This window comes from Pseudomonadota bacterium (genome assembly GCA_039033415.1).
Lineage (GTDB): Bacteria > Pseudomonadota > Gammaproteobacteria > Xanthomonadales > SZUA-38 > JANQOZ01.
This window is the reverse complement of sequence record JBCCCR010000004.1, coordinates 173,014-230,684: the sequence shown is the minus strand read 5'-3', so window position 1 is coordinate 230,684 and position 57,671 is coordinate 173,014. Positions and strand designations below refer to the sequence as shown.

Here is a 57,671-nt window from a genome sequence, read left to right as displayed (position 1 = left end):
TCCAGATGGGAACATCTGGATCAAGCTTAGTAGTTCAGTGCGCTTGGAATGGGGTTCGGCTACTGGCGATGGCACTTTTATTCCGGGTCCCCAAGGGTTTCTGATCGGTGATGGAGGAGTAATTTGCGATGACTCTGCAAACTTGCGCGTCACCGGAACCAACGTGTACGAAAGCGGCTCAGCAGGCTACTACCTTGTCGATTGTCCCAACGCGACGATTCGAAACGTCTCGCTTATCGACAACAACGGGTGGGGGGTCGACGCCCCATTTGGCGACGGCGGGCTTCTAGTCGAGAACACTCTCATTAGGCGCAGTGGACGTGGCGGCTCGGTATTCGGCTCAAACGGTGCTGAAACCGCAGTCTTTGACTCAGTTACGTTCGACAATAACAATTTCTCAGGACAGGCAAATTGTAATGGTGTGAACGTAGCCGGAGCTCCTACATCGGTAGTTACAACGCCTGGATCGACAGCAAATCCTGCAGGTGTTTTGTGCGCTTACCCGTGACGTAAACGACCTCAATCCAATCAACCAATACGGGTCGCCCAGAAATGCGGCGGCCCGTTTTTCCACGCGCCGATTTAGGTACGGCGGACGCGCCAAGGATTTAGAAAACGATAGCCTCGAACAGGCTGAAATTCCTTATTGGGAAACGTGGTCAAACAACTTTTTCGGCAAGGTTGTTTGGCCATAATCGGTTCGTTCTGTGAGGCCGCCTCATCATAGGCCGAAGCTGTCTAGTGCTCCGTGGGAATTCCAGTGCTACTCGAGGCAGTATTTTAGATTAAGTTATTCCTTGGATATAGACCATTTGTGCGTGCGAGATTCTCGGTTTAGGTTGACGAGCCAGCCAAAGTTGACTGATTCCATTCCGTTGGGGCACTCTCCCTGTTCCTGCCTAAATCGTCGGCGCCGGTCAATGCACCAAGAGCTTGATTGACCTGAAGGTCTTATGTCACCTCCGCTTTCGGTCAATACAAACCCCATCACTGTGCCGTAGATGTTTCTCTTAATAACTTTGCACTGCCCCGCTCGTAGGGACCACCAACCCTCTGCAAAATACTTTAAACCATCCGGATAGGCGATCGACACCCAGATCTTTTCTTGCGCCCTGTTACAAGCTTGGATCGCTGACGGGGTTTTTGCAGGCCTTTCGCTTACCCGACCGCTATTGCAGTCAGCTTTACCAGCACATTGCGCATGCGCCAAATTCAAACATAGACCACAAACGACCGAAAAAACAGTTGCTTTTGTGAGTATGAGACGCATGACAGGTATCTTCATTCGGTGCATTAGCCGCTAGGTGGTCCGTCTCCCCGAGGTGCCGCAACGTCGTCGGAAGCGAAGCTCAATATTTCTCCACCTAGTTCAATCACATCCTCGGCGATTCGAATCTTATCTAAAGGTATACCCTCGGCTAGCGCCACCAAAGCGCACTCAATCACATCGCCGTCAACCAGTTTACTGGAAAACTCTGGCGGAAAACTGATGGCCAGGGTTTGTACTACCTCTTCAGGTCGGATCTTGAAGCGCGCGCTCTTCACTATCCTAACGTCGGATTCAAACTCTACTGTTGGGTCGTGCCTTCTGCACAGTAAGCTCAGCCTTTTTTCATCGCCAAGTGCACCGAGCCTACCGGTCGCAATTTGGGAAAAAAAGCGATCTTCTGAAACGTCCCAATTGTTGAATAATCGCAAGTCTTTATACGATAGAGATGGTTCTGCCGTTGACTGATTGAGGTTTAAGTAGCCTAGCGCACCCAAAGTGCATAGGGACAGGGCGAAGAAGAACGCACCGAGTTTTCCGCTCCAGATACCCTGCTCGTTTAGCACAAGGGTGGTACCCAACAAGATCAATATCAGTCCTGCGCTCGCCAAATGGAAACGCAGTTCTAGCCCTGCTCCATCGGAAGGTGTGAATTCGAACGATCCGACTTTTAGCGTGCCCATAGACGCTAGCAGCATAAGTAGGCCTAAGATCAGCGCAATGATTGAGAACTTGCTGAGTACGGTGTGCCATTTGAATTCGTTAGTCATTCGATTCTCACGTTACCCAGGTGCCGCCTTCTGTATTGCGTACAAATGACAATTTCGCCGCATTTTTTTAGGATTTCATTGTACCGCTTACCCATAAAAACAACTGCTTCCCCAAGTATTTTCTTCTCTGCGCCACAGGACTGCGTTTGCTCAATTTGGTGTCCCTACTGGTGGTCCGTCACGTGGAACTTACCGTATCTCGGTACGGCACCTGCGAAGATGTATTCCTTATTTGCGCGAGTATCAAAACGCGAAAGCAACAAGATGAAAAAAAGAGACTTCAACGCTGTTGTGGGGTCTAGGTATTCGGTTATTTGTCTTTCGGTACAAAGGCACTTGAGGAAAAAGGTTTCAGATAAATAGCTCTTCAGTCTCGCAGATATGAAAACTTTTAGTCCATAAATATATGTATTTGCGATTCAAACGGTACCTCAAAAGAGAGTCCGGGCAAAAATAACGATAGAACAAATAGGGATTTATACCTATTTATTGATAAATTCCGATGTTTTCTGTTGTTAGTTCCGAAATTTGAGCGTACTGTCTGAGCCTCGTGCTGGGGGGTGCGACACTTAGGATGGTCAGGCTTGGTTGACAAGCCAAAGGCATCAGTTTTGGTACTTCAGTGCTGTGCTTTCGACCCTAGGCGACCGGACTACCGGGCGTTGATATCCGCTCCAATTCTTCGCTTAAGTCTGTCCTCTACTGAACCCGAATCATCATTTCCCAAAGACCTTCTCCTACTCGGTCTCCGACGGAGCTGTCGCTCCCAAAGGCTCGCCCAATGAACGCTGTTCGCTTCCTGGTTGTATTCCTGTGTTTGATGACTTCTGTCAGTGCACAAGAGCAAAAGTCCTCCAGCGATAACCTCTTTTCTGTCGACACCCACATTCTTCACGCGGGTGACCTCAACGGCGATGGCATCGACGATACGTTCGCTCAGCCGCGAGAACGCAGTGGGCGCGTGGTCTTGAATTTTGGTTGGGCTGAGGACGACGATCCCATCGAGCCACAGTCGTTTAGATCGTCCAAGCACGACTTCAAATGGTCCGGTGCGGACGCAACGCTAATCGTCACCGACATCAACGGCGACGGATTTGCTGACATTGTTGGATTTCCAAACGACAAAAAGAAGATCCACACATTTCTGACTAAGACCAAAAGGCCGAACAAAAACCCAAATAGGGTCTTCGCGATCGAAAGTCATCAGAGCTTCAAGCTCAAAGATCTAGCCAACGGAAGCAGCCTGAACGACTACCTGCCACACGTCGGTGACTTTAACGGCAATGGTCGGACCGATCTGCTCATGCAGCCGGTGTCACAGACTCAGGAGGCAATATTTCTATTTGCTAAGAAGAATGGGAGATACAAGTCAGAAGCCGTTTCAAAAGCGGATCTTGGCGTTCAATTGGCCGACGACAAAGCCGTTTTGCATATTGGCGACTTCAACGGTGATGGTCGCGACGATCTGTTTGTCCAAAAACGCGCAGCGGAGAAAAAGCACAAGTTCGTATTTCTAGCGGACTCCCTCGCAAACAGCGATGTCATGAGCCTCAAAGATGACATCCTGGACCATACCTGGAACGCGACGGTTTCCAGTATTGAGTTGGTCGATTTTACCAACGATGGCCTGACAGACTTCATCTTGACAACCGATACGGTTTATAACGAAGAGTCAGATCAATCTCAGTTTTCCTTACACGGCGTTACTCTCGCCGGAGTGAAACATAACGGGAAGCCTCGGTTGCGGGAATGCTCCTTGGGCAACCTGACTTACGGCCCTGAAGATACCGAACCACCGTTTCCTCCTTGTTTTGTCCCAGTCGACGACGAAGGAGATGCGCCCGATAACGCTCCAAATTCAAAATCATCGACTAGCAAAAGGTCTGACGCCGAATCCTCGTCTGGCGCCTCCCAAAAATCGACTTCTGGCTACGTCGCCGTACACAGTGCAAACCCTTGCCAGATAAACGCTGGGCAGACCACCTGTTCCGTCACCCTGAGAATTTATGGTTTTGGTGGCAACTACAGCACTTGCTTGTTTTATGACGCGCCGGGAGGCTCACCCAACAATTGGCAGTCGCTGGGCTGCGGTAGCCACACCTGGTACAAGACGGTCAATTTCATCGATCAAAATGTTTGGACGTTCAAGGCAACGGCCTACCACAGCGGTTGCTGCGCTCCGGTCTTCAACACGGTCACCGTATCCGGAGAACTCAATATTCCCCAGCCTTCTTTGCCCTATACGCCGTTTTTCCAGGGCGTGGAGTACACGCACATCTCACCCAACGTAGACTCCCAGGGTGTGTACCAAATGTGCTTTGTAGGCACCGCTAGCAACACCGACTACTACCACTGGGAGGAACGCGTACCAGGCGGAGCGTGGTCAGCGACCAATGTCGTGCCGGCGAATTATAACGGCCACTGCGTGGGCATGAGTAAGGGGCAGCATGCCACTGCCTATCAAGAGTTCCAGTACCGCGTGCGCGCAACTAATCAAGCTGGGACGACTGCCTGGGTAGAAGGGCCAGTGATCGGCATTGCGCCCCAGCAGGCTCCATCAATCGGTCAGGTCTGGCAGTCTGGAATTGAGTACACGCCAGGTGGCGGCATCTATGAAGACTGGAACGGTTCGTGGACGCACTATTGGTTTGAGCCTAGTTATTTGGTCGAAGGCTATAAATACTCGAAGAAACTGAACTCGAATGATTACTCGCCTTGGAACACAACGACGTCCACCTCGATAACCGCTACCGCGCCACAGGACGCCTTTAGCCACACGGTGAGGCATAGAGTTGGCGCCTGCATAACGTTCGCAAATTGTGTACCGGACAACCCTTCGTACTCGTACACGATCCTTGTCAAGGAGTCACAACCACCGAGTACGCCATCGAGCGGTTACTACACCCATGAAAGTCAGCCTACAGCGCCGTTCGCCGACAACGATGATTACTTTCAAGTCCGATGGAACGCTTCGGTGGGAACCGTAGAGAAGTATCAGCTCCAGCGGTTATTGAACGGGAGTAACGCAGGTTGGTGGTGGGTAACTGGGACCGCCTATGCTCAGACGGGTCTTCAGACTAACGACTCTGTAACCTATACCTACCGTGTTCGATCCAAAAATGGCGCGGGATACAGTAGTTGGAGAAACATCTCCGCGATTACGGTTTTGCCCGAGGTCCCTAACACTCCGACGGGTCTCAGTGTCGCCTGGAATAACCCCTCGGTTCGAGATTTTTTGGTTGTCGATTGGACTGCTCCAACTAATACGCTGTCTGACTATTACAGAGTCACTCAAACGGATCCAAACAACGTCACGACGACCACAAATGTCACTAGTGTTCCGATGTTGGTGGATTTAACCCAAGGTCCCTATGGAAACTACCAATACAGCGTTGAGGCTTGTCACAACGACGTCGGATGCAGTACGCCAACGGGCACGGTTAGCTTTAATGCCGTTCGCCTGCCACCAGGAACACCATCGGTTCCAACCTCCTCGATATCAAATTCTCTCGGCGACTATGTCATCTCGTGGAACCTTGGCGGCACCAACCACACTCACTTTGTGCTGGAGGAGTCTCTCTACAGTGGGACACCCAGTCAGGTTTCACTCTCTCCTGGCAATGCTGTCTCTAAATCTTTCAATGATCGGAGTTCTGGTAGCTACAAGTACCGCGTCAAAGCTTGCAACGAAGGAGGCTGTAGCAGCACAACGGCGTGGTCCGATCCCATTTTCGTCGATGCACAACCGGGAGTGCCAACCGGGCTTTCAGTCGCCCCTACTTTCGTAAGCAACGCGGCTGTCTCGTGGGCTCAAGGTTCTGGGGCGAGCCCGGATCAGTATCAACTACAAATGAAAATTGGATCCGGCTCTTGGAACGTGATTCATAGCCACAGCTCAACCTCTGCATCGGTGGGGTCTGCGTCTGGGGATATCCACTATTTCCGAGTGAGAGCCTGCAACAACGGCGAGTGCAGTGGCTACTCAAGCCAGGTGAGCTCGGATGGGATTCTCAAGCCCAACTCGGTGGTCAATCTGAGTACTGAATCGACGTTTGTCACGAACATCAATGTCAACTGGGCAGCAAACCCGAGTGGAGACCAGCCGACGGAATACCACTTCCAGGAAGCTGACCCCAATTGGGCCCAAATTTGGGTCGGACCGGCTACTAGCGCTACCAGATCTCCAAATGGCGACGTCCGATTCAGGGTCAAGGCCTGCAATGCCGCTGGTTGTAGTGGCTGGCAATACACGCCGACTTCTAGCGGGTTAAGGGTCCCGGGAGTAGTCACTGGGGTGGCAATGACCTCAAGCCCACCTATTTTGGGTGACTTCACGCTCAACTGGACTGCTCCAGCGGATGGAGCCTCAGCGACAACGTACGAATTGTTTGACAGTACTGACGACGTCAACTGGTCATCAGTCGGTACGATAGGGTCTACCAGTTTTGCGCTCCAGGACGTACCACCCGGAAATAGGTACTACCGGATCGTGGCCTGTGGAACGTCCGGTTGCGGTGCCCCATCTTCCAGCATCATGGTCGATATAGACTCACTGCCGCTTGAGCTTTCTCAGGCTCAAGTCAGTGTTGATGGCGCGACCTACAGTATCACCCTCTCATGGGTGCATGATGACAGCTATACCGACCACTACGAGATCACCTGGGAATACGCCAATGGCACAGGGTTCGGTTCGATCCCAATGGCCAACGTTCCCGCATCTGGAACATCCCATACGTTTGTACCGAATGGGACTACGCAGCCCTATGGCGACTATTCCTTTGACATCCGCGCATGCAGTTCGCATGGATGCTCGGACTGGCAAGAGAACTTAGTGCTTTCGGAGCCGATGCCGCCGGCACCAACTTTGAGTATTTCTGGATCTGCGCCCTCATATCAGCTGCTCTGGAGCAGCTTTAACCCGGCCGAATTCTCAAACGCGTATTTCCGATTGCGTGAATTTGGCTTGGATTCAACCGTGGAGGAAATGGTCAGCGGCGCAAACAGTTTCAACGTCACCCACGCACCTGCAGCGGACTCTCAGCGATTCTCCTATTTTCTCCAGACCTGTAATGCAAGCCGGTGTATGGCGTTGGATTCTCCTGTAATGCTCGATATCGCAGGGACATCGACACCATCAGTTCCGGAAGGGCAATGGTCGGGTAGCCCAGCATACATGGACGAAACTGGGTCTAACTTTACGTTGCTTTGGAATAAGCACAATGCAACTGAAGGCAAGTCGATTTTGTACCGGCTAAGAGAGCAACCTATTTCCACAGACGAGCCTTCTATTACCTATTTGTTGACAGAACCCAAGGCGTCTTTTGACAAAGCATACGGTGGCTTAGTCGAATACCGCGTTTCAACATGTGAGATTGAACTCACTACGGGTGTTGAGAGTTGCGGCACGTATTCGCCTCCGATCGTTCGTGATCTAATCGCACCAGCTTATAGCCAGATCAACGTACCACCTCCAGCACTGCCGATCGGGCAAGGTGCGAGTGTAGCGCCCGGACAATGGGAGCACCTTGATAAATCTGGTCACGGCTGGATGTTTTACTGGCGCGACAGATTGCGAGAAGACGGTCTTTTCGATTCGCCTTTTGATGTCAACGTCTACGATCTTGTCGGCTATTGGTTTACCTACGCGGAGTCCAATGATATTTGGACGCCGATCTGGTGGCTTGTTGAGTTCAAGACCTTTGTCCCTGACGGAAATTCAACAGGCTTCTGTCACGCGAAAGGTGCCGATAAACCCGGTCTATGGTACGAGGGGACGCTGAAGGCAATGAACCAAAGCGGTGACTACGGGGATATCGGCGGTACAGTTTGTCTTAATGTCCCAACAATCGGTGGAGACCTGTCCCTGTATGTTTCCTCGAACATTATTGGTTTTGTTGGGGAAATTGATGAGGACTTTTTAAGACAGGTCGTTCCCGCAAACAGCCCCCAAAATGGCTCCGATCACTATACCGGCCTTTACTCAATCGAGAACACGAACATACTGGTGTTTGAAGCGATCGTCGGAAACGCTGATTCAATCATTCTTACTTATTTTGATCAGTCTGGCCGTCGCACTTGGATCCGGGGAGATCATGACCAGAGCTCTTTGCCAGGGAGGCTCCCGCTTGCGCAGCCGATGAGTTTCATCTCCGTGGAAGAGGGTTACTCTCCATTCGATACACAGTTCACTGGAGCGCTTGCTGTAGACGAAAACTTTTCTGCGACTGGCAACCGCTCTTTCGACCCAATCAGCGCAAATTTTCGGACCAATGGGACATTCTGGCTCGATTCCAATGACCCAAATGTGGTTGCAGACATTGGAACAAGTCTGAATCCACTGAAAACAACAAAAAGGGAAAACCTCAACGCGATTGCGTTTTCCGGGCAAGACGAGAGCCTCCCGGTTGTTTGCGCGACTGAAAATGAGCAATGCCAAGTATTCGTCGATTGGTTTGCTGAAGGCGATTACCCCAACGCGGCAGTGTTCATTCGTAACAAGATTGACCAAACGGCCTCGCAGATCCTTGGGTTCTCGCCGACGCTATCAAGCGATGCACGCTACGCATTCGAATTGCATCGCGACAACAGCTCAGCATCAGCCGACACACTAATAGCCGTATCCGGGGACATTATCGTAGAAGGCTCAGATGGGCCCGATCTTGCACCAGATGCCCATGACCAGGATATTCCCGAATTGGACGCTGACTCCTCCAAAATCGGCTACACCACAGGAAGCCTAACGGTTGATCGATACGGGCAACTTCGCTACGAAGTCCCAATCATGACTGGTCCTGCCTCTGGCGGGCTAACGCCCAAAATCTCCCTGACATACAGCAGTGGGTCAAACAACGGTCCTGTTGGCATGGGCTGGGATATAAGCGGAGTATCGATCATTTCTCGCTGCAGCCAGACCTTTGAGACTGACGGAGCCGCTGCGCTTACTGGCGTGCAAATGACGGCAGACGATCGATTTTGTCTTGATGGACAGCGACTCATCGCCATAAATGGGGCTGACGGCGAGAGCTTTACCGAATATCGGACCGAAATTAACACGTTCGCGAAGATCATGTCTTATGGCGGAACGGTCCAAGACGGTCCAGAGAAGTTCGTTGTCTGGCGAAAAGACGGAACCGTCAGTACCTATGGAGGGACTGCGGACTCTCGGATTCTCACGCAGGTAGGTGGTTCTAAGACGTTTGCCTGGGCCATAAACAAACTGGCGGACTCTGCAGAAAACTTCATGACGTTCGAATACTGCTCATCCGTTGGTGGCAGTACCAACGGATGCGAGTCATTTCCATCCGGTGTTGTCGAGTATCACATTAAGCGAATTAACTATGCAGATAATGACAGTGTCTCGCCACAGATAGACTTCACTAACAAGATAGAGTTTGACTGGGCGACTAACAGGTCAGATAAACGAACTGGCTACGTGGCTGGTGTCCCGTTGTCGCTGAGTTATCGGCTTAACCGAATAGACTCCTTTTCCAAGGTGAGTGCCTCGGGCGGTTACGAGAGTCTACGTTCCTATGTCCTCGGATACGAACCTGGCGGCGACGGGCATGGTCGATCGATGTTGAGCAGCATTTCCGAGTGCTCAGACTCGACCTCGAACATCTGCTTCAAGCCCACAGAGTTCGAATGGATCAGATCCGTCCGATCTCTGAGTAATGCTGACTCTTCGCTCGCAGGGGTTGTCGGTAGCATTGCGGAGGTTCAATCAGGTGATATTAACGGTGACGGTCTCGCCGACCTTGTCTACGTAAAGAACAAGGTCGGAAACTCTTTTCCGTTGTGGTATCGAATTTCGAATGGGAGCGGGTTCGACACTGAGGTAAGTGCAGGAACACTCCCGCAAACGGTCGAACGTATAAATGATGGAGAGACGTTTTGGGATTGGCGGGTTGCCGATATCAACGGCGATCGCTATGACGATATCCTATTCGAGGATGGATCAACATGGCTGATGCGAGAGGGCGGCGAAGTATCGCCCTTGTCGACTACGGCAACTCTCTCGCACTTTCCCACTGAGCCCGCAGAAATTCAGGTCATCGATTTGAATGCCGACGGCAGAGTTGATCTTCTTTACAGGAACGCTATCGGTGAGAGTACAACAGTTTATTGGCAGCGGAATTTCGGTTATGGGTCCTATTATTCGGCGGCCTCTACTCTTCAATTCGACTTCAGCAACAATTCTCATCTAGATGGTGATTTTTTTCCGCCTCAAGGGGCGGCAGAATTTGACTATGAAATTTCAGCTATCCCACGCGGAACTGTTGATTTTAATGGGGATGGCGCCGTTGACGTTTTGCTGCGTGTGAGGGCAGAGGTTTGCCAAGAGCCGGATGGGGGCGGCCTTGGAAACAACTGCACCGAGCAGTTCCCGGGGGACACCTCCAGAATTTATGAGGCGTGGCATATAGGATTGGCCGAAGATGGCACTTTTTTAGTATTGCCTGATCCGGTTGGATTCTCTCCGGGTTGTGACTTGATTGATGTTTGCCCGGACGCTGTTTCGCAGTCGCGCGTAATTCCAGCGGACCTCAACGGAGACCTTTTGGCCGATATGTTGATTGGGGATGAATTCTCGATCAATGTGGGAGGGGCACTTCTCGGGAGCCAAACCATTTCAGGGTTTTCTGGAAATGATAACGCGCGCTTACTGGACTACGACGGGGATGGGTTACTAGACATACTTGTTCCTCAAGGCAACATGTGGGCACTAATTCCAAATACAGGTTCTGGATTTGCTGCAAGCCCACAATTGACCGCTGGTGTAGCGCAAATTGGAGGCGGTGACGACCGGTCGCTCTTTGTCGATTTTACGGGCGATGGAAAGCTTGACCAAGTTCTGATCGATTATTCATCGGGCAATTCCGTATCCCAGATCCGTATCCGGGAGTCAAAAAACGGATTAAATCAATCCTCTGGTCCTAGAGACCCAGAAAACGTGATTGTCCACATAGACCAAGGCCTAGGTCTAGGACAAGAATACATTGTGTCCTATGCACCGCTCACCGATCCTTTAGTCTACACCAGAGGTACTGACGGCTCGGACAAGGACTGGGGCCGTGGCTCGGCGGTCTATGACGTTTCTGGTCCCCAATTTGTAGTAAGTCGTCTAGATAAGCGGTCTCCTTCAGTGAGCATCAACCGTTCTGCCGACACTATTGCGGGTTTTACCTCGCAAGCCGATACCTTCGCCACCACGCTCTACCACTATATCGATGGCAAACTCCAAATCGGACGAGGTTTCCTGGGGTTTAGTGTCATAGAGATGTTAAACGACCATGACGTTGACGAGGATGGTTACAAGCTCGCAACAAGGACTCGGTTTAGGCTAGAGCACCCGTGGACCGGCCTGGTTAGCCAAACAAACACCGAACGGGTCCAAGTTCCTTGGGTTCCGGCAAGTTTTAACGGGCCATTCCCAGACGATAATCCGCCGGTCGCAAAGTCGGCACCTGAGAAGACCGGAATCGAGTTGTTTGAGATTGATGCTACGATTTTCAACAATATTCTCGAATTTTCTATCCATGATTGGAAGTCAGATGTTCAGAACTACTCTGGACTAGAAGTTGTCTTTCCCTATCGTGAGCTCTCTCGTACCTGGGTTCGCCCTGACCGCTGGAAGAACCCCTCGTCAAGCAAGACAGTCGAATCGTCGATCAGGCGTGAGTTCGAAACGCAGACTGCGCTACTCTATGGGACCCCAACGTCCATAATCATCAACAAACGTGAGCAGGTATTGTCGTACGAGCCAATTCGGATTTGGAGCGAGCGATGGGACTTGGGGTATCAGTACGACACCACGGCAAATCTGTCTGGAGGTGCTCCTGGTGGAGTATGGCGCCCAGGGCTTCTAAGTACAAAGAACGTCAAGTACGAGCTTTGGGACGGACAATGGAGTTCGCCGATTATCATCGACTACGAGTATCAATATGACTCAGGGTCGGGGTTGCTTAGAGAAACAAATCGGCAGCAATCGATCTCGGCCGAAGCACTTGCAGTTACCTACACCCGTGATGAATTCGGCAACAGGGTGTCAACCATGATTGCTGGCGATTCCCTTGATCAAAACAGGGTTACACACGCTGACTACGATCAAAACGGACGATTTGTAGTCTCGACACGAAACGCGCTCAATCAGATTGAATCTCAGATTGGAGGTCGAGATCGCTTCGGAAATCCGACTTCTATTTCAAATATCAGCGGGCTGATGACCACGATGGTCTATGATCATATGGGGCGGCCGTATTTTCAGAAAGATGATACCGGCGCATGGAGGAAAACAATTTGGAGCGACACGCAGCTTCAACTTTGCCCCAGTTCATATGCTGTTGCTGCAAGCGTCACCAACGGAGGGGGAATACCGGAGACTACGCGGTGCTACGACAGACTTGGTCGGGCTGTAACGACCGCAAGCGCAGGATTCTCGGGGAGTGAATACTACTTTAAGCAGTATCGGTACGACGTTCTGGGTCGGCTCGTGTCGGTTTCGGAGCCATGTGATTCGACGGAATCCTGCTCGGTCCACTGGAATCATGCAGCATTCGATGATCAGGGTCGACTGACACTTTGGCAATCTGCCGACAACCTCATCGGTGTGATTGACTATGCTCATCTCGAAGTAACTTCTACCGTTGGTTCGCAGGTTCGGGTCGACAGTTTTAACGCCCTCGGAAACCGATTTGCGGTTGAGGATAACGAGGGTGGGGTGACCACATACTCCTACCGTGCGGATGGCAGACTGAGTGAAATTGATGGCCCTCTCGAAGGAGTTGACGATCGAATTCAAATCGCCTACGACTCCATTGGGAACAGAACGCAACTCGTGGATCCCGATCGAGGGACAACATACTTCTCCTACAACGCGTTAGGAGAACTCGATTGTCAGCTTGACGCTAACCAGAATCTATCAATTATCAAGTACGACTCGGTTGGTAGGGTCAATGAAAGAATTGATCGAACGGGCCAAGGGGTCGATGTACATTCATGCAATGGTGGCAACCTTGTTGAACGTACTAGATGGGTTTACGGCCATAACTCCAACAGCAATGACTACGGGCTTGTCGTTTCAGAAACCATGAGCAACGAATGGTTTTCCAAGAACTATCATTACGATTCGCTCGGTCGACTTTCTCAGATAGATACTGAACTCCGTTTGGAGACCAGTGGAGGCTCGAGCGAATCCTTCATGGAGGGATTCAGGTACGATCAGTTCGGTCGGCTTTTCAAATACCTCGACGCGTCTGGAAGTGAGCACGGAACTCAGTTTCAATACAACGACTACGGGTACCTAAGTTCTATCCATGAAGCTGCAACAGGCGCATCCTCTCCCCCCTATAAACAGATAACGGCGGTAAATGCTAGGGGAAGTATTGCCGAATTCAGTCTCCGAGATTCAACGGATGGGACTTGGGCGTTTGACCCAAGAACGGGTCGTGTCACTACGATCGCGTCCTCGAAGGGAGCGGCGCCCGTTCAGGAATGGACCTACAACTGGACTGAGTTAGGAAATCTCTCAGCGAGAACGAACCAAATGACTAGCCAGAGTGAGAGTTATGGCTATGACGGGCTGAACAGGTTAACTAGCTTAGTCTACCGAGAGGGTACCTCGGTCTCTGGCGAAGAATCACTAGCCTATGACGAAGGTGGGAATCTCAGATGTCGACGGTTCGATGCGACCTGCTCGATGGCTTCAGCGACTCACGAGTACGCTCACCCGGTTAAGGTACATGCGGTTACTAGCATTGATGGACTTGTCGGCGACTATGGCTACGACAATGCTGGGAATGTAGTCAGTAGGCCGAACGCTATTGGTGGTCCAAGCGAACTCTCGTATACGACCTTCAATAAGCTTCATAAAATTAGGCGGAACCAGTTACTTCAAACTTCCTTTAGATACGGTACGGATCGCTCCCGCTATCATCGCTATGATGCGCCAACTGATACCCATACATACTACGTGGGATCGGTCGAAATCATTGATCGCCCTGGGTCGAATCGAATTTATCGCCGTTATATTTCGGAAAACGTCGTCGTCGATTTCGATCCGGCCTCCAATTTTTCAGCACGTCGCTACCTGCACCGCGATCATTTAGGTTCAATTGACGTTATAACCAACGATTTGGGGGACGTCGTGCAAGACCTCGCGTATGACATCTGGGGTCAACGTAGGGCCGCCGAAGACTGGACTGTCGTTCTGGAGGAGTTGATCGCGCAGACGATTGGAAGGAACCTGACCACCTCGGGTTTCACTGGTCATGAACATATCGACGATGCTGGCATTATTCACATGGGCGGACGAGTCTTCGATTCTGTCGCGGGGAGATTCTTGCAGGCTGATCCGTTTGTTCAGGATGCCGTCAACCCACAGTTCCTCAATCGATATACCTATACACTGAACAACCCCCTTCGGTATGTTGACCCTAGCGGCTACACGATAGCGTGTGGGAATGGCGAGCAAAATGCCTGTGGCGACACTACAGCCGACTTTGACTTTGGGCCCGGGCTCGGAGCGTATTTCCTCTACGACGAGACATTTGAAGCATTACTTTACGGTCAAAGAATTCAAGATGACGGCTTATACGTTCCAGGGTTGGGAAGCTTGATCAACCAACGAAACAACCGGGTTGTTGGCGAGCAGACGACAGGAATATCAGTTCACAGTGCTGCGCCGACCGATTCTGGGCCGCTGTTTGGTCCCCAGTATCCAGTTTCTCCGGATTTGCCGGCCTATATCGCCGATGCGACGTTGGTGACGGAGCAGTCTTTGGTTGTCTGGGTCCCAAGGGCTGATAGACCAATCGAAGCCGCTTCCTCCGAGGATTTGTTGCTACTTGGCGTGCTTTTCGTACCGTACGGGGATTCGATTTCTCGCCTGGTTGTCGGCGATTTCAAAGGGGCCGCTGCTTCCGCAGCTATCGAAACTGGTCTTTATGTTGCTACTGGGGGTGCCGGATACATCATAAAAATAACTGCGCGAGGCTCGGGGAAACTCCTTAAGGGTCCTGGCGAGTTTATTATCGTGAATAATAGGGGTTACAAAGATCGGGCGATGCGCTACCAGAGCAAAATAACTGGAAGGCTCCCAGACGTCGAATACCTAGTAGACAATGTGAAGTTCGATGGTTTCGATGACGTAAACGGCATATTGCTCGAAGCGAAAGGCCCGAACTATGCAAGCAAGGTAAACGCGGATGGGACCTTTAAGGTTTGGTTCACAAAGGGCGCAAACGAGATGGTAGATCAAGCTCAGAGACAACTAAGGGTAGCAAACGGTACACCGATTCAGTGGCATTTCGCCGAAGCAGAAGCAGCAGAAGCCGTTCGTGAACTCTTCTTGATTCGAGGCGTTAGTGGAATCGAAATCTTGGTAACGCCGCCGTGATAAGAGCATTTTTAGGTGCGTATTGGGGGCCACGTAGGGAAAGTGTTGGTAGTTGTGCTCGCCGTTTGTCCGATCTGCTAATGAGCATGGCCGAATGTGGTTGGTCTTCGACAGAGTGGAGGGTTGGTGCGACAGCGGTCAAACCCTCATTGGAACAACCTATCAAAATCTCGCGTGAAGCAATCACTCAGTTGCTCGCGCCGAACAAAAGCGAGACCGATGGTTCTGTAATCGAGGATTTAGGCTTCAGTCTTAGTTTTTGGGCTGGAGACCCGGAAAGGCCTACTGGATTCAGTGCGACGTGTGGTGCCTTCGCTAGTCAGATTAATAATTCGGTCGTCCTCCGATTCCCAGCGGGAGATCCAATTCTAGAATACCCTGCCATCGATTTTGAAAACCTTCTTCGGTGTTTCGTTGATTGTTTAGAGCCAAACGCAGCGGTGCTGAGCAGCATGGGTTGGATAAAAAAACACAAGGCGACGACTGCCTGGGAATCAGGTGGGTGGATTAGTTACAGCTCTGAAACTCAAGAATTGGTTGTTTCAAAAGACGACTGGATCTAGTTGTCGCGTTGCCTTGAATGATAGTGAAAATGCTCTTCGAATTCGGGTTACAACGCTAACCTTAAACAATTGATCTGACGAGAACGGGCTGTTCCAATTACCGCATTCGATGTGAGCAGACGTTTGTCCGCACATCAGTTTCCTCGATTTCTGACAATGGTTGTGTCGAAAACCCTCTAGCGTTTCAATTCTAACCGTCCACCCTGGCGCATGGTTTCATTGCCTTGTTGCCACCTATACGATTCAATCACTTACGCGCCCATTTGGGCCATTCCCGCCAGCCAGTAACGCTAGGCGATCATCTAAGATTCGTGCGAGTCCGACGAGGAGATTTCCAGAAAGAGGTCGCTAAACGCCTCGGCGTCTGCACAGAAAGTGATGCCAGGTAAAACTCTCGGTCAATGTCATCGCCGAAGCAGATGGCGCGGTCTACGCCTCGCTGCACGATGTGTTGGGGAATGCCCGGCACTCTAGTCGGGGTAATCTGGCCACGCGAAGAATTCTACGCGCGCCGGTCTCGGTCGATGAATAGGTGTTGATGCTAACTCCTGTAGGAAAGTTAACCTGACCCCCTTTTGCCGCAACCTGACCCCGTATGTTCTTGGGCGTTCTTAGATGCGTAAATGGCGGTGTCTTCGGTATGGCACCCAAAGGGCTCTGAGCTATGTACGAGAGCATAAGCCGACAACACAGTGAAACGGAGATCCATGAGATCACTGGGATGGTCTGCAACAACCTCTTGGCGGTACGAGGATCTACCCAGGATACCGTTCATGTGTTGTATTTATCTGTAGATAGTCTATGGCTTCGAGTCTTCATCGACTGTGGTGTTCTATTTCTAGAAAGTGTTAGCGAGCCAGGCCGTGAGGATGACCTAGAGACCGGTGAAGAGTATCGCGATCTGGCTTCAGAGCTAGGTTTGCTCGGCCTGACGATTGGCGAGGCAAAGATGGCCAACGGAGCATTCGCTGTGACGTTTGACAACGGTCTAGAGATTCAGTTTGAGGATTTCCAAGAAGAAACCAGGTTCCTTTTCCGGCCATAAGAATAGAAAATGCTAGACGAACAGGAAACTGGAATCTTAGGGTCTAAGACCAATCGAACTCTTGGGTTCAAGGATTAGAGAAGAGCAGTGTCAGGTCGAGTCAGCGTGGGGTTACGAATTCCAGTGCCCTCGTGAGAGCTAAGATTTGGCAATGTTTGCAGCCTGGTCGATAGAGAGCCGATCTAGTTGCCGGTATTGAACGGCCTCGCTGAGATGTTGAATTGAGATCTCGCGCTGCCCTGCAAGGTCAGCAATGGTGCGGGCAACGCGCTGAACCCTGTGGCAGGCCCTGGTCGACAAGCCCAACTGATCAGCAACGTTTTCGAGCATGGCTTTTGTGCGTTTGTCGAGTGGTGCAAATTGATCGAGCGCGCCTCCACTCAGCTGCGCATTCAGTTGCTGCTGGCGTTCGTGTTGCATAATTTGCCCGGCGGCCACTCTTTCTTTAACCGTTTCTGACGCTTCCCCTCCGGGTGCCTTATTTAGCTCTCTCAGCGTGACCCGCGGCATCAGCACATGCATATCTATGCGATCGAGCAGCGGGCCTGAGATGCGCTGGCGGTAGCGTCGGACCTCTGCCGGCCCGCACTGGCACCGGCTATCCACGCCGTAATAGCCGCACTTGCAGGGGTTCATCGCGGCGACGAACTGGAACCGTGCCGGAAAGGTCACCTGGTACCCGGCGCGCGACAGGGTGATGGCGCCGCTTTCTAGCGGCTCTCGGAGCATCTCCAGCACGTGGCGCGTGAATTCCGGCAGCTCGTCGAGAAACAATATGCCGTTGTGCGCCAACGAGATTTCGCCGGGCGTTGGCGGAGTGCCGCCGCCGACCAGCGCTGCGGCTGAAGCGCTGTGGTGTGGTGACCGGAACGGACGGCAGCGAAACTCCTTCGGGTTCAGACCGCGATGGCTGACTGAGGCCACCGAAGCGCTCTCGAGCGCCTGGCTTTCGCTGAGCTCGGGAAGCACACCCGGCAGGCGCGAGGCGAGCATGGTTTTGCCCGTGCCAGGCGGACCATAAAACAGCAGGTTGTGGCCGCCTGCAGCGGCCACCTCCAACGCACGGCGGGCCTGGCGCTGGCCGCGCACGTCCGCCAGATCGGGAACCGCCCGAGGCCCAAGCGCCTGCGGATCAGGTTCGCTCAGCGGCTGCGTGCCGCACAGGTGCGCGCAGACTTCCAGCAGGTGGGATGCCTCACGAACCTGCGAGTCCGAAACCAGGGCAGCTTCCTGAGCGTTTGCCTCGGCGATGATGAGCGTTCGCTTGGCGCGGCTGGCAGCCAGGCTGACCGGCAAGCCACCCCGAATCCCGCGCAGCGACCCATCCAGCCCCAGCTCACCCAGAAACTCGTGGTCAGCGACCCGGTCCGCTGGGAGCTGGTCCGATACGAGCAATACGCCGACGGCGATCGCCAGATCGTAGCGCCCGCCTGCCTTTGGCAAATCAGCGGGTGCGAGGTTGATCGTCAGCCGCGTCCTGGGAAACAGGAAACCGGAGTTCTCCAGTGCCGCCTGCACCCGGTCCCGGCTTTCCTTCACGGCCGTCTGGGCCAGCCCTACGATGGTGACCTTCGGCAGCCCGTTGCCGCTGTGCACTTCCACCCGCACCAGCGGTGCATCGATGCCTACTTCGGCACGGCAAAAAACGGTGGCGAGTTCCATAAGCGGGTCGCATGGGAAATGGCCGATGAGCATAGCCGGCGCAGCAGGCTCGCACAGTCGGAAACAGTACCCTCGAGGTGTAGCCAATGTCCGCTCATCCTTGCCGGGGATGGCCAGGTCTAACTTCGGGAAGCTAGGGGGTGGCCGGAGCCGAAGCGCCCTTCCGACGCGGCAGCGCCGGCAGCCAGCTGATGCCAAGCTCGATCACCACCAGCGGCACAACAAACGCCAGCCATTCGCGCGTGACGTTGCGAACCTCATCGTTCTCTATAAAACCAAACAGCTCGGATTCGAAGCCATTGAGCACCCGCACCAGAACAAACGCCAGCGCCACCCCGTAGCTGCGCAACACAAAGTTGGCATGGGCGGCATAGGCTCGGCGCCGGGCGCAGATCCAGGCAGCCAGGCTGAACAACAGCCACAGCGCAGCGAAGACCACGAGGGGAGGGCGCCGGCCGGTTTCCTCGAACGTTAGTCCCAGATACAGAGCGCCGATCGAGGCAAGGATTGCTGAGACCAGATACAGCCGGCCGAGTCCACGGTGAAGGGCGGGCCTGCGGCTTCGCAGTCCTTGGGAGAACTGAACGATCGGCAGCAGCAGCAGGGGCAAGGTGAACAGCACGTGGCTGAACCGGAATGTTATCTCGACGGTACTCAGTTCTCCGCGGTCTCGCGATGCCGCAAAGATCAGTTCACCGACCAGGTACCAGGCTCCGGTCAGAAACAGGAACGCGAGCAGCAAGGTTTTGAGGCGGGCCATATCGATTTCCCTCCGAAGCGTAACCGGCCGGCGGCGTCATCAGCGAGCGTATGCCTCCGACAGGCGGTCCTATTGCACCTTAAACGCCTTAAACCTCAACGACCGCACGCCGTAAGGGCCTCAGTCGATACAGTTAGTAATCAATCGGGATGCTTGCAGGAGATCAACAGCGGCTGAACGCTGTGAACCGGGATCGGACTTGTGAGCATCGCGGCGGGCTCCGCTTGACGGTATAGCGCGTGAAGTGTTTCGTGGCCGTCCACCACGCGACCAAAGGCGGCAAAACCCGCTTCGTCCGGGTTGCGAGTGCCGCCGTGGTCGAGGCAGGGCTCGTCGCGCATGCAGACAAAGAAACTGCCGTACAGCTCGCCCACCTCGAACCGCGCCGCTGACACCGTCCACTGGCGATGTTCGAGCCCGGTCATTTCCGTACTCTCGTGTGGAACGAGTACCCGCTCCGGCTGGTCTTCGGACCACAGCCCCAGCTGCACCACGCTGATACCGTTGTGTTCCTCAGGCTCGTTGTCGGGCGTGACCACCCGGAACACGCTGCTGCCATCCAGGCGGCCCGCGGCGGCAAGCTCAGCGAAGTAGCGGCAGGTTTTTGGCGCGCGTTCAGCTTCCAGCTGAACCCGGAATTCGCCGCTGCCGGTAGTTACCTGCAAGCCATTAGCCTGGGTCAAGACGTGCCCCCAGCTGCTTGGCTCAAAGAGGCGCGAAGCCCGGCCGCCAAATCACTCGCGGGCGTTTGGCGCAACTGGACCCGAGCGACCATGCAGCCTCAGCTGGAGGGAAGGATCGGCGGTGTTCCAACCCAGATCAGTCGGGCCGTCGTCTCACCGCGATTAACGATGCTGTGATCGAGCTGGGTATTGATATGCACGCTGTCTCCCGGGCCCAGCGTGAACTCTTTCTCCCCAATGGTGGTGTCCACGGTGCCCTCCAACACGTAGAAGAAGTCTTCCCCGACTTCGCGGTGCACCACCGGCAGGGAGATGCCGGACGGAATCTCCATGAGCAGCGCATTCATCTGCTGATTACGGATGTCGCTGTCGATCCGCGCATAGGTAACCGGTGAGTTCAGCTCCAGGTAGACCGGATCGTCGCCGCGATGCACCAGGCTGGCGGCCGGCGGCGGCGTCAAAAAATAGTGGATGTCGGTCTCGAGCGCCCGAGCGAGATTCACCAGCGACACAATCGACGGTGTCGCCTTGCCCCGCTCCGCCTGAGAGATAAACGCTGGCGACAGCTCTGCGCGCTCTGCCAGCTCCTGCAGCGTCAGCTTCATGGCTTTGCGCCTAGCTTTTAGCAGGCTGCCCAAAGATCGCTTAAGAGAATCGGCGCTTGGCTTGGGTTGTGACACGGCTGTTATTGGCCCTCCGAAGGACTTTGATATACCCGATTTTTTGAGCTTATCAAATCTTTTTTGCCAGAGTAAAAATTTTTAGTATAGTGCGGGTGCGGGTATTGCCAGCATAACCGCGGGCGTCCCGGCTGACCCAACCAGTTATCGATTGGCCACTTTGGGCCTGGAGGATGAGATGACCGTGCGACGCGTGCTAACCCCTTTTCTGATCGGCGGCCTGGCCGCATTTACGGCACCGCCGGTCATGAGTCAAAGCAACTCCGCCCAGAATGACGACCTCGAGGAGATCGTTGTGACGGCCCGCCGGCGCGAAGAGTCGGTGCTTGACGCACCGGTAGCGGTCAACGTCTTTTCCGGCCGCGATGTCGTCGACGCCGGCATCGAGCGGGTCGAGGATTTCATTCAGTTCACGCCCAACGTGACGCTCGCCACGTCTCAGGGCATCGGCACCTCCTTCCTGACCATTCGGGGCCTAACCCAGGTTCGTAACGGTGAAGCCCCGGTGGCCACCCTGGTCGACGGCGTTCTGCAATTCAGCGGTATCCAGTTCCGCCAGGAGATCTTCGATATTCAGAGTATCGAGGTCGTCAAAGGCCCGCAGGGCGCCATCTACGGCCGGAACGCCACCGGCGGTGCCATCATCATCAACACCCAGCGGCCCACCAACGAGACCGACGGTTACATCAACCTCGGCTATGGTGACGGCAACGAATTTCGTGTCGGCGGCGCCATCGGCGGTGCGCTGATCGAAGACGAGCTCTATGGGCGGCTTTCGGTCAACTACATCGATCGCGATGGCTATCTCGACAACCTAACTCGCGGCACGGAGGACGATCCGTTTGAGGATCTTGCCGTGCGGGCCCGGGTCATCTGGGAGCCGACCGACAACCTGAGCGTCGATCTGCGCGCCAACTTTGCGCGCCATGACGGCCGCGGCATTGGCTTTCAGTTTCAGGGGGTGAACATTGGGGCTGACGGCATCACGGCCACCGGCTTCGGTACCGACACGGGCCCCGTCGATGCGGATAACGTTTTGCCGATCATTTCAAACAACCCGGACATCGGCGCCCGTGATACCGACGACTTTGCGGCCAAGATCGATTGGGAAACGGCTTACGGCACGTTTACCTCCACCACCTCCTACACCACCATCGAAGAGTTTGCCGACTCCGATCAGTTCCCGTACACCAACGCGCGCAGCGCCCCGGAGCTGTTCGGCTTTGACGGCACCCAGACCGGTTACTTTGACCTGGAGGCCTGGAGCCAGGAGTTCCGCTTTGCCTCACCGTCCGACCAGCGCCTGCGCTGGGAGGTCGGTGCCTACTACCTGGACTGGGAGCGTTTTGTGTCCCTCTCCACCGGCATCGATACGGGCAACGGCATCCTGCGAGTCGAGCGTGAACCGCTGACCAACGCGCTGAACCCGACCACCTCGCTATTGGCGGATGACAATGAGAACACGGCGACCGCATTCTTTGGCTCACTGGCCTATGACATCACCGATCAGGTCGAATTTTCGGTGGCGTTGCGCTACGACGACGAGGAGCGCGTCCAGTTTGTTTCGCCGCTGCAGTTCCCGGCAGGCCAGCCCGGCGCGCGTAACGAAGAGAGCTTCGACAAGCTCCAGCCCAAGGTCACGCTGCGCTACCAGCCGACGCCGAACCAGAACTGGTACGCCACCTACGGCGAAGGCTTCCGCAGCGGCCAGTTCAACCAGAACGGCATCGCGCAGGTTGCAGCAGGCGCCGGCATTATCGGCGTGTCTGACGTCGCCGATCAGGAGGACTCCGAGTCGTTCGAAGTCGGCTTTAAAGGCCAATTCCTGGACGATCGGCTGCGACTCGGCGCAGCGGTTTTCACCACCGACGTGGAAGGCCAGCAGTTCTTCTCTTTCATCGGCGCCATCAGCGCCCAGATCCTGACCAACATCGACGACGTGTCGCTGTGGGGCGGGGAGCTGGAGATGGTGTATCGGGCGACCGAACAGCTCGACGCCTATGCAGCCATCGGTTACACCAACAGCGAAATCGAGGCCTATGCGGTCGACCCGACGGCGGTGGGCAACGAAGCCCCCTACATCGCGGACAACACCTTCAACGCAGGCATCCGCTACGAGCTGGCGAACAGCCTGTTTGAGGCTACGCCCTATGTCCGGCTCGACTACGAGCGTCGCGGCAGCCAATTCTGGGACGTCAACAACTCCACCGCTCGTTCAGCGCTGGACTTCCTGAACGTCCGTCTCGGACTGCAGCATCAGGATTGGCTCCTGTCAGCGGATATCGAAAACGCGCTGGACGAGGAGTTCAACTCGGAGTGGGTCGCGGGCGGTTTCTCCGCGGCGGCGCCCGGCCGGATCTGGCGCGTCCAGCTTCGCTACGACTTCTTTTGATTAACTCAACCGCTTGGGCGGCCAACGATTTGGCCGCCCAAATGTTATACCGACTCCCCTAGCGCCCCGCAGGAGCAACCATGTCTGAGTTTCGCGTATCCGCCGACATCGGCGGCACCTTTACCGATCTGGTCGTCGACCCTGCCGATGGCCCCACGTTCGTCGGCAAGGTGGCCACCACGCCGGACAATCCGGCTCGCGGCGTGATCGAGGGAGTGCAGCAGCTCATCCCCAACGCATCTGAAATCAACTTCTTTGTGCATGGCACCACGGTGGGGCTAAACGCGTTTCTGGAGCGGCGCGGTGAGCGCGTGCTGCTGCTGATGACCGCCGGCAGCGGGGACAGCTACTCGATTGCGCGCGGCAATCGGCAGACCCTCTACGATCTGCAGTATCGTAAGCCTGAACAGCTGGTCGCCCGCCGCGATGTCCACGAAATTGGAGGCCGTCTGGCCTGGGATGGCGAAGAGCTGGAGCCGCTTAACCACGACGACCTAAAGGCGGTTGTCGACAAGGTGAAGAGCGAACGGATCGCCTCGGTGGCGGTGTGCTTCCTACACTCGTATGCCCACCCGCAGCACGAGCTGGAGGCGGGCAAGATCCTGAGCGAGGCACTGCCCGGAGTATCAATCACGCTGTCACACACCGTGGCGCCCGAATGGCGTGAATATGAGCGGGCTTCCACGGCGGTGATGAATGCCTACGTGGCGCCGGTCGTCCAGCGTTACCTGTCTAGCCTCGAACAGCAGTTTTCCGACCTAGGGATGGGCGCAACGGTGCACGTAATGCAGTCCAGCGGCGGCGTGGCCACCGCGGAGGCCGCGCGCGATAAGCCGGTGTTCACGCTGCTCTCCGGCCCGGTGGGCGGAACCGTTGGCGGGGTTTCCCTCGCCAAAGCGATGGGCCGCAATAACCTGCTCTGCGTCGACATGGGCGGCACGTCGTTCGACCTCTCGCTGGTCATCGACGGCTCGGGCACCGCCACAACCGAAACGGAACTCGAAGGGCTGCCGCTGCTGATGTCGATCCTGGATATCCAGACCATCGGCACCGGCGGCGGTTCGATCGCCTGGATGGAGGGAGAAGGCCTTCGGGTAGGACCCCACAGCGCCGGCTCCCAGCCCGGCCCGGCGTGCTACGGCCGCGGCGGCACGGAGCCGACCGTCACCGACGCCAACGTTTTTCTGGGCCGCCTGGGCGTGGCTTCCCTGCTGGGCGGCGACATGACGCTGGACTTGGATGCCGCCACCACCGCCATCAATTCACTGGCCGAGCGAGCAGGCATGACGCCCACGGCGCTGGCGGAGGGAATCCTCGCGATCTCCAACGCCGCGATGGCTGACGCCATGCGCACCATCACGGTAAGCCAGGGCCTCGACCCCAGAGATTTCAGCCTCGTGGCCTTTGGTGGCGCCGGGCCGATGGCCGCCGTGTTCCTGGCCCAGGAGCTCGACATCGGGGAGGTGGTGGTGCCGAACTTCCCCGGCACTTTTTCGGCCTGGGGCATGCTGCAGACCGATCTGCGCAGCGACCAGACCTGCGCCTACTACAGCCCCACGCAGTCAGTGGATCTGGCGGACCTGGAGAGCCACTACCAGGGCCTGGAGAAAGAGGGCGCCGAGGCGCTGCGAGCTCAGGGGGTTGCTGACGAAGCGCTATCCTTTGAGCGATCAGCCGACATGCGCTACATCGGCCAGGAGTACTCGATTAACGTGGCGCTGCCCGCCGGCAGCCAGGTGGATGACATCGTCGCGGCGTTTCATGAAAGCCACGAGCGACGCTACGGCCATGGCTCGCCCGGTGCGCCGGTGGAGTTCGTGAACCTCCGCCTGGCGGCTTTTGGCGCGCTGGTGCGATCCGACTTTGAGGAGCCCGGCCAGGGTGGCGCGGAGGCCGACCCGGTGCTGGGAGAGCGTCAGGCCATCTATGGCGGTCAGGAACTGCCGACGCCGGTCTACGATCGGCTCAAACTCACGAGCAGTCACAGCCTGGCGGGCCCGGCGATCATCGAAGAGAAAAGTGCGACGACGGTGGTCCCGCCCGGCTGGGTGGCGCGCGTTGATGACATCGGCAATATTCTGATCACTCGGGAGGACAGCCAATGAGCACGCAAGTCGATCCGGTCACCACGGAAATTATCCGCAACGCGTTTATCGCGATCGCCAACGACATGAACGCGACGCTCATCCGCAGCGCGTTTACGCCAGTGATCTACGAAGGCAAAGACTGCTCGGTAGCGCTGATCGACGATCAGGGAGAGGTGCTCGGCCAGTCGCTGGGCCTCCCGCTATTCCTCGGCAACCTGGAGATCTGCGTCAAGCTCATCGCCGAGCAGCACGGCTGGGACTACTTCAAGCCCGGCGACGTGTTCTACATGAACGACTCTTACATGACCGGCACACACCTGAACGACTCCACGGTGATTATGCCGATCTTCCACAATGACCAGCGTATCGGCTTCGCCGCCTCGCGAGCCCACTGGCTGGACGTCGGCGCCAAAGACCCCGGCACCCCGGTGGACTCGCACGAGATCTATCAGGAAGGTACGCGCTGGGGGCCCACCCGGCTATACGACGGTGGCGTCGCCCGCGATGACGTGATCGATCTGCTGCGGCGCAACAGCCGCTTTGGGGACGCGCTGATCGGCGACCTCAACGCGCAGATCGCCGCCGGGCGCACCGGCGAGCGGCGCCTCAAGTCGCTCTTTGACCGCTTTGGCGTGGAGACCATTCGCGCGGCGCGCGACGAGATCTTCCGTCAGACCGAAACCCGCGAGCGGCAGGCTGTCGGCGAGATTCCTGACGGCAGCTACGTCGCGGAAGGTGCGCTGGACGACGATGGCCTCGGCAACGGTCCGGTCCCGGTGAAGCTCAAAATTGATGTGGCCGGCGACAGCATGCGTCTCGACCTCGCGGGCTCCAGCCCGCAGGCCCGCGGTCCGATCAACTGCGGGCTGACCCAGACTATCGCCGCCGTCCGCGTGGCCTACAAGCTGCTGGTAAGCCCCGACGTATCACCCAACGGCGGCTCGTTTAAGCCTCTCGAGGTGAGTGCACCCGATTCCAGCGTGTTCAACGCGAAAGAACCGGCGGCCTGTGGCTGGTACTTCACGCCGCTCGGGCTGCTGATTGATCTCGTGATTAAGGCGCTGGCGCCGGCGATGCCGGGGCGCGTTGCGGGGGCGCACTACGGCGACTCGATGGTGATCACCATTGCCGGCACCGATCCGCGCAACGGCGACCAGCCTTACCTGATGATCGAGCCGACCACTGGAGGCTGGGGTGCCTTCGACGGCGGTGACGGGGCCAACTCGCTGATCAACAACGTTAACGGAAGCTTCAAAGACCTGCCGATCGAAGTGTTTGAACGCAAGTATCCGCTGCGGATCCGGCGCTACAACATCCGCGAAGACTCCGGCGGCGCCGGCCGGTATCGCGGCGGCAACGGCACCTATCGTGAATACGAGGTGCTGGCCGATTCCGTGCTTTATCTCTGGTTTGAGCGCGCCGTGACGCCGGCCTGGGGGCTGTTCGACGGTGGTGACGCCCGGCCGCCGCGAGTGGAAGTCGACGTGCCCGGTGAAGACACCGAAACCTACCTCAAGGTGAACGCCAAGCCGGTAGCGGCGGGCACCATCATCCGTTCAAGAACGGGCGGTGGCGGTGGCTTCGGCCCAGCGATGGAGCGAGCGCCGGAGCAGGTGCGGGCAGATGTGCTGGATGGTCTGGTAACCCGAGATGCGGCTCGTGAGCAGTACCGTGTAGTGCTGGGTGACGACGGCAGCGTCGACGCGCAGGCCACCGAAGCCGCTCGCGCCGCTAGCGCGTGAGCAGCGCGCCTGGCCAGAGCGGTGAGTTCACCCTAAGCCAGGTGCCGCGCGACGCCACCTACAGCGGGTGGCACATTGCGCTGGTGGTGATCGGCGGCACCATCTCCATTCCCGGTTTTCTGATGGCCGCTCAGATCGGCTCGTCCCTAGGTCTCAGACAAGCCGCTATCGCGTTTGTCCTCGGCTGTTTTGTGCTGGGGCTCCTCGGTGCCGCCACCGGGGCGGCCGGGCAGAAGTCGGGGCTCTCCGCCCATATGCTCGGACAGTTTGCCTTCGGCCGTATCGGCGGGCGGGCCGCAAGTCTGGCCATCGCGCTGTCGCTGGTCGGCTGGTTCGGGGTGATCTCCAGCATCTTCGCCATCGCCGCTCAGGGTCTGGCCGAAAGCGTATTTGGCGTCAGCGTGCCGTTCAGTGCGCTGGTGATTGTGGGCGGTGTCCTGATCGTCGGGGTTACCATTGCGGGCTTCAAAGGGTTGGATCGGCTGGCGCTGGCGCTGGTGCCGCTGATGTTTGCGTTCCTTCTCCTTGCAGCCTGGCTGTCGCGCGAGCAGCTCAGCAGTGGATCGCTGCTGCCGAGCACCTCGGATATGAACCTGGCCACCGCGGTCTCCGCGGTGATCGGCAGCTACATCGCCGGCGTGGCAATCCAGCCCGACTACGCGCGCTTTGCGCCCAGCCGGAAGGCGGCTTTGATATCAGCGTTCTTTGCGCTGGGGATTTCTTTTCCGCTGGTGCTGCTGTGCACCGCGATCCCGAGCGTTGCGGCCGGAGAGAGCGACCTGTTTAAGGTCATGGCGTCGCTGGGGATCGGCGTGCCGGCATTTGCGCTGCTGGGGCTCGCCGCGTGGTCATCGAACGTGCTGTGCGTCTATTCCGCGGCGTTGTCCTTTACGACCATCTTTCCGCGCTCAGGCTTTGCGCCGGTGGTGCTGGCGATCGGTGTTGCCGGTACCGGACTGGCGCTCGTGCACGTGGAAGCCTTCCTCACCGACTACCTCGTGCTGCTGAGCATCGCGATCCCGCCGATCGTCGGCATCCTGGCGTCCGACGCGCTGATGTTTCGCTCCGACCACAGCGAGGATGCCCGCCGCCGGCTGCCCCTGTTTCGAATTCCACCGATGCTGGGCTGGGTCGCCGGCATTGCCGCCGGCGCCTCGACCTTTTCCGGTGGGCCTTCACCCACAGGGTCGCCGGCGCTCGATTCGATTGCCGTTTCAATGTTGGTTTACCTGTGCGGGACCTTCATTTCGTCGCGGGTTCAGCTCAAACCCGCCAGTTAACAGCGCGCACGATCTCGCTGCGCTTGCCACCTTACGGAGGACCGGGTCATGTCTAAGAACCACCAAGAATGGGTGATCAGCGAATACGCGGGCATTGCCGGACTGGAGCTGCGGCCTTGCGAACCCGCCGATCCGGGTCCCGGCGAGGTGCGCCTGCGGGTTGAGGCGTTTGCGCTCAACTGGGGCGACATGGATCTGATGCAAGGTCGGTATTCGTTCAATTTCAGCGAGCTCCCTGCCCGGATAGGTTGCGAGGCCGTTGGGATTGTCGACGCGGTAGGCGAGGGGGTTGAGGGCATTGAGCCCGGCGCGCGCTACTGCACGCTGCCGTATTTCTACGACATGAAAGGCGGCAGCGCCACGACGATGCTCATCAATGCCCATTACCTGACGCCGGCGCCGGAAGGCTTAACCGCCGTCGAGGCGGGCTCCATTTGGATGCAGTACATGACGGCCTACTTTCCGGTCGCCGAACTGGCGGCGGCGGGCCCCGGCGTGAACATCCTGGTGACGGCTGCCACCAGCACCGCCGGCTATGCCGCGCTGGAAATCGGCAGCATGAAGGGCGCCACGATGATCGGCACGTCGCGCTACGACTACAACGACGATTATCTCCGAGCCGGCGGCGCCAGCCACACCTATTTTGGGGAAGGTGAAGGCCTGCCGGAGGCGATCAAAGAATTCACCGACGGCGTCGGCGTGCACGCCGTCTTCGACTCGGTGGGTGCGGGCATGATTGCGCAGTACAGCAAAGCGCTGGCCAAAGACGCGCAGATTTTTACTTACGGCACGCTCGACGAAAAGCTGCCCGAGCTGCCGATGATGGACCTTTATCAGGCCAACGCCACCTTCAAACCTTATTCGCTGTTTCATTACGTTCAGGACCCGGACTCGCAGGCGCGAGGCCTAAGCTTTGTCTACGAGTCGCTGAAATCCGGTGCGATTCGACCTAACGTCGATCGGGTGTTTCCGATGGCGGAGTATCCGCAGGCCTGGGAGTATCTGCGGGCGCCGCGGAAGAAGCACGGCAAGGTGATGGTGCAGGTGGCTGAGGAAGGCTAGCTTCCTTAGTGGGCGTGCCGACGTTTTAGAAACCAACGCGGCGGCGATCGTTCCGTCAATCGCCGCCGCGGTCTAAAACGTTGTCTTACCGAACTAAAGAGGTCAGCCGGCGGATTTTGCGATCTGGATATCGCCGTTGAGCGTTTTCGTCTTAATCACCGGGCCCCCGCCGTTAACCAGTGCGGTGATGACGGTACCCACCTTCACCTTGACGCCGCGGCCTTTGCGCGAGCGGTCCACCATCGGCTTGGTCGGCCGGACCTCAACCTCAAAGTCGGAGTAAATGTTCCCGCGAGCGGTATCGATGTGGAACTCCGCGCCGGTTTCATTGGGCAATGCCACCGTGAGGTTGCCGTTGACCGACGTCAGCGACAGCGCGTGGTCGGATTCCAGCCCGGTCAGCTCGATGCGAATGTCTTCGTTCACCGATTCGGCGATGACTGAGCCGCTGACGTTGGTCGCCGTGATCGGGCCGTTGACGTTGCTGAGCTCAAATTCGCCGTTGACGTCCGATATTTCGATCACCCCATCGTTGACGGTCGACAGCTCAAGGTTTGCGTCATGGGGCGTATGGATCGTCACCCGGACTCGGTTGGTTCGCCAATCGGAGTTCAGCGAAATCCGATTGTCTTCCTCTTCCACCTCCAGCGAATAGCCGCCGGTCTTGATGGGTTTTGCGCCGCTGGGGGTAATGATGCTGCGCTGACCGGAGAGTACCGACACGTCGAACTGCACGTCCTCGCGGTCTTCGCCGATCACCTCGATGTGCGCGGACAAAATGCTCACGTCGATGGAGACGGGTTCGCCCGGCCGCGAGAGCGGAATGTTGATCGTCTCGACATCCTGAGCCTGCGCGAGGCCGCCCACCAGCAGCGGCAGGGTCAGCAGCATGCTGTAGAGGGCTGCCGGCCAACCGGCGCTCCGCGGTAAATACTGGTTATTTAAACTCATTGTGCTCTCCATTTCTCAAATCCCATATCGTTGGTGTTCGCGTGTCAAATCTCTTTGATCGCGATGTCGCCGTTGAGCGACTTGACAGAAAAGACAGGCCCGCCTGCGCCGATGCGCAGCCCCCCTGCCTGGTTGATCTTGTAGCGAACGCGTTTGCCGTCCCGGGTCTTCTTGACCGAGGGCTCCAGCGCCACCGGCTCAATCTCAAATTCGCTGTGCACGCTGCCGTTGAACAGGTCCACCGCCAGGTCCATGCCGCTGCCGGTCGGGAGCGCAATCGTGATGTCACCGTTGATGGTCTCGACCTCACAGGCCTGGCCTGGCGACCCGGTCAGGGTCAGGTCAAGCTGGCCGTTGATGGACTTCACGCGTCCGCAGTCACGTGCGCCGCTCACAAAGACCGGGCCATTGACGTTACTGGCGCTGACGAGGCCCTCAACTCCGTCGACTCGGACCTGCCCGTCATTGACGGTGCGCACCTCAATTTGTGCGTCCACCGGCACCCATACCTCGATATCCAGGTCGACTCGGCACCCGCGGCAAGGGTTCGATCGCTGCCAGCGGTCCTGGCCGCCCAGCATCAGGCTGACGCTGTTATCGTCAGCCTCCAGCAGAAGGGGAAGCACTTCCAGCGAGCGCTCAAACAGCGCCTGCGTGGGAGCCCATCGTCGCTCCGCGACCGCCAGGCGGATCTCACCGGCTGAGCTCGCGTTGACCCGAACGTCGCCCCACACGTTGTGGACTACCAGCCGAGGTGCGTTGCCCGAAACCGGGAAGACCTGGTCCCAGCTGTCAGTCTTTTCGACGGCGCCGGCGGGGCTGCTGCTGAGCAGCCATACGCCTAGAATCATATAAGTCAGGTTTTTCATGGTGATCAGGCCTCCGTTGGTTCAACAGCGCTGGTTACGTAGGGCACCAGGTCGGGGTGCAGCCGCTCGGCGCGGGCCAGGTCCAGCAGGAGACGGACCTGCCGCGCGGTCCCGTGGCGCAGCACCAGATCGACAAGCGCCAGCTGCACCAGCGGAGAATCGGCACCCTCCAGCAGCCCCATCAGCTCGTCGCCGACCTCAGCGCTGGCGATTTGCGGCCCCAGCGCGTCGATAGCAGCGCTGCGCACCGAGGCGCTCTGGTCCTGACTGGCGCGGCGCAGGAGGGCCCTGGCCAGGTCAGGGTCATCTGCCACGAGCTCACCGGCTGCAATCACGCCGCGCAGTCGTGCGTTGGTTGACGCCTGCTCCAGCTGGTCCAGCAGTACCCGGCGGTTCAGGTCTGACACCTGCTCCTGCAGCGCTACCAGCTGATCGGTTGTGCCCGTGCCCTGCGATGAGGGATTCAGTGCCAGCCCAAGACCCAGACCGATCACCATGCAGGCGACGGCCGGTACCCAAAGGCTGACGTTGCCGAAGCGCGCCGCCAGCCTCTGCGCCAGGGTCGGCCGGCTGGCCTCGCTCAGCGCATCGTAAAACCGACTGCGGAGCGCGGGCCCCGGTTCTGCCCGGTTGATCTGAGACAGGCTGTCCCAGAGTTGTTGTTCTTCCGGCGCGCCGTCGAACGGCACACCACGTTGTTTTTCGTCAGACATGTGCGGGGTTAACCTCCATGGCCTTAAATATGTCGTTAAGCTGATTCATGGCACGGTGCATGCGGACCCGCGCCGCGCCGGGCTTGCAGCCCAGGGCCTGGGCCAGCTCGTCGTAGCCCTCAAATTCAAAACGGCCCAGCCAGATCACCTCCCGGGCAGCCTCTGGCAGCCGGGCCAGCGCGGTTTCCAGCTGATCGAGGCGCTGCTTGTCGCTGGCGCTTTGTTCTGCGCTGCGTTCGTCCACCATGTGGCCGAGGTTTTCCGCATCGGGTTCAGGCACCGTGATGCCGCGGCGCTTGTTTTTCCTCAGCTCGTCGAACGTCAGGTTGCGCGCAACGTTGTAGAGCCAGGCTTTAAAGCAGCCTTCGCCGCGAAAGCTGCCGGCCTTGCGCAGCACGCGGATAAAGATCTCCTGGGTCAAGTCTTCCGCCAGCGCCGGATTCCGGGTGAGCTGCAGGCAGAACTGGTAGATGCCCCGATGATGGCGCTCAAACAGCGTGCCGAGGCACGAGCTGTCGCCGTCGGCAACCCAGCTAATTAATTGTTCGTCGGATACGGCCTGCATTGCGGTCTCTCGTAACGTTCAGTGGTAAGACGCCAGGAGTTGGGATGTGTTACGCGATTCCGCGATGATCAGAATTCTGTGGGGTGAAAGCATCGTCTGGCTCAGCCGTCTGTCCTATGGCGCCGGTTGGCGGGCCGGGTGTTAGCGCGGTTGGCTGCCATGATATCTTCAGCGCATGAAATATCTCGGTTTCGGTCTGGGGCTTCGAGCCGAACACGGTCAGCACGTGCTGGATTCGCGCCCGGAGGTGGACTGGTTCGAACTTCAAACCGAGAAATTTATGGCCCCGGGTGGTCTGCGGCGCCACTACATGATGACGCTTCGGGATCGTTACCCGATGGCGCTCGGCAACGCCGGTCTGTCCATCGGCAGCACCGAGCCCCTGGACAATCGGTATCTCAATCAGCTCAAAGCGCTGGCTGATGAACTCAAACCGCAGTGGATCTCCGATCAGCTCGCGTTTTCCCGGGCGGCGGGCGTCAATAGCCATCTGCCCCTGCCCCTGCCGGGGACCGAGGAGGCGCTTTCCCACGTAGTCGAGCGTATCGGACAGGTGCAGGAGCTGCTGGGGCGGAAGATTCTGGTCGAAAATGTCTGTAGCTATGTTGTCTACCGTGAGTTCGAGCTGGCGGAATGGGATTTTCTCAACGCGGTGGCAGAACGCGCCGACTGCAAAATTTTGCTCGACCTGGGCGCCGTCTTGGTCAACGCGAAGAATCATGGCTTCGACCCGGAAGACTACCTCGCTGCACTCAACGTGGGGCGGGTTCAGCAGATCCACCTGTCGAGCTGCACGCGCGAGGGTGACCTGCTGATTGGCAACCCAACCCGGCCAATTCCGAAGCCGGTTTACGAGCTCTACCAGTCAGCCGTTCGGCGCTTTGGTGCTGTCAGCACGGTCGTGAAGCGTGAGGGTGCAGCACCTGCCTTCAGCGATCTGATCGACGAGCTGACCCGTGCACGAAACCGCGCCAGCAAGGGGCTGGGCGCCCCGGTGCCGAAACCATGAGTCTCCAAGAGCTGCAGCAGGCATTTCTTCGCGATCTGATCGGCTCCAACCGGGACCAGCTGGCGGGGTTCCTTGCCGAAGAGGGCCCGATCCCGCGGACAACTCAGCTCAACATTTATCGCAAGGCTTATCTCAAGAACCTGCTGGAAACGCTGGCCACCGAGCACGCCATGCTGCGGCGCTACGTGAAAGATAAAGTGTTTTTGCGTCTGGTCCGCGAATACCTGCAGGACCACGAGTCGCGGGAGTCGTCGCTGCGGCATTTCGGCGACGCGCTGCCGGACTTTCTCGAAACCCACCCCAATTTCAACCGCGCACCGCAGCTGGCTGAGCTGGCACGTTTTGAGCGCCTTAGGCTGCAGACCGCGGACGCTGCTGCCGGCACGCGGGTGACGATGGAGGAAATGACCGATCTGTCGGCGGAGCAGTGGTCGATGCTGACGCTGCATCTGCATCCAAGCGTGCAGGTCGCGCGTTTCGACTATCCAGCGGTCACGATCTGGCGTGCGGTGGAAAAGGGTCAAAAGCCGCCACCGGCCAACCGCGCCGCGAGCGCCTGGCTGATCTACCGCGACGCAAAACGGATCATCCGATTTCGGGCCGTGGAGCCCGACGAGCAGGCAGCCCTCGAGCGCGTCTCCGCCGGCGCACCGTTCAGCGACGTTAATCAGACGCTTCTCCGCTGGCACGACACGGGCGACGCGCAGGCACGCTCAATCGAGCTGATGTCCGGCTGGGTTGAGGAAGGGCTGGTCGCTGAGCTGGCGGTGCAGTCCGACGGCATGTGGTGAACGGCCGCCGGCAGCCGTGTACCTAACGGTCAAACTGATCCATCAGACCACCGCCGTGTTGACCATCAGCGGATTTATGCTGCGAGGTTGGTGGATGATCCGCGAATCGCCGCTGCTTCAGCACCGACTTACCCGAACGCTCCCACATATTAATGACACCGTCTTTTTGCTGACCGGCCTTACGCTGGCGGCCATGCTCCATCAGTACCCGCTCAGCCATGATTGGCTGACCGCCAAAGTCCTTGGCCTGCTGGCCTACATCGTTCTTGGTTCACTTGCGCTGAAACGCGCCAGGCGGAAAAACGTCCGCGTGCTTTGCCTGGTACTTGCACTGCTGACCTTTGCCTGGGTCGTGAGCGTTGCGCTCACTCGATCGACCTTCGGGTTTTTCGCTTTTCTGGTCGGTTGAGCGGTCCGCTAGACAATCCGGCGGGCTTTCAGTGCTCGCTCAAATGGCCGCTGTTTTCTGCGGCGATGGTGAGGGCCAAAAGTCGCGGTTTTTCCAGCTGACTCGCAACTTTGACGAAGTTGCGACGAAACTCTGATCATTTAAAGGAAGCCCTTCCGCCGACGGTTTTGGCGAGCTAGTTTGATCCCATGCTCAATCAAGCCAACCGGTGTTGGCAGACAGCGGGATCGAGCCTCGCGAATGAGCATGAGCCGGGATTCGCTCGTTCAGCGCTTCAAGACTTAGATCAGCAAGGAAAACGGATATGGGTGTCAGCAAATCGGTGAAATTTCCCGGTGGCAACGCAGGGGTTTGGTTTGGGCTGGCGCTGCTGGTGCTGTCGCCGGTGTCAGGTGCGTCCGAGTTTGAACTCGCAAACGAGCGCCTTTGGTCGGAGGAGCATTCGGTCAACAAAAACGCCTTAGCCATCGCGGCGGCTGACTTCGACGGTGACGGCATTGAGGATCTAGCGGTGTCGTTTGCTCTCGAGCAGGGGTCCGAGGTAACGGTGTTTCGAGGTCGGCGGAACAGCCGGCTTACGGCTGCTGCGTCGCCCCGGTTCAGCGAGCCTCTCACCACGCTGCAGACTTCCTGGCCAGCGACGCAGCTGCTAACCGGCGACTTCGACGCTGACGGCCATCTCGATCTGCTGGCCGCCCGCGAGGGTGAAACGACAGTTCAACCGCTCCTTGGGGATGGGCAGGGTCGTTTGAGGCTTGGCAAAGCCATGGCCTTTCCCGGAGGAATCACGGCGATCACCAGCGGAGAGGTGAACCGCCGCGATGGGCTCGCGGACCTGGTCGTTTCGGTAGTCAGCAACGGAGAGGCTCTGGCGATTGTGTACCAGAGCGGCGCCGGCGTGCTGGCTGCGGATCCGATCGTCCTGCCGATTCCCGCGGCCGCTCAGGCGCTGGCGCTGGGTGAGCTTGACGGGGCCTTGGGAATCGACGTGGTCATTGCCGCCGGAAGCGACCTGGCTATGCTGCGTGGGAGGGACATGAGGTTGGCCGCAGGAGTCACCGAGGACGATCTCGAAATCTGGCACTGGGATGAAGCATTGCTGGATCTGAAGATCGGTGACTATCTTCCGGGTCAAGGCGCCGCGGAGCTGGCGGTCCTCGGCGCCAGCGGCCGTCTGGCCTACCTCGCGCTGAACCGAGAGGCCACGGCTAGCGAGTCCAAAAGGACCGTTTCTGAAGGGTTCCAAGTTGTTCGCGAGACCTGGCTCACCGCTGATTCTTCCAGCCGGATCCAGCCGGCGGGTTTCGCCGGTGATCACGAGGAGCTGCTGGTGTTCAACAGCGCCGGCAGCATGACGCTGGTCGGTGTGCAGACAGGCAAACCTGATGAACGCGCGATCGCCGAAAAGAGCTGGGCACTGGAGTCGTTCCCCGAGCAGCTGCTGCCGCTGCGCATGAACGGTAGCGCTACCAGCGAGCTGCTGCTGCTGTCCTCCGAAAAACCGACGCTCAGCCTGCTGCGGCAGAAAGGCGGCGGCAGCATTGTGGTGAACTCCGCCGCCGACACCGCGACCGCCGGTGACAGTGACTGCACGCTTCGGGAGGCGATCAACAACGCGAATGCGGACGCCGATACCACCAGCGGTGACTGCAGTTCGGGCGCCGGCACCGAAGTGATCACGTTTGCTATCGGATCCGGCGCGGTGGAGACGATTGCGCTCGCCTCAGGGCTGCCGGATGTGACGTCACCGATTGTGCTTGATGCATCGAGCCAGTGTGCCACGCCGCCCTGCATCGTACTCGACGGCGGCGGCATTGCTGCTGACAACACGAGCGGACTGGTGCTGCTTGGCGGGTCCTCGACGGTGCGCGGTTTGGTGGTGAACGGTTTTTCCGGCGACGGTATTGCGCTGCTGACCCTGGGCGGGAACCTGATTGTGGGCAACTACATCGGGACCAACGCGGCGGGTGACGCTGCGGTCGGACTGGCTGGCAACGGTGTCATCGTCCGCACGGACAACAATGTCATCGGTGGACGTACGGCCGCCGATCGCAACGTCATCGGTGGGCTCACTCGCGCTGGAGTCGCAGTGATCGGCGGGAGCGGCAATCGCATCGAAGGCAACTATCTTGGCCTGGACGTCTCAGGAACGCAGGCCATACCGAACGCCGAGGATGCTGGTGTCCTGATTGGCAACGCGTCGGGCAACACGGTGGGCGGCACCGAGCCGGGCGCTGGCAACGTTTCGTCGGGTAACCGGTGGGGTATCGGCGTCAGGCGATTTAGCGACACCGCTGACGCCACGGTGGACAACCTGGTGCAGGGTAATCTGGTCGGAACCAACGCGGCAGGTACCGCGGCCATCGGCAACGATGAGCAGGGTATTTTCATCTTCGATGCCCCGAACAACACCATTGGCGGAACCACCCCCGCGGCGCGCAACGTGGTTGCGGGCAATGGCCTGGACGGCGATTTTGCGCCGTATGCGGGCGTTCAGGTGTTTCCGCTCCGAGGTTTCGACAGCTCGGGCAATACGATTCAGGGCAACTACATCGGCACCAACGCGGACGGCGATACGGCACTGCCCAACGCGAGTGAGGGCGTGCTGGTACTCGTCGCTGGCGGCACCCAGATCGGCGGTACGGCGCCAGGTGCCGGAAATCTCATTTCCGGCAATACCTCAGCCGGTATTTCCATCCCAAGCGCGGGCTCGGCCGACAACGTCATCCAGGGCAATCGCGTGGGGACTGACGCCAACGGCACCGTGGCGATTCCGAACACAGGGCAGGGCATCTATCTGGAGAATGCCGTTGGTACGCTGATCGGCGGCACCGACGCGGGCGCGGGGAACCTCTTGTCGGGGAACAACGGCTTCGGTCTCCAGATCAACCCCAATGCCAACAACACAACGGTCCAGGGCAACCTCATCGGAACCACGGCCGACGGACAGACCGCGCTGCCCAACACCTCCACGGGCATTTTTGTCAGTCAGGCTACGGGCCATACCATCGGCGGAACTGCTGCGGGTGCTCGCAACGTGGTCTCGGGCAATGCGGTGCATGGCATCCAGCTGTTTGACGACATAACCGGCAGCGTTGTCCAGGGAAACTACGTTGGTCTGGATGCGGCGGGGACCGGGGCCCTCGGCAACGGCGAGGTGGGAGTCTTTCTCGGCGATCGAAGCACGGGCAACACCATCGGCGGAACGGAGCCGGGTGCTGCGAACGTCGTCAGCGACAACGGGACTTGGGGGGTCTTCGCTGGCAGCGCCGGCGTCGATAACGTGATTCTGGGTAACCTGATCGGGACGGACGCAAGCGGCAGCGGCTCGTTTGGCAACGACGTGCACGGTATTTTTCTTTTTGCCACTGCCTCCCAGACGATCGGCGGTTCGTTGCCGGGCGCCGGCAATACCATTGTCGGGAACGGCACAAACGGGATTGCCATTGGAGGTAACGGTGGGGCGTCTAATGACAACGTTGTGCAGGGCAACACGATTCGCGATAACGTTGTGCACGGCGTAGCCGTCAACCAGGGCACGGGAAATCTCATCAGCCAGAACTCGCTGGTCAACAACGGTGGTCTGGCGATCGAACTGAACGGGGATGGCCCTTCCGCCAATGACCCTCAGGATGCCGATGCGGGCGCAAATAATCTCCAGAACTTCCCGGAGCTGGATGGCGCGCAACCCGGCAGTACGATCATCTCCGGTACGCTGAATAGCGCACCGGACACGATGTTCACCGTCGAGTTTTTCTCCAGCACCGATTGCCAAATGCAGGAGGCCGGAACATTTCTCGAAAGCATCCAGGTGACGACAGACGGCAACGGGGACGCTGACGTATCCGCCACGCTGTCCGCAACAGTCCCGGAGGGGCAGGGCATTACCGCCACCGCCACCGATCCGGACGGCAACACCTCGGAGCTCTCCGCGTGTGTGCCGGTTTCAGGAGAGGTGATCTTTGCGAACGGCTTCGAGGAGACCCTCTGAGGCCAGAGGGGCACGGCGCGAGTCCTTCTGGGCCTCGCAGCCGAATAGACCTGCTTGAGCGAATTGGCTACACTTGCCGACCGCTTTTCGCGGCCCCATCCGAACCCGGCCCTCGCCAACCTCGGATCACCGCGCGCCCGTAGCTCAGCTGGATAGAGCGCTGCCCTCCGGAGGCAGAGGTCAGGGGTTCGAATCCCTTCGGGCGCGCCATATTTCCCCTGCTAATTCAATGGCTTACGATTTTTCGTTCCCTCGGCGAAGCCGGCAAAACCTCCGATTGTGCGAGAATTGTGCGAGTTTTTACCCTCAGTACCGTGTTTAAACGCCTTACACAGACCTGTTCGACGGCCTTTTGAAGGCGCGCGACGTCCGGTGCTGAGTAGTGGGTGGTCATGCGGTCGGACTTATGCCCAAGAAGGTCCTGCCTGTCCTCATAACTAACCCCAGCAGCCCGTAATCGATGGCCGAACGTGTGGCGCAGGTCGTGGACGCGTAGGTCCGGCAGCCCCGCCCGTATGCGCGCACTCTTCCAGCTCGAGTTCAGCAGCTTGAGTGTTGGCCGCCCCTGGTAGGTGAAAACAAACTCGGGGTGTTTCCCTCGCTGTTCCTCAACCACCTCTCGCGCCAAGGTATTGAGCAGCACGAGACGCTCTCGGCCGTTCTTGGTTCGAAAGTCTCGGTTGCTCGGCAGCACAAAGACGCTGGTACCCAACTCTGGCACAGCCACTTCCCAGTTCCACCGAAGCTGACAGACTTCCTTCTGCCGGCAACCGGTGTTGACCTTATAAAGGGCCATTCGCCTGACGTACTCCGGTAGTTCGGCGAAGAACCGATCCTGTTCATCCCAGCTCAGCGGGTAGGGTGACCTGGCGTAGCCTTTCTCCATCTCGATCAATGGTGCGGTGGCAAGCCAGGACAGGCCGTTTTGATGCCGCCACACTCTGGCTGCCAGGTTCAGCACCCGTCGAACGCAGCTCAGTTCCTTGCGGATGGTGCCAGCGGCAACACCGTCGGCTCTGCGTGCGCGTCGGTAGGGTATCAGGGAGTCGTTGTGGATTTGGTCCAGGTTGAGGTGGCCGATGTACGGCATCACGCGATTAAAGGCATACAAATACCGTTCAAGGCTGGCTTCGTTAGCGTAGTCCTCCAGGTATTTGAGGGCTGCTTCCTGAAACGTCCGTGTCGGTCGAATGCCGTAAACCGTTGCTCGGCGCACTTCGTCGAGCCGGAACGCTAGATATCGTTCCGCCTCCGCGAGATTGCCTGTGCCGCAGCTTTCCGCCAATCTTCCGTATCCTTTGATTTGCTTGTCGATCCACCAGATACGGCCTCTTTTCTTGAGGCCCGGTGATTTTTTGCGTCCCATAATGGTCTCCTCATAGCGGGACGCCCGTTGCGAGAGATATGGTCGTCCACCCACTGGTCGAGTTCAAGTCGATCAAACGCGATGCCTTGCCGGCCGATGGGCACCCTGGTCAGGTAGGGTCGAACCTCGCGGTTGAAGCGGTTTCGGTCCATGCCCAGATAAGCTGGCGCGTCTCGTAGCCTGAGTATCCGCGGCGCGATGAGTGGTCGTCGATTCATCGGCCTAGGTACGTCGCGCTGATCTGCTCCCGCGCGTGGCCGAGCTCCGAGCTGACAGTCAGCCGTGCTTTTCTGTCCAGGCTTTTGGCTTCCCGGGTGAGCTGATGGCGATCAGGACCACTCGCCGCAGGACATTTCCATCCTGTGAGCTGTTCGTAGCGCCGTTGTGCGTAGCCGTGGCGCAATCCGTGAAGATTCCTTAGCCCAGCTTGGCGGGTGTGCCGTTCGTACTTCCTGAGTTGTTCGACGTAGTTAAGCTTGGTTGGAATCAGAGCGCCGCTCCCAACCAACTGCTCGATCTCCATCAAGAGGACTCGCTGTCTTTCGGTCAGGATTGGTATCGCTCTTGGCCTTCCACCCTTGGTCCAGCTCGCCTTGAGCTGAATCGCGTCTTTCCGGACCGCGTAGCTTGGCCGAAACTTGATCGCCTCCTCGCGTCTGAGCCCGAACTCCTGCTGGAGTCTCAGACTGAGTCGAATGTAAGGATCCTCGACCCTGTTGATCTGACTCGGCGTCAGCGTCTGCGCTTTGGACTCCGCTGGGATCGTGCTTCTCGTCTCAAGGCCATATTCCGCATTGTCCTTGGCCATGATGTGAGCCTTGCCTACTTTTCCCGCCCACCATCGCAGCGCTGACAGTCGGTTCTTCTGAGAGCCGATGCTCAGCCCCTGTTCCTTCCACAGGTCTGTAAGTGCAGTGACATGCTTCGGCTTGATCGATGTGGCGCCCATGCGCCGATAGCCCAGCTCATGAAGCTGATGGGCCATCTGGTCCAACATCCGCGACCGATTGGCCTGTGTTGAATAGCTGCCGTCCCGGTTCTGACGGCATAACCGCTTTAGCTGGTAGTTCAGGTCTTTCATGGTGCGTCATCTCAGTTTGGTGAGTTTGGATGACCACCACGCACCTGAGAGCGATACGCAGTCCGAGAGTCTTCTCGGTAAGGGTCACGGGACACCAGTCCCTAGGCCTGAAGCCCAATTAGCTTCCGACAGTCAGTGCTGTAGCGCTGAGTATCGGGCTACCAGTGGGCCTTACGGCCCCGGTGAGAACGACGAAGATCACCTCCTATCGTGAATTGAACGAAATCGTCCGAAGACGAGCCAAGACGGAAAACCGCCGAATCAAAGATAGCGAGACATAAAAAACCTCCTCTCGTGAATGTAGAAAGCGCTCCGAAGAGCCTTTAGGTGGCAACAAGCACCACCGAAGTAGAACGCCAAAAAAAGCGTTAGCCGGAGACCGGCGAAGGCAGCGAGCTGCCTGGGTTGCCACTTAGCCGAAGTAGCCACGGTTGTGGGAGATACAGTATGCCGACGATAGAAGTACGGCTACGGAAAAGTCCGGGAAAACGCGCCCGTAATTTGTGAATAGGGGGCGCTAGCCCGCATGGCAGCAGGGATTGCGGCCCGCGTCACTACACGCTGCGCTAGTAGTGACGCGGGCGAGCGGTGAGGTCGTCGTCTTCGCAAACCAGGGGTAAGTCTGGCCCATCACAACGGTGAATCGAGCGAATCAAACTCAATGAGCTGCCGAGTGGCGAACGGACTCGGAGCCGCCAAACCAGGTGTGATTCGTTCGGATTTCTGGATCGGCCAGAAATTGGGGGGCGACCCTCACGACCGAACCAAGAAGGTTCAGTTAGCAGGGAAAGCTCACTTTGGTCGGCTATAGGGCGGGCGCCAGAAACATAATGAGCGGCGGCCTTTTATTGCCTAAAGTCCGAGTCAGTCTGTGCTGTGTTGCGAAAAGGGCGACAAAAAGCCCGGTGCCGAGGCGATTGAGTTTATTTTGAGGTTCTCAAGACGAGAAAAACTCAGCGAAGGACTTTACGGCGTTACTGTTCTCATTGAGAACAGGTGTATATCCTCCCGTCGTGGGATCGGGAACAGAATAAGGGGAGGCAAGTGGTCGGACGACCACTCAGACTCAAATCTACATTGCCACCGACTTGGTGTCAATATTTTCAAGAAAATCAGTTATTTAGCAGAATGCTAAAAGCTCTTCCGGCGTTCAAGATGCCGTTGTCCTATGGGTCGTCGGCATGAAAAAAATCGGCGGCGCCACCGCAGGATTTCTTTAGGGTTTGCGGGCCATCTTGGGTAGGAGAAACTCCGAATACATCTCACCGGACTTAGCGGTCTCAATGAGACCGGGTCCCTATTCCCCCGCTTGAGGGTCGTGAAATGGGAAAAGGAAAGGTGGTCGAACGACCGCAACACCTCCACAATACATCGAAGCGTGTTTTGCTTCAATACCTATAGAAAACAATTATTTAGCAAAGTGCTAAGAAGCAAGTTCAAGCGATGCTCAGCCGATTGTGAAGGAGAGTCAGTTGCCATCGGAATGCTGTGCCGCCCTTCAAACCAAGAAAGCCTTTGCAATAGTCGGTCCGCAGACGCGAACGTATCGTTGGGGACACGCCTAAGTCCAAACATAGGCCAGTGCCGCTTAGGACAGAAGAATTTACTGCTACCAATCGTAATCCCGCTTGATGTCGGTCCAGCCTATCGGAATAGGCCGACTGGTTAGAGCACACAGCCTGACTCGCTAGTGCTGTTGTGATTATTGCTCCGCATGGAGTGAAGCCTCGACTCTAGTGTCCCGACATGTGCCTCTAGCTTATGCCCGTCTGGATCCAGAAAATAAATTGAAAGTCCCTCGCTCGCATTCTTTTTCCAAATGCGCGCTCCATTGGCGGCGAGCTTCTTGTCGAATACCGCAAAATCTTCTTGAGAAAGGTCAAACGCGATATGAGAGTAATCTAGTCGCGACTGATCCGCTGCTGCGGAATCTGCTACCAGGCAAAACCACGTATCACCGGCTTTAAAATACGCACCTCCCTCGTGAATAGAGACCAGGCTTAGACCCAGTACTCGCTTGTAGAAAAAGACCGATGCTTTGAGGTCGGAAACTGCCAGCGTAATGTGATTGATGCCTTTGATCATGGATCACCGTTTTGGGATAAATAGAGTCGCTGCGGGAATCAGGAAACCGAAAAAACGGGTCATGTGTCTCGTCTCGGCCTTCTTTTTCCGCTCCGTTTGAACTTCTGTTGGTATGCTCGTCGCTGAGTCGTTACTTCATATAGGACGATTCCGGAGGTGGTGCCGAGATTCAAACTCTCGATCATCCCGAACATCGGTATGCTGACACAGTACTCTGCGTGTGCGATCGCCCTGTCGCTCAGTCCGCGCTTTTCATTGCCAAACCACACTGCCAACTTGGTAAAAACCGTGTAGTCACCATCCTTCAGCGCGATGTTGCGGTGACCCTTCTGGTGTGGAGATGTAGCGATGGATGACACGCGGTTCCGCTTCAGATGATCAATACAGCTCTGCGTGCTGTCGAAGCGTTTTACGAAGCTCCATTTCACCGCAGACACAGAGGTCTTGGAGAGAGATTTGCGCTCCCGCATGTCTTGCCAGTCGTCTGGAAGCGCACCTCGAGGGTCCACAACATAGGTTTTCTCTACGCCGAGCGCATTCACGTTCCTAATCACCGTACCGATGTTCCGGATATCGACCGGGTCCTCAATCACGGCAATCAGATTCTTACAGCGGTAATCCTTAATCTTGTCAGCGCGAGCCCGGACTGAGCTTTTAGCGCTGCGATTGGACGTAGACTCAGTTATTGATTTGTCTTGACGCAACAAAATACCTGCAACATCGGTCGACGAAGGCGGTTAGAGCGAAGCCTTTTGGGAGTCGATGACAAGCCTCTGAGTGGTCCTTGAGCGAGTTCAGCATAGTTGCAGCCTCGGGCTATTGAATGAACTGGCACCCCTCCCACCATTGCATCCGCTGCCCTTTTGTTCGGACGTCGCTGGGAGTTGGACTCCTTTTGAGGCTCTCCTTGATTAGTACGAACCCACCGCGCAGATCCTGCGTCTGTAAAGAGATCGTCCTATCGGGAAAAGCGATGATTGTCGTCTGGCTACCTGGCTGGTAGGGAGTTTCGTCATTAGCCGGTCTTTCTGGATACTGGTGGGTTTCAATCTTTACGCAATGGCTGTCCTCACCCGTCATCAGCACCAGAATAGAGTTCAGAAGGTCGAAGGCTTGGTAAGAGTTTTCGTCCTGCATGGCGACGTGCCAGTTTCGAGTTGCGTGAGAAACAACGCCATTGGTAAACGAGATGGCGCCATCTGATTCTGGACTGATGCCGTCTCCAACAGCACAACGAATTTCACCGGCCGTCGAATCTGCTGGCATGTCAAAGCAATTCACGCGGGCGAAGGCTGACATAGCTTCTGACTCTGGCATCCCGACGTAGATCTCCACGCCGGCAATCTCGACAGAAGCCTCCCGAGCGTTCGCCGAAATACAGGCTAGCAGTGCTGCCATCCGTAGAAGGTTGCGCATAGTGTCCTCCGTCGTGGCGAAATCGCGAATAAGATCAATTTGCCACTGTCGCTATGAAAGGTACAGATACCCTCAATGCTAAGCCACTGAAGACGATGGTGAGACCCTCCTCCGTCAGAAACGGTTAGAGACAGTCCCTGCTCCTCTTCGCTCACACAGCAAGATCGGTCAGGCCCTTTAAGACTCTGAACAAGCTTCTTCCGTATTAACGGTGGCTATATTTTACGTTGCCGCATTGACGGTTGAGCAAGCGCACAAACCGCTGTCGGTAGATTGCTGCGGGTTTGAGAATCAATTGGGCAACTGAATCTTACTGCCCTCGATCCACGCGACCGGCAGTGTCTTAAGATCTACGCCTTTCAAGCATCTGACATTTACCGCCCATCCGCTGAACGGTTCAACGCCCTTTTCAACTTCCGTGGCAGTGAGTTTGCTTGGGCGTCGAAATGGCAGAATCCCGCAAATCGGGCAGAAGTAGTCGGTAGCGGTGCCGGAGCCCCACCGATAAAGGGTCATTTCAGAAAGTGGAGTAAGAATGCGCATAGCAGATTCAGGTATTCGGAAGATCGCTGATCCCCGCTTGTGGCAAATCGAACAATCACAAATTCGGACGTGGTCAATATCGGCGTCTACCTCGAACTTGACGTGGCCACAGTGGCAAGAGCCAGAATAGGTTTTTTTCATAATTTATCGGCTAGCGGCGATGTTGGCTGCCCCTCCCGGAACCACACCTTGTTTCCTAAGTCCTCTCAGTAGGAGCTGGCTGGATAAGTGTTGATCAGTCAATCTGGAGCAGGTCTTCGGCCAAAGATCGGGCAACCTCTCGCTCCTGTGGTGATACCTGCATCTCCAGAAATCCGATTAAAGCTTGGGCACGTTCGCTTGACGGGCTGTTGCTCAATACCGCAGCGTGTGCGTACGCGTAGGCCTCGCTTGGGTCGGAGTCGAAAGCGATACCGTTGGCCATGATTTGCGCCATCAAAAAGAACCTGTCGGGATGTTCCATCTCGAATATGGCCCCGACGTAGGAGCGCGTCTTGTTGCGGTAAGTCTCTATTACATGAGGCTCCGGGAAACCGAATCCGTTTCCCAGGTTGGTTATCAGATTTGCTGCCATGCTGTAGTAGCCGAACCGGGCTGGCACATGGCCCGTATCGGCCGCAGCTTCCAGCCAGGCCAGTGCCATGCCCGCGACGTTTGCTTCCGGGTCGATGCCTTGACACATACGAAATCGATGGTCGATGGAGTCCAGGCGATTTGCCAGCCACTCGGGCAAATCCTCATCCGGGTTGTTCTCAAGCCAGTTGTCTAACGATTTCTGAGCACGCGCCAAATGCGCATCCAGTTGCCAATCGTTGATCGGTCCGGGCATGCAGTAAGTGTAAAAAAGGTACATCCAGAAGGCGGCCTCTGGGTCGCCATCCTCAGCGGCCTGTTTTTTGGTTCCAATTTCGCCTGGGTCGGCATCCGTCATAGATTTTCGGGCGTTGTTCAACCAAGTATTTGGGTGCTCATCGGGATTGAAAATGGCAGTTGATGTTTTCAGCCTAGGTAGGCTTGCGGTGGACGCAGTCGCGTGGTCTGACACGGAGCTAGTGGCCCTATCAGCTTTCCCATTACTCTTAGATGTGTCTTGCTTTTCGGACTCAGACACATTTCCGATGGGGCTGACGCTGTGGTTTTCTAAGGCTCTTGTTTCATTGGTTGAACGACGCTCGAAAAGTAGCGCAACGCCTACCGCAATAGTTAGTAGTGCGAGGAGTCCTGTCACCAGAGAGCGCATAATCGGATTATAGGCCTATGCGCTTACCGAGCTGTCAATTTGAAAGCCGTTGGCTCAGTCGAACACTACATTCAGCGCGGCTTCAAGTTATTCGCCTGCTCATCATCAGTTCCACACAACCGAGGGAAATAGCAATAGGGCTGTTTTGGCGTGGTCCCTCCGACAAGCCAGCGGAGGTGGCTGGCTTGTTGCGCTTTTGAGTTTACAGATGTTCGACTGAAATACCGAAGTGCAAACGGTACTGTTCACCTGCTGTAATTCTAATCTTGCCAGATGGTCTGGATAGCGTTTGTTCCGATGCTCTAGTCCAGCATACTCGGGATCACTGCAACTCGAACCGATGATTCGCCTGTTTCTAATTCCAGAAGAGCCCTTTTTCCGGGAGCCGTCAGCAGAGATGGCGTCGCCACCAGTTCACGGCTTTTCGTTTCGCTGAGTCGAAATTCCAGCAAAATTTGCTCCGTCTCGAGAACGGTAGGTTTTACGTTGAGCTCATATCCTCCCTGACGTACGCCAAACCAATTCTTATTCATTAGGAGGAGGTCGTTTCGGGAAATTTCCTCCGAATTGACTGCAACAATGAGGTCGGCCGAGATTCTGAGCTCCGACAGCTCGTCGGGCCTGGGTTTCATATAACCCATGATCAGGGCCTCATCCAACCAGCCTCTGTTGTCGGCTAGCAGCAGGTCTTTCGGAGCAAGAAGTAGGTTCCCGCCGTCTTGCTTCACGCCAAACCTTTCCCGGAAGTGTGTTGTGGCTTGAACTAGGCCGTTTACACCATCCATCCAGTTCTCGGTGGTACCCACCAGAGTGATCGTAATTCGGTGCTGATTGATTTCTGGATGGGCCAGAACGTGAAGTCGCCCTAAACTAGCGAGCATTTGTATGGCGGCACCATAGTGGGCATTTTCAAGCTTAAGCTCATAGCTCCCGTCATCCGCGATAGTGAGTGAGCTGCTCGCCGAACTGTCCAGGGGCGAAGGCTGTTTTTCTTCTGCTTGGATGACCACCGACAGCACAAGTGCTACAGCGCTCCCAAGTACTGCCAAATGCTTGACCCTCAGGCGTGGGTATGCGGACAGGTGCTGAATTCTTGACATGATGGCTTTCCCATTAATGATCGCGGAACTAGTGAAAGAACCCTTGAGGGTCGACAGCTGGGCGAGTCGACCCAGGTCTTCCAGGTAGGTGTCGCCGGCCATGGCGTTCATGCATGCTTCATCGCAAGACATTTCAAGTCTTGTTTTGGCGGTAGTTGCGAGGCGCCACACCAACGGGTTCCACCAAAGTGCATGACGAATTGCTTCAATGACCAAGACCCAAAAGTTGTCCCGTCGCTTGGCGTGGGTAAGTTCATGGGCTAGAACGGATCTTATTTCTGGTCGCACCAAAAGGTCTTCGCCAACCCATACTCGAGGTTGCAGATACCCCGTTGTCATTGCGACGTTTCCTGGCGTCACACAGATCGATTTCGCGCTGCCTTTGAATTGTTTTGGGAGCTCTGCAACCTGAGCCGGTCGACTGCGAGTATCCAGGCGTCGAACGATCGCTCGGCTCCGCCAGAATCGAACAAGAAAAACCACCAACCCCGCAAGCGTCGTCAGTATCATTGCCGTAAGCCAAATGTTGGCAGGCGTTTCCTTCATTGGTAGCGATGTTGGCAGAAGGATATCGGGCGTTAGCGCTACAAGATCATATTCTGCAACCAACGCTGGTGCCGAGGAGATCACGATGGGTTCTAGCGGAATGCACCAACAAAGTAGCGCAGCGAAGGCGGCCATGAACGACAATCTTGCAGGCGAGTTGCGGAGCAGAAGGACTGCAATCAACGCGACTACGGTGATCGCGCAATTCAAGGCGAACCAACTGCTCATTGATCAAGCCGCCTTTTCGCCTTTGTGACCAACTTCTGAATGCTTTCAATCTCTTCTTGTGAAAGCTCGCCGTCCTCCATTAGATAGGAGAAAAGCGTCGATCGGTCGGAACCGAACACGCGATCAACAAATTCCCTGACGAGAGGACGCCGAAGCGACTCTTGATCGACTGACGCGGCATAGATGATTGTCCGTCCGTGTTGTTCAACTCGGACAAGAGCTCCCTTTTTCTCCAGCCTGTCGACAATCGTCTTCACCGTCGAATAGGTGACCTTACGGACTCGATGCACTTCCTCGTGAACCCTTGGCACCGACAAGTCACCAAGCCGCCAAAAAATCTGTAAAACCTCTAGCTCGAAGTCTGAAAGCGTCATGATGTCCTCCTTAAGCTACAAGCGTAGAGTAATCTCTACAGGTGTCAAGAAACCTGCAGGAATTGGCAAAAGGCGCAGGAACCATGTCAAAAATCGTTTAACCTAGCTCGACATTCAGAGGATGCGTCGAACTTGCAATCACTGGTATTCGCATTTGTATTGGCTGTGCTCCAGTCAGGCTCGATCCGGCCGGAGGATTTACCTGCGTGCGGGGTCATCGACTACGAAGATTTCACGGGGCAATTCTCTGGAGTCCGCGTTAGTGGCGGTGGGAGGTACGTAGACATTCCCGAAGGCATGGATCTTCTGAATTTCAAGAGCTTCGGCGGACAATCAGGTCAGAGGTGGGAGCATGCATCGTTTTTCAGTCGTAAAACGGCACCAATTTGGACTGTTGCGATTTTTCGCTCAAACGAAGACGCGATGTACAAACTAAAGACGGACTACCTGATCTGTGGAATCGAGTTTGAGGACCACCACATTTATCTCGGAGCAGATAGTGACGGTGGAGAGTTTGCGGTCTTTCGGGCCCCTGGGCTGTCGGTAATCGCGATTGGGCAAGAGTCCTTGTCCTACCTGATGACTGCGATCTCAGACCAATGAATGCCCTTCAGGAATTCCTGAGGAAAATTCGTACGAGTCGTAGCTAGACGAGTCTAGTGCGACCAAATGTTGTGGTCGGCTGCGTACGAGGTTTGCGCATCAGTCTTTCCCCCAGCGCCATTGAGGCTTTTCCCCTTTCCACCAACAAATCCCTATCAGGATGCCGGTGAGTCCGCAAAACATTCCGAACCAAAGCCAAAAGTTCTCCCTTGGCCCCGTAAATATCTGCAGGGACAGGACGAGGCTGATATACGCAGCGAGCGTAACCCAGCCCTGCCATGTTAAGGGTATGCTCCAGCCCCAACCAAAACTCTTCTTGGCAAACCATGGAGTGTGCTGCGAGTCAGTCATAGCGGTCGAACTCCCAGGATAGCTATCGGGTTTCGCGATGCTTGTGTCCGCGATAGCGTAGGTCGACAAGCATCTCTTTTGACGTGTTTGCCGATGACCAAAACATGCCGTCACTTAAGAAAGCCTCTCGAGTCGCAACCGGATACAGGTCTCGTTCGATCTGTCAATGATACTAGCATCATGCGGGCGAAACCCATGCGGTCAGATGCAAGCGAAATAAGAAACGGAACACGCCTCCCTCCGATAAGGTGCTGTAAATCGGCTAGAGTTGCCAATCTGGCGGAGGCAGCGTCACATCGCCTATTTCGATGTTTGTTTGGCCTTTCAAGAACGCCATGACGGAATCGGCAAAGTTAGGATCATGTTCCATTGCATCCCAAATAGCGCCATGGCCGCCGCGTCTCACACGTACTAGCGTTCCGTTTTCGAATTGGTCCTTAATCTCGAGTGCGTTTTCCCAGGGTGTCGCCAGATCCCAGTCCCCATGGACAAGCAGTGCGGGCACTGATGTTTTGAATTGACCACGGAATGCGGGCCCAGAGTCCGCAGGCCACTCAGGGCATGCGTGGTGGTAGATTATGTTGGGGTCTTCCAGATAGCGAAGAGCAGGATCATTTTTGAGCCGCTCAAGGCGGGCAGGCGAAACACCTGAGCCGCAGTCGAATTGAAAGTAGCTGGCCGAACGCCAAAAGTCTCCGAACTGATTGGGCCGATCGAGGGCTTCGACGGTCGCGGCGAAATCTCCCCGGCGCCATCGCAAGATTCCCGCTGGCCATACAGCCTCAGACCGAACGCCGCGGGGCGGGTCAAGGTAGCCAAAGGCAAGTGAACGAAGCATATCGCTATCGATCCTGATTTCGCGCCCCTCATGTTCAGCAAGAATCGGACTTTGCTCAGCGCCACGAATCGTTGCTTTCATTGCTTCGAGGAAGCCACCTTCCGGTACTTGATCCGCGTAGACCGGTGAACGTTCCGCGTCAGCAGCAATTCGTTCAAGTGCTCGTAGCTGCCCGGCTGGGTCGTCATAGGTGTGGTCGGGTCCCTCAATACTGTTGAGAACGACCCGCGCAACTGACGCCGGAAATCGACGGAGAACGGCGATAGACCAGTGTGTTCCGAAACTCTCGCCCCACAACATCACCTGATCGTAGCCCAAGGCCTTGCGGAGCTCTTCAACGTCGGCTGCCGCCTCTTGAACTGTCAATCCATGGATATCAACACCCTCCGATTGCCAAAGGGATTTGCAAGTTTTGCTGGCCTCTGCGACGGCAGGTCCGAACTTTGGATCTAACCAGGTGTTGGTCGTGTTTTTGGGCGGCGGACAATCCGTCGATGGATATGCGGCGCCAATGCCACGTTGCCCAACCCAAACGACATCTGCGATCTCCCGAAATTTCTCGGTGTAGTCAAGGTACCAGCTTGCCGAGTTTCGATCATACCCTTGAAATCCTGGACCGCCGTCCAGCATGAAAATCGGAGGTTGCTCAGGCTTTGGGCCACCTAGCCGCTTCAAGCGCCAGTAAGAAAGGGCGATCGCTCCTGAATCCGGTGAACTCCGATTAGCAGGGACAAATAGGATTCCTCTTTCAATGGGGGCAACTCGGCCCTTTCCCTGGTCGATTAGTTCTGGCCAGTGTATGTGTGTTCCCGCTTCTGGAAACTCCGTTGCCCAGAGAGAGGTTGGCCCCAGCAAAGCGCTCATGGCGATGAGTGCAGCAACAAGTCTCATGGATCGTCTATCCTTATGGCCTCTTAGGGTGCGGCCTACGCCGTCAGCACAGCACTGTGCTCAGCAATCGAAATGGTCGCTGTTCGACCGGCATGAAAATCCAAGCTATCCGCTTCGACGCCGTCGGAAAAGATTACACCGTTGCTAGCCATTTCTGATTCGATGACCAATTGCTCACCGGGACCGAGTTGTCCAAAAGTGAGTTCCGTTTGCGTCTGCTTGCTCGGAAATGGTTCTCGAACGGCGAAAAGTAGCGCCTGAGCATCCCAGGGCAAAGGCCGATAGTCAGATTGACTCATAGGGATACCGAAGCCCGTGCCGGCGCGAAGAGCGCCTTCATAAATGGAGCGCATCCAGCCCGTAGAGCCCACTCCCGTTGAAACGATTATTCCGCTGGAGGAGTGCCTTTCCGAAACGGACCCCTGAGCGAGTCGGTACCTTGCTGAGACATGTGTCTTGGCGCCGACGAAAAAGTCGTTCAGCGCCAGGAGTTGCTGGCCGTCGTCCGTCTCTACTTTTGCCATAGTCAGATGTTTGAGCTGAGCCGAACCATTTTTGACCGCGTGAATTTGGGTGGCAACTTGACTCACCGCGGTGGGCAGTAGGATCCCATCCACGGTTGCTGGGTCCGGGTTCACTGCGATGATCGGTTGACCGCGTAGATACTTGGCAACGTTCACTAGCAGGCCATCGGGCCCGAGCGTCAGGATCAAATCGTCCGGGTTAAACCGATAGTCTGACAACAGCGAGCGGTCGATCGTATGGTGCTTCATCGATTTGGGGATCGCTCGGTGCACATCGGCCAAGGCATGTTGAAACGTGCGATGCTCTTGCTCAACTCGTTCGAAAGACTGCCCCGCCTGTTGCAGGTAGAACTTGGCTTGGGCCTTGGTTTGGAACTTATCGATCAATTCCTCCAGGGCGGTCATCCGCCTGACGACTACGATACGTTCGATGGCCATGTGCGTCTCAGTGGTTTGTGGTGCTCGTGTTCATCCAGCCAGCAAGCTGCGTCAGCAGATCGGGAGCGAGGTTCAGTTGGCCGATATTGGCGCCGGCCTCTGCCCACTTGATGAGACCCAGGGCGATGAGAGCTTGGGTTGGAATGTTCTTGTACGGGCTTAGCTTCATCTCCTCAGCTTTGGCGTCCGCTTCGGCCAGCGTCGTCTTGTTCTGGGCTTGCATGGCAACCAGCTCCCGCCGCCTCTCTTCCATCTCCACCTCAGTCGCCATCTCAGTTTCCTGGAGCCGTCGTTCTTCGTCGAGAGCCGCCTTTCGCCTGGCATAAATGGCCTGGTCGGCACGCTGGTTCAGGCGCTCCCGAAAATCTGCTTCCAGGGCCTTTCGTGTCTCTGCAGTCGGCGTCAGATGCAGGACTCGTAAGCCGTCGATGGTAATGCCCAGTTCAAGAACGGATGGGTCCGTTTGCAAACGCGTCAGCAAGTTCGCTGAGAGCTGCTCCGCCAGACCTAGTGCGTCTTCCAGTGTCTTGTCGCGCAATAGGGCATGCGCATACGCCTTCAGCGCATTAATGATGCGGTTGCGGATCTTTTCTGGATCCTCGGTCAGGTACTGATGCGTCTTGGGGTCTATCCGAAAATCGAGTGCTGCTGCGGTGGTGGCTGGCTGACTGATCCGATAGGAAATATCACCCTGCAGCGCGATTTCCTGGTGGTCGGTCGTTGTTTCCTTGATAGCAAACTGCGCATCCTGAACGGTTGTTGGTAGCGCGGCTATGCTCGTTAGAGCAGGGACGTGGAAGAAGGAGTCTCCCGCTCCCTGGCGGATGAGTTTGCTGCCCTTGAACAGCATGACGTGCGTTGTGGGGTCAGATTTGAAGTAGCGAAACATGGATTCGACCTCCTATTTGATGATTGTGACTTTGTCGGGCTCGATGAGCCGGTAGAGCTTGGCGGGCCGATGTGCCCCGTCGCGGCTCAATTCACCGGTTTCTTCAAGTTCGCCGAAGCCAAGAATCAGTTTTCTGAAGTTGCGTTTGTCGACCGGGGTGCCTGTAATGGCCTCGTAGATCCGCTGGACCGCGCTGAGGGTGAATTGCTCGTCGAGCATTTGGAAGGCAATGGTTGAATATCCCAGTTTGGCGCGGAGGCGTTTGACGGCGGAAGCAACAATTTCGGCGTGGTCGAACGCTAGTTCCGGCAGATCGCCGACCGGAAACCATGCTGCTGCATCCGCGTCTGAATCGGCCTGGATTACCAAATCGCCAGATGGAATCAACGCGTAGTAGGCGACTGTGATGACACGGCCTCTAGGGTCTCGCTCTGGAGCGCCAAAGGTCTGCAGCTGCTCCAGATAAAACCCGGCTACGCCGGTTTCCTCCTCCAGCTCTCGCCGAGCGCATTCGGCAAGGTCCTCATTGTGTCTCACGAAGCCGCCCGGCAGCGCCCACACGCCCTTGAACGGCTTCGCCGCTCGACGGACCAAAAGGACTTTCATCGAGTCGGCCTGCACGGTGAAAAGCACGATGTCGGTGGAAACTTGGGCGTTTGCAGTCATTTCGACAATTAGTGTTTGAGTGACACTAACTATCTTAGTGTGATAGATACACTATGTCAATTCAACGGGGCGTGCGAGGAATCGAGAACAAAAACCAAACGGACCGCAGGTTATCCGGATCCTTACTAATCGAAGCCGTCGGCGAAAATCTCGTCTGAGCTTCGACTCACAACAATGTCCGGGAGTATGCCGTCGACGACGTCGGAAAACCGGAAAGGACCAGACAGAAATTGACCAGAGATGATCTCAATCTCAGGGGGGTCGATAAACCCGAGAATGCGATAGCTCCCTGTGTGCTGATTCGAAACGCTGAAAACGTTGCTGTCGGACCGCAAAAAGGCCTTTACTGGCAGACCAGATCCGGCCTCGATCACTCGGCCTGAGTAGTATATTGCGCTCGACGTGAGGCATTCGCTGGGTTTGGAAATTCGCAGTTCATAACCAATTCCTGTCGCCGGCGGGGTCACGCAATTTCGGATTCGAAGCAGCCTTGAATCCGCAAAACTCACGTCGCGAACCACCAAGCCGGCAGGTGATGGCGCGTCACAGCTGCCCACACTTTCCAGTGGAGGTACTAGTTCATCAATTAATCGATCTGATGGATAAATCTCCAGGACAGGCTGGAAATTACCCGGGCTAAGGGGATCAATCGCGCTAATCCGCACGTCTACGATCGGAGGCGGACGATCGCAGAGCTGCTGAAAGTAGACCCAGTCCTCGTCGTTTTCGATGTCGAAGGTATGCGGTTGCAAAAAATGCTCTTCCGCAAAGGGGTCACTCGTGGCCTGCCCAACATCTGAAAGTCGCATGTTACTCGCCACAACCGGCAGATCGTCGTTTTCGAACCCATCGATCGGCCATCCCGCGATAACCATCAGTGAGCCGTTGCCGCTTGAGAAGCCGTCACTATCGGACAAACCGACCGAGACGATGGGCAGAACAAAAGTCGACCCACCTGGCTCGGCGACGAAGTCCGGAGCGACATCGAAGAAGATGCGTCCGAGGAACAACCGCTGAGACAGCGTAGCGCTTTCAAGGAAAAGCGGTGAAAACGACACGGTGACGGTACCCGCCGAGTTGTCGATTTCACAGGTAACTCGGTGGGTGAAATTCACCCGATCAGGCAACGGATCGCCGGTCTGAGAAACGCAGCCCGACGAGGCTGTGAGGGCGTCCGAGTCAAAGCTGAAACTCATGCTGCCGGACACCTGCCGATCGCCCTCTCCATCAAAAACGAGTCGAACAGCGATCGCCTCTCCACCGTCTCCCGCCGCGGTACCCACGACGAAATGGGCATCAGTCTGCCCGTCAATGGGCCGAATCAGGAGGAGCGCAATGGCGCACCACTTCGAGAACGGTAATCTCATGATGGTGACTGTTTCGAGGCTGCCAAGAACCCGTGGAAAGCTAGGCCTTTTGTCTCGCCTGGTCACGAAAGACCGACGAAAAAACAGCGAGGGACCAGTGAACAGCGAGCAAAATCAATACTTCGATGCTACTGGAGGTGATCCTGTCTAGGCCATACATCACACACTGAAATTGGGAGTTACTTCAGCACTCATCGAAAAAGCCGGCGATGTTCACAACGGATTGCCCTGTATTTCTGGCCTTCCTGCCTCGATCTTGCTGCTGGCCGTGATTGACGGTGAACCCTGGCGGTAAAGTTGTAGATTGGCAGCCACGTTTGACTAACGCAGAGCCGTGCGTGCCGTTAGGCTCAGGCGTTGAATTGCACCGGCTTAAAGAGGATCGAATTCGACGAAATCGAAACAATCTAAGGCGTTTCCGTCAGTAATTCGTGCAAGTCGGTACACCGACGGAAACTCACCGGCGGGTGTGACAGTCAGTGACAAGTTGCTGCAGGAATCAACTCGCACGTTGAGCTCTCCCCAAACCTTGGCCGCTAATTGACCGTCGATGGTGCCGTTTTCGGCACGGATACCCGAATTCCTGAACGCGTCGAATTGAATTACCGTATTCCCAGACTCGGCAACTCCATACACCCAAACCTGTTCGCCCTCGCCATCAAAACCGAGCCAAGTGATGAGTGCGCGGTTGGCACCAAAGTGGCTGATCTGCAGATATTGACCATCCTGCTGTTGATCGAACCACAGGCCATCGAAACTGCTGTCGAAAGCCGGTACCGCGAGCGGGTCAAGCGCCCCGCGGACGCAATCTCCAGAGCGCCTTTCAAAACCACGAATGTCCTTTGTCTCGCATGCTCCAGAGGCAGGTGGGCGACTCGGGCTGCCGTCACTGATACGTGAAAACGCCGAACGATAGGCAGGCAACTGCCGACCATTCTGCTCAGCAAGTGACGTCCGCACAAAGCTTTCGGACACCCGATCGTCTGTCCCGTCAAATCCGCAATCCAAGCCGCCGGGAACGTTGTTGTATCCCAGAGAAGTTACGCGGCCAGAGCAGTTGCCGAGGACCCCAGCGGAGTCCAGGGAGGATGAGGTAAGAAGTGTATTGCTGACCAGACTGACGCCAGTCGCCATCGTTACCAAGTCTCTTGCACCGCAAATCCATGAAGTCGGAAACGCTTGGCCTTCCGGCAGCGCAACAAAATTGCCCGTGGCAGTGACGTTGTTCAGGGTCAGATCGCCCTCGTTGTAAACTCCCGCGCTCCCCGGAGTTGCGCACTCGCCCAGAGATTCAGCGCTAAATCCTTCCAGAGGGAATTCGGCTAAGGCATTGCCAGCAAGCAGCGTGTTCGCCAGCGTGAGGCTGCCAAAATTGACCACAGGGGCGACAAAGCCTCGATCCGAATTGTACGGCTGGCGCCAGTTCACGATACCAACGCGTCGAAAGACCGTCTCGCCGCGGTTGACTAGCGCAGGAAACAAGTCGCCGTTTCGCAGTTCGAGGTCTTCAACCACCAGCGAACCGCCTGGCTCAACGACAAAGCCGCTAGTCTCGCCAAGGTCCAATGTCGCGCCGCGCCCCAAAATCGTAACTTTGGCGCTCACCGTGGCCGCACCTGGCGGAATGGGTATGGTTCCTGCTCGTCCGCCGAGCAGACAGCCCAACCAGCGGCGCCTCGGCCCGAGTCGGTAGTTTCCGCGTTCGGCAAGAACCAGAGTCAATTCGTCAGTACCGCTGGCCTGAGCGGTGCAGAGTGTATTCACCAGCTTCACCGTGTCGCCATCGGGAATGTCGATTGTTTCGGCGCCTACGCCGAAGCACACAAGTAGCAGCGCGGCGGTTATTACCTGAATTATGCGCATCGATATCTCCTGCTAGCAGTTCAAACGTTAGTCAATCGTGCTGAACGCTGCCTGAATGTCGGTTTCGATAGATCGGCCAGTTAGTTTGCTGCAGAAATCCCAGCTTACTGTAGGATCAGTAGGGTGCCCATGAGATTCCTTCAACGGCTATTAAAGGCTAAAGCACTTGCCATTCCTATCGCTTTTTTTGCGATTTTGGTGGTAGTTGCCATTTTGACGGTCCACGATAGGCAAGTTCCTCGGGATAGTGCCGATCTGTCCACGGCGACGACAAGCCAGCCAAAGCCCACAGTCGAGCCTCCAGAGCCTCGGGTAGCGCCCGAGCCGAGGCCCGCACGAACGGTTCAAGACAACGTACATCGCATGGCCAATACGCTGGTGGAGCCTCTGGGTCCACACGAGTTTTCCCAGGAGGGTTACGCCGAGGCCTTTTCGCTTGTCAAAAAGCGTCTAAGTCCCGCTTGGCTGAAAAGCACCCAGGACGCTGCGGCCACCGGCGACCCAGGCGCGGCATATCTTTATTCGATCGTCCTGCGGTATTGCGCTGCTGCGCCAGAGAATCTGGATATCGCCAGCCG

38 protein-coding genes and 1 tRNA gene (2 of these 39 only partly in view) are annotated in these 57,671 nt (G+C 56.6%); 16 read left to right on the top strand and 23 right to left on the bottom strand.

Annotated features, from left to right (window positions below; genetic code table 11):
• Positions 1-508: the 3' portion of a right-handed parallel beta-helix repeat-containing protein gene (locus tag AAF358_04845; GenBank protein ID MEM7704855.1), read on the top strand. Its footprint begins 497 nt before the window's first position; only the last 508 of its 1,005 coding nucleotides appear in the window; its start codon lies beyond the left edge, outside the window; the stop codon is at positions 506-508.
• A 785-nt stretch (positions 509-1,293) separates the two neighbouring features.
• On the opposite strand, the gene AAF358_04840 is transcribed toward AAF358_04845, so the two are convergent.
• Positions 1,294-2,037 carry a hypothetical protein gene (locus tag AAF358_04840; GenBank protein MEM7704854.1) on the bottom strand — a complete coding sequence of 248 codons (744 nt, stop codon included), beginning with the start codon at positions 2,035-2,037 and terminating at the stop codon, positions 1,294-1,296.
• Positions 2,038-2,818: 781 nt separating this feature from the next.
• On the opposite strand from AAF358_04840, the gene AAF358_04835 reads away from it, so the two are divergent.
• From AAF358_04835 to AAF358_04825, 3 genes are all read left to right on the top strand, one after another.
• A complete protein-coding gene (locus AAF358_04835; protein ID MEM7704853.1) occupies positions 2,819-15,430 on the top strand; it encodes an FG-GAP-like repeat-containing protein in 12,612 nt (4,203 codons plus the stop codon).
• Positions 15,427-15,993, top strand: a complete 567-nt coding sequence (locus AAF358_04830; protein ID MEM7704852.1) for an Imm52 family immunity protein — start codon at positions 15,427-15,429, stop codon at positions 15,991-15,993. Before AAF358_04835 ends, AAF358_04830 begins: the two co-directional genes overlap by 4 nt.
• A gap of 664 nt (positions 15,994-16,657) precedes the next feature.
• Positions 16,658-17,038, top strand: a complete 381-nt coding sequence (locus AAF358_04825; GenBank protein MEM7704851.1) for a hypothetical protein — start codon at positions 16,658-16,660, stop codon at positions 17,036-17,038.
• Between the two features lie 138 nt (positions 17,039-17,176).
• On the opposite strand, the gene AAF358_04820 is transcribed toward AAF358_04825, so the two are convergent.
• The 4 genes from AAF358_04820 to AAF358_04805 all read right to left on the bottom strand — a co-directional run bounded on the left by AAF358_04820 (position 17,177) and on the right by AAF358_04805 (position 20,823).
• Positions 17,177-18,700 (bottom strand): YifB family Mg chelatase-like AAA ATPase, encoded by a 1,524-nt coding sequence (locus AAF358_04820; protein ID MEM7704850.1) that lies wholly within the window; start codon positions 18,698-18,700, stop codon positions 17,177-17,179.
• A gap of 133 nt (positions 18,701-18,833) precedes the next feature.
• A complete protein-coding gene (locus AAF358_04815; GenBank protein ID MEM7704849.1) occupies positions 18,834-19,460 on the bottom strand; it encodes a DUF2306 domain-containing protein in 627 nt (208 codons plus the stop codon).
• 140 nt (positions 19,461-19,600) lie between these two features.
• Complete coding sequence (locus AAF358_04810) at positions 19,601-20,125, bottom strand: peptidylprolyl isomerase (GenBank protein MEM7704848.1); 525 nt, start codon at positions 20,123-20,125, stop codon at positions 19,601-19,603.
• 116 nt (positions 20,126-20,241) lie between these two features.
• Positions 20,242-20,823 (bottom strand): XRE family transcriptional regulator, encoded by a 582-nt coding sequence (locus tag AAF358_04805; GenBank protein ID MEM7704847.1) that lies wholly within the window; start codon positions 20,821-20,823, stop codon positions 20,242-20,244.
• A gap of 178 nt (positions 20,824-21,001) precedes the next feature.
• Here AAF358_04805 and AAF358_04800 point away from each other — a divergent pair, with 178 nt between their 5' ends.
• From AAF358_04800 to AAF358_04780, 5 genes are all read left to right on the top strand, one after another.
• On the top strand, positions 21,002-23,215 hold the full coding sequence (locus AAF358_04800) for a TonB-dependent receptor (protein ID MEM7704846.1): 2,214 nt from the start codon (positions 21,002-21,004) through the stop codon (positions 23,213-23,215).
• A gap of 80 nt (positions 23,216-23,295) precedes the next feature.
• On the top strand, positions 23,296-25,320 hold the full coding sequence (locus AAF358_04795) for a hydantoinase/oxoprolinase family protein (GenBank protein MEM7704845.1): 2,025 nt from the start codon (positions 23,296-23,298) through the stop codon (positions 25,318-25,320).
• Positions 25,317-27,044, top strand: a complete 1,728-nt coding sequence (locus tag AAF358_04790) for a hydantoinase B/oxoprolinase family protein (GenBank protein ID MEM7704844.1) — start codon at positions 25,317-25,319, stop codon at positions 27,042-27,044. Before AAF358_04795 ends, AAF358_04790 begins: the two co-directional genes overlap by 4 nt.
• Entirely contained in the window at positions 27,041-28,324 is a 1,284-nt protein-coding gene (locus tag AAF358_04785) for a cytosine permease (protein ID MEM7704843.1), read from the top strand. The genes AAF358_04790 and AAF358_04785 overlap by 4 nt, the downstream gene beginning before the upstream one ends.
• Before the next feature lie 48 nt (positions 28,325-28,372).
• A complete protein-coding gene (locus AAF358_04780) occupies positions 28,373-29,386 on the top strand; it encodes a zinc-binding dehydrogenase (protein ID MEM7704842.1) in 1,014 nt (337 codons plus the stop codon).
• Positions 29,387-29,488: 102 nt separating this feature from the next.
• Here AAF358_04780 and AAF358_04775 read toward each other — a convergent pair whose 3' ends face one another.
• Genes AAF358_04775 through AAF358_04760 form a run of 4 tightly spaced genes read right to left on the bottom strand, consistent with a single transcriptional unit; the run spans position 29,489 to position 32,484 of the window.
• Positions 29,489-30,337, bottom strand: a complete 849-nt coding sequence (locus AAF358_04775) for a hypothetical protein (protein ID MEM7704841.1) — start codon at positions 30,335-30,337, stop codon at positions 29,489-29,491.
• Between the two features lie 44 nt (positions 30,338-30,381).
• Positions 30,382-31,206 (bottom strand): hypothetical protein, encoded by an 825-nt coding sequence (locus AAF358_04770; protein ID MEM7704840.1) that lies wholly within the window; start codon positions 31,204-31,206, stop codon positions 30,382-30,384.
• 5 nt (positions 31,207-31,211) lie between these two features.
• On the bottom strand, positions 31,212-31,919 hold the full coding sequence (locus AAF358_04765) for a hypothetical protein (protein ID MEM7704839.1): 708 nt from the start codon (positions 31,917-31,919) through the stop codon (positions 31,212-31,214).
• Complete coding sequence (locus tag AAF358_04760; protein MEM7704838.1) at positions 31,912-32,484, bottom strand: sigma-70 family RNA polymerase sigma factor; 573 nt, start codon at positions 32,482-32,484, stop codon at positions 31,912-31,914. Before AAF358_04760 ends, AAF358_04765 begins: the two co-directional genes overlap by 8 nt.
• Before the next feature lie 175 nt (positions 32,485-32,659).
• On the opposite strand from AAF358_04760, the gene AAF358_04755 reads away from it, so the two are divergent.
• From AAF358_04755 to AAF358_04735, 5 genes are all read left to right on the top strand, one after another.
• Positions 32,660-33,493 (top strand): DUF692 domain-containing protein, encoded by an 834-nt coding sequence (locus tag AAF358_04755; GenBank protein ID MEM7704837.1) that lies wholly within the window; start codon positions 32,660-32,662, stop codon positions 33,491-33,493.
• Positions 33,490-34,284 carry a DNA-binding domain-containing protein gene (locus tag AAF358_04750; GenBank protein ID MEM7704836.1) on the top strand — a complete coding sequence of 265 codons (795 nt, stop codon included), beginning with the start codon at positions 33,490-33,492 and terminating at the stop codon, positions 34,282-34,284. Before AAF358_04755 ends, AAF358_04750 begins: the two co-directional genes overlap by 4 nt.
• Positions 34,285-34,300: 16 nt before the next feature.
• The gene (locus AAF358_04745) at positions 34,301-34,693 is read left to right on the top strand and encodes a SirB2 family protein (protein MEM7704835.1); all 393 of its coding nucleotides are present in this window, start codon (positions 34,301-34,303) and stop codon (positions 34,691-34,693) included.
• Between the two features lie 304 nt (positions 34,694-34,997).
• Positions 34,998-38,684, top strand: coding sequence for an FG-GAP-like repeat-containing protein (locus AAF358_04740; GenBank protein MEM7704834.1), 3,687 nt, complete (start codon positions 34,998-35,000; stop codon positions 38,682-38,684).
• Between the two features lie 133 nt (positions 38,685-38,817).
• A tRNA-Arg gene (locus AAF358_04735) sits at positions 38,818-38,894 on the top strand.
• 16 nt (positions 38,895-38,910) lie between these two features.
• Here the strand turns inward: AAF358_04735 and AAF358_04730 are convergent.
• From AAF358_04730 to AAF358_04695, 8 genes are all read right to left on the bottom strand, one after another.
• Complete coding sequence (locus tag AAF358_04730; protein MEM7704833.1) at positions 38,911-40,050, bottom strand: site-specific integrase; 1,140 nt, start codon at positions 40,048-40,050, stop codon at positions 38,911-38,913.
• 214 nt (positions 40,051-40,264) lie between these two features.
• Positions 40,265-41,131 (bottom strand): phage integrase N-terminal domain-containing protein, encoded by an 867-nt coding sequence (locus AAF358_04725; protein ID MEM7704832.1) that lies wholly within the window; start codon positions 41,129-41,131, stop codon positions 40,265-40,267.
• Positions 41,132-42,796: 1,665 nt separating this feature from the next.
• The gene (locus tag AAF358_04720) at positions 42,797-43,216 is read right to left on the bottom strand and encodes a VOC family protein (protein MEM7704831.1); all 420 of its coding nucleotides are present in this window, start codon (positions 43,214-43,216) and stop codon (positions 42,797-42,799) included.
• Between the two features lie 59 nt (positions 43,217-43,275).
• Positions 43,276-43,818: an RNA methyltransferase gene (locus tag AAF358_04715; GenBank protein MEM7704830.1), complete on the bottom strand. Its 543-nt coding sequence runs from the start codon at positions 43,816-43,818 to the stop codon at positions 43,276-43,278.
• A 214-nt stretch (positions 43,819-44,032) separates the two neighbouring features.
• Positions 44,033-44,632, bottom strand: a complete 600-nt coding sequence (locus AAF358_04710) for a hypothetical protein (protein MEM7704829.1) — start codon at positions 44,630-44,632, stop codon at positions 44,033-44,035.
• Between the two features lie 778 nt (positions 44,633-45,410).
• Entirely contained in the window at positions 45,411-46,106 is a 696-nt protein-coding gene (locus tag AAF358_04705; protein MEM7704828.1) for a hypothetical protein, read from the bottom strand.
• 611 nt (positions 46,107-46,717) lie between these two features.
• Positions 46,718-48,289 (bottom strand): M56 family metallopeptidase, encoded by a 1,572-nt coding sequence (locus tag AAF358_04700; GenBank protein MEM7704827.1) that lies wholly within the window; start codon positions 48,287-48,289, stop codon positions 46,718-46,720.
• Positions 48,286-48,663, bottom strand: coding sequence for a BlaI/MecI/CopY family transcriptional regulator (locus AAF358_04695; protein MEM7704826.1), 378 nt, complete (start codon positions 48,661-48,663; stop codon positions 48,286-48,288). Before AAF358_04695 ends, AAF358_04700 begins: the two co-directional genes overlap by 4 nt.
• Before the next feature lie 132 nt (positions 48,664-48,795).
• On the opposite strand from AAF358_04695, the gene AAF358_04690 reads away from it, so the two are divergent.
• Positions 48,796-49,266, top strand: coding sequence for a hypothetical protein (locus tag AAF358_04690; protein ID MEM7704825.1), 471 nt, complete (start codon positions 48,796-48,798; stop codon positions 49,264-49,266).
• A gap of 613 nt (positions 49,267-49,879) precedes the next feature.
• On the opposite strand, the gene AAF358_04685 is transcribed toward AAF358_04690, so the two are convergent.
• From AAF358_04685 to AAF358_04660, 6 genes are all read right to left on the bottom strand, one after another.
• Positions 49,880-51,346: an alpha/beta fold hydrolase gene (locus tag AAF358_04685; protein MEM7704824.1), complete on the bottom strand. Its 1,467-nt coding sequence runs from the start codon at positions 51,344-51,346 to the stop codon at positions 49,880-49,882.
• Positions 51,347-51,381: 35 nt separating this feature from the next.
• Positions 51,382-52,308 (bottom strand): sugar kinase, encoded by a 927-nt coding sequence (locus tag AAF358_04680; GenBank protein MEM7704823.1) that lies wholly within the window; start codon positions 52,306-52,308, stop codon positions 51,382-51,384.
• Positions 52,309-52,315: 7 nt separating this feature from the next.
• Positions 52,316-53,197 carry an SPFH domain-containing protein gene (locus AAF358_04675; GenBank protein MEM7704822.1) on the bottom strand — a complete coding sequence of 294 codons (882 nt, stop codon included), beginning with the start codon at positions 53,195-53,197 and terminating at the stop codon, positions 52,316-52,318.
• 12 nt (positions 53,198-53,209) lie between these two features.
• Positions 53,210-53,863 carry an NUDIX domain-containing protein gene (locus AAF358_04670; GenBank protein MEM7704821.1) on the bottom strand — a complete coding sequence of 218 codons (654 nt, stop codon included), beginning with the start codon at positions 53,861-53,863 and terminating at the stop codon, positions 53,210-53,212.
• Positions 53,864-53,988: 125 nt separating this feature from the next.
• Entirely contained in the window at positions 53,989-55,230 is a 1,242-nt protein-coding gene (locus AAF358_04665; GenBank protein ID MEM7704820.1) for a hypothetical protein, read from the bottom strand.
• A gap of 372 nt (positions 55,231-55,602) precedes the next feature.
• Positions 55,603-57,093 carry a hypothetical protein gene (locus AAF358_04660; GenBank protein MEM7704819.1) on the bottom strand — a complete coding sequence of 497 codons (1,491 nt, stop codon included), beginning with the start codon at positions 57,091-57,093 and terminating at the stop codon, positions 55,603-55,605.
• 363 nt (positions 57,094-57,456) lie between these two features.
• On the opposite strand from AAF358_04660, the gene AAF358_04655 reads away from it, so the two are divergent.
• Positions 57,457-57,671, top strand: the 5' end (the start) of a protein-coding gene (locus tag AAF358_04655; protein MEM7704818.1) for a hypothetical protein. The gene runs 550 nt beyond the window's last position; 215 of the gene's 765 nt are visible here — the first part of the coding sequence; it begins with the start codon at positions 57,457-57,459; the stop codon falls past the right edge of the window.

Bases quoted from the DNA above. Each gene is read 5' to 3' on its own strand.
- AAF358_04775 (MEM7704841.1), bottom strand. From the start codon at position 30,337: ATGAGTTTAAATAACCAGTATTTACCGCGGAGCGCCGGTTGGCCGGCA.
- AAF358_04795 (MEM7704845.1), top strand. From the start codon at position 23,296: ATGTCTGAGTTTCGCGTATCCGCCGACATCGGCGGCACCTTTACCGAT.
- AAF358_04675 (MEM7704822.1), bottom strand. From the start codon at position 53,197: ATGTTTCGCTACTTCAAATCTGACCCCACAACGCACGTCATGCTGTTC.
- AAF358_04695 (MEM7704826.1), bottom strand. From the start codon at position 48,663: ATGACGCTTTCAGACTTCGAGCTAGAGGTTTTACAGATTTTTTGGCGG.
- AAF358_04705 (MEM7704828.1), bottom strand. From the start codon at position 46,106: ATGACGGATGCCGACCCAGGCGAAATTGGAACCAAAAAACAGGCCGCT.
- AAF358_04760 (MEM7704838.1), bottom strand. From the start codon at position 32,484: ATGCAGGCCGTATCCGACGAACAATTAATTAGCTGGGTTGCCGACGGC.
- AAF358_04670 (MEM7704821.1), bottom strand. From the start codon at position 53,863: ATGACTGCAAACGCCCAAGTTTCCACCGACATCGTGCTTTTCACCGTG.
- AAF358_04800 (MEM7704846.1), top strand. From the start codon at position 21,002: ATGACCGTGCGACGCGTGCTAACCCCTTTTCTGATCGGCGGCCTGGCC.
- AAF358_04720 (MEM7704831.1), bottom strand. From the start codon at position 43,216: ATGATCAAAGGCATCAATCACATTACGCTGGCAGTTTCCGACCTCAAA.
- AAF358_04750 (MEM7704836.1), top strand. From the start codon at position 33,490: ATGAGTCTCCAAGAGCTGCAGCAGGCATTTCTTCGCGATCTGATCGGC.
- AAF358_04820 (MEM7704850.1), bottom strand. From the start codon at position 18,700: ATGGAACTCGCCACCGTTTTTTGCCGTGCCGAAGTAGGCATCGATGCA.
- AAF358_04765 (MEM7704839.1), bottom strand. From the start codon at position 31,919: ATGTCTGACGAAAAACAACGTGGTGTGCCGTTCGACGGCGCGCCGGAA.
- AAF358_04780 (MEM7704842.1), top strand. From the start codon at position 28,373: ATGTCTAAGAACCACCAAGAATGGGTGATCAGCGAATACGCGGGCATT.
- AAF358_04730 (MEM7704833.1), bottom strand. From the start codon at position 40,050: ATGGGACGCAAAAAATCACCGGGCCTCAAGAAAAGAGGCCGTATCTGG.
- AAF358_04835 (MEM7704853.1), top strand. From the start codon at position 2,819: ATGAACGCTGTTCGCTTCCTGGTTGTATTCCTGTGTTTGATGACTTCT.
- AAF358_04790 (MEM7704844.1), top strand. From the start codon at position 25,317: ATGAGCACGCAAGTCGATCCGGTCACCACGGAAATTATCCGCAACGCG.
- AAF358_04660 (MEM7704819.1), bottom strand. From the start codon at position 57,093: ATGCGCATAATTCAGGTAATAACCGCCGCGCTGCTACTTGTGTGCTTC.
- AAF358_04685 (MEM7704824.1), bottom strand. From the start codon at position 51,346: ATGAGACTTGTTGCTGCACTCATCGCCATGAGCGCTTTGCTGGGGCCA.
- AAF358_04700 (MEM7704827.1), bottom strand. From the start codon at position 48,289: ATGAGCAGTTGGTTCGCCTTGAATTGCGCGATCACCGTAGTCGCGTTG.
- AAF358_04665 (MEM7704820.1), bottom strand. From the start codon at position 55,230: ATGAGATTACCGTTCTCGAAGTGGTGCGCCATTGCGCTCCTCCTGATT.
- AAF358_04710 (MEM7704829.1), bottom strand. From the start codon at position 44,632: ATGCGCAACCTTCTACGGATGGCAGCACTGCTAGCCTGTATTTCGGCG.
- AAF358_04725 (MEM7704832.1), bottom strand. From the start codon at position 41,131: ATGAAAGACCTGAACTACCAGCTAAAGCGGTTATGCCGTCAGAACCGG.
- AAF358_04770 (MEM7704840.1), bottom strand. From the start codon at position 31,206: ATGAAAAACCTGACTTATATGATTCTAGGCGTATGGCTGCTCAGCAGC.
- AAF358_04840 (MEM7704854.1), bottom strand. From the start codon at position 2,037: ATGACTAACGAATTCAAATGGCACACCGTACTCAGCAAGTTCTCAATC.
- AAF358_04755 (MEM7704837.1), top strand. From the start codon at position 32,660: ATGAAATATCTCGGTTTCGGTCTGGGGCTTCGAGCCGAACACGGTCAG.
- AAF358_04680 (MEM7704823.1), bottom strand. From the start codon at position 52,308: ATGGCCATCGAACGTATCGTAGTCGTCAGGCGGATGACCGCCCTGGAG.
- AAF358_04740 (MEM7704834.1), top strand. From the start codon at position 34,998: ATGGGTGTCAGCAAATCGGTGAAATTTCCCGGTGGCAACGCAGGGGTT.
- AAF358_04815 (MEM7704849.1), bottom strand. From the start codon at position 19,460: ATGGCCCGCCTCAAAACCTTGCTGCTCGCGTTCCTGTTTCTGACCGGA.
- AAF358_04825 (MEM7704851.1), top strand. From the start codon at position 16,658: ATGTACGAGAGCATAAGCCGACAACACAGTGAAACGGAGATCCATGAG.